Below are 57,671 nucleotides of genomic sequence, written 5' to 3'. Positions count from 1 at the left end.
CTCCCACCAATCACTGATCAACGGCGTGTGGCACGCGGCCGCCTCGAAGAGCCGAACGCTCGGAGACCAACCGGCCGCCACCATGTCGGCGCGCGTTACGTTCAGGGTGAATCGCTGGCGGCTGTAGAATTCCGCGTGCTCGGAAGGCGGCAGGTGCTCAATGTGCACCACGTTTTCCGGCCAGCGCATATCGGCGGGATAGCTTGGTCCGGCAACGACAAAGCGCATCTCCAACAATTGGCGCGCGGGCTCGAACAACAGGCGTTCGAGAGTGGGTTGCCTGTCACGGCTGAACGTGCCGAGGTAGCCAAGGTCCCATTCCCTTGGCGCGCCGGTGTTGCGATAGAGGTCGAGATCGACGGCGCAGTAGAGTGCCACCGGGCGTCTCGCGGCAAACTCGCTTCGCAGCCGATCGAGCGTACTGCCACCGGAGAAGGAAAAGTAGAGATCGAAGAGCGGCACCTGCCGACGGGCGAGATATTCCTCGTCACCGCCGGCGAGCTTGGCGAGCGTAACCGGCGTGTCGATGTCATAGAAGCACAATCGCTTTGGGGAGAGATCGACAACGGCGTCGATAAGTTCCACTCCGTCCGGCACATAAGATCCGATGACCACGGCATCGGCCCCGGCCAGCATGCCAGCATCCCGGGCGAGCAATTCGTCGATGCTCTTGTAGAGGACGAGGTCGCAAAAGTCCGGCGCGACCATATCCCGATGGCAGGCGTACCACGGTACATCCCGTTCCAGGAAGGTCACTTTGTGCCCGGCTGCGTGGACGCCGCCAAGCAAGGCCCGATACGTGGTCGCATGGCCGTTACCCCAGGACGAGGACAGCGAGAGGCCGAGAACGACGATATCGAGCGGACGGTTCATTCGGCCGCCTCCACCTGGCCTGCCCTACTCCGCAAAACACGGTCCAGGTTCTTGGCGCGGTGCGCATAGGTGTGCTCAGCGAGCACGCGACTAAGCGCCCGCTCTCCGATCTTTTTGGCGCCGGCGGGCGTAAGCTCGCGCATCAGCTCGGCGACGTCCTGTCCGTCTCTGGCAACCAGCACTTCCTCTCCGGGCGTCAGGAAGAGTTCGATGCCTTCCCATGCATCGGTGATCAGGCATGCGCTCGCCCCTGCCGCCTCGAAGACGCGGGTCGCCGGCGAGAAGCCATTCTGCGCCATGCTGGCGCGCGAAATGTTCAGAACCGCAGTCGGAGTCGCATTGAACGCGTTGTGGTCGGCAGTAGGAACGTGGCCTATGTAGGCGACATTCTCGGGCAAGGGCTTATCGTCCCAGCCAGCTCCGCCGAGCAGGAATCGCCGATCTCCGACCTTGCCAGCGGGATCGAGGAAGAAGGCTTCGACCCGTGTCTCGCGATCGGGCAAGCGGTTGCCGAGGAAGGCAAGATCAGCAGCAAAACGCGAATCCGCGGATACGGGATGATGAGTCTCAGGATCGACGGCATTGTAGACGGGGATGCAGTCGCGGGCACCAATGGCACGATAGGACTCGATTACGGGATCGCCGCCGCCATAGGTCAGCACGAGATCCAGCGAAGGAAGCGCACGCCGGAGCGGATGATCGGGTGCGGCGCTCAAGTCCGCAAGCGTGGCAGGTGCATCGACATCCCAGAAAATCCTGAGCGCAGTCGGATTTGCCGACCCCATAATCTCCGCGAGCAGCAGGTCGTCCTCGAAGCCGACACCACTTGCCTTGACAACGACATCGGCATCGACGGCTTCCGCCGCGACACGCTTCAACGCCGCGACTGTTCCCTGATAGACCACAACCCTGCACCAGTCCGGCACATCAATATCGCGGTGTCTCTGCCGGTCGTAAACGTCCGGCTCATAAAAGGTGATTTGATATCCACGCGCGGCAAGCGCCCGGAGCAACCCGCGATAATAGGTTGCTGCGCCGTTCCAATAGGCTGAAAGAAGGCTCGACCCATAAAACGCGATCCTCATATCGCGACCTCCGTTGAAGCGCTGCGATCGCGCTTGACCTTGCTCGGGCGGTACGAAGCAACGATGTCGAGTAGTTCGTCGACGCGATGACTGCAGGTATGGCGTGCCCGGATAGTTGCCAAGCCGGAGGCAGCCAGTTCCTGTGCGGCGGCTGGCTCCGAGAGCACTTGACGCAGCAGGCGCGTCATTTCCTTGCCGGTACCGGCAAAAAGGAAATCGGTGCCGGGGCGGAAAAGACCTTCCGCGTCGTTCCATGGCGCCGAGATCAGCGGAATGCCGCAGGCAAGCGCTTCGAAGACCCGGATGGTCGGTATGCCCGGGAGGGATTCGACATAAGGCCGCCGAGGAATATGCACTGTGGCCCGATGCTCGGCAAAAGCCCGCGGAACGGCGGCGTTCGCGAGCCAGCCCCCATAGTCTATCCGTGCCGCACGCAGTGCCTTGAGCGCAGCGTCGGGATATCTCACACCCCGCACGGTTGCCAGAAGCTTCAGTTGTCGCGCTGGCTCGATGAGGAAGGACGAGATCTCGGCACTGCGCTCATCATCGCCCCAGTTGCCGATCCAGACGAGATCGCCTTTTTTGTCGGCGTGCGGAATTGGACGGAACAGCGACGTGTCTGCAGCCTCATGCCAAGTGAAGACGTCTCTACCCCAGCCCGCGCTGAGATACCGTTCGCGGAGCGTTTCTCCGAAGGCCAGGACGAAGTCGTATCCGGAAAGGTCGAGCCGGGCGACAGCACCCTTGGCGGTGACGGCGCGATGATGTGTATCGTGGAAGGCGAGCGTGAAGTTGCCACCTGCGTGACGGATGCGACCGAGCCGGGCGACAAGGTCGGGATCGGACCATTCATGCACGACGACCAGGTCGGTCTCGCTGACCGCGGCCTCGTGGTCGAAATCGGCTCCATAGATCTCGACGTGCAGATCGGGAAAGTGCTTGCGGAACGCTACAATCGGCCCGACCCCCTGCTCCGCGATCAGATTGAGGCGGCTCCAGGAATCGCGCGGTTCGAGCGCCACGGCCTCATGACCCCGTTGCAGGAGTTCCCGCATGACACCACGCAGAAAGTGGGCATTGCCGTGGTTCCAATCGGAAATAAGTGAATGGGTGTAGAAGAGAAATCGCATCACTCCGCAGCCGTCAATCGAGGAGACCGGTGCATGGCTTGCCGGTAGGCGGCAAGCACCGCGTCGCGTTGGGCTTCGATGGAAAATTCGCGCGACCGCAAGCGTGCCTGGTGGCCCAACTCAGCCCTGAATTCCGCATCCTTCGCCAAAGCATTGATGACATTCGCGAAGGCGACGGGATCGCCGGGATCGGCAAAAAGGGCCGCACCGTCCCAAAGCTCACGATAGGTGTCGATGTCGGCAAGCACCAAGGCTGCGCCGGCGCACGCCGCCTCCAGTGCAACAAGTCCGAACGGTTCGTAGATCGACGGTGAGACGACGATCGCGGCTTTCGATATCAGCGCCAAGGCCCGATCGTGACTGAGTTCCCCTCGATGATCGGCGTGCTGGATCGCCAAACGCTCACGGTTTGGGCCATCGCATGCCCCGGCCATCAGCACCGGCCAGTTGATATGCGCGGCCGCCTGGTCCAGCACCGCGCCGTTCTTGCCCTCGTCCCACCACCGGCCCGCCGCAAAAACGAAGTTCTCCTTGGACATGACCGGATACGAGTTTCGGCTGCCATTATGGACGACTTTGAGACCGTCGATCCGGCCATAGCAGCGCACGAGGCCCGCAGCATGACTGGAACTCGGGGCCAGAACTATGTCGGCGCGGTCGAAACCCTGCCGGTTCAGCCGCTTTTGCCAAAGCCACTCCCGCGGCAAGCCAGAAGCACGCACGGTATCGAACCAGGTGGTGACACACGAATGCGAGGCAGCGACGACAGGCGTTTGCGCCGGAAGACCGGCCGCCTGAGACGGCAGGTTCAGATGCAGCAGGTCGACCGAATGCCTGAGCGAAAGTTCGGTCAGCAGGTCCGCCACCACGTCGAACTCGCTTTCATCGCCGGCCGTCCAGTCGAGCGGCGCGGCGAACCATTCGAGCGTGCCGATGCGCGCAGCCTCACGCCGCTGATGCGAGGAAGGCTCTGGACCGAATCCGACGAAAAGTGTTTCCACGCCAGCAGCTCGAATGGCATCGGCGAGGTCCATGGCGTAGCGCCATACCCCGCCCACCGCATCGACGCTCATGATGATCCGCCGCGGCAGCCGACCTCGGGTGCCGTCATCACCGAGAACGCGAAGGGCGGAACCAGCGCGATTGCTCATGCGGTGATCCTCTTTGTTTGATGGCGGGCTCCGTGAACCACGTCCCAATCTTCCAGAAGCCAGCCGTGCAGTTCGCGCAGTCCCGCGCGCCAGGACGTGCGAGCCTTCCAGCCGACCGCATCGGCAAGCGCCCGCGTATCGGCAACGAAAAACAGTTGGTCGCCAGCCCGCCAGTCGTGCTCTTCTGTCGAGAGTGGACGGCCCACCAGGAGTTCAATCTCGCCGAGGACCTGGGAGATGCTGACGGCGTTCTCAGGCCCGCCGCCGAGATTGAAGGGTCGCCCATTGAGACGATCGATCGATTTGAGAAGTGCTCGGTAGGCGGCGACCGCATCTCTGACATGGAGGATGTCGCGGACCTGCTTTCCGTCGCCATAGATCGATATCGGCTCACCCGCGAGCGCGCGAATGAGGAAATGCGCGACCCATCCCTGATCTTCCGTGCCGAACTGCCTTGGACCATAGATGCAGCTCATTCGGAGCACGGCCGTCGGAAGCCCGAACGACCTCCTGTAGTCCAGCACGTATTGGTCGGCGACACCTTTCGAGCAGCCATAGGGGGTGCAAAAGTCAAGCGGCTGCGCCTCGCTGACGCCATGGCTGCGTACCAGATCATCGGCCGGCAAGTGGCGACCCCCGAACTCCTGCACCCGCATTTGCGCCAGCGCGCCATAGACCTTGTTGCTGCTGGCGAATATGACGGGGGCCCGGCGTCCGGCCTTGCGCGCCGCTTCAAGCACATTGAGCGTGCCGCGCGCATTCGTTTCGAAATCGTCGATCGGCTGCTGCAGGCTGGTCGTCACGGCCGTTTGCGCCGCGAGATGAAAGACCGCCTTGGCATCCTTGAAGACCGGCTCTATCGCAGTGAGCTCGCGAATATCGGCGAGCACGGGGTGGACAGCGCCGCGATGAGTAGCCACCAACCATTCAAGATTTCGCTCGACGCCAGCCCGGCTGAGATTGTCAAGAACAATCACCTCCTCGCCGTCCCGCAAGAAACTGTCGGCGAGATTGCTGCCGACGAAACCGCTGCCTCCTACAATGACGATTGCTGCCGCCTTCCTGGAAAGGCTGGGTGCCGCCAGGCGCGCACGCCGATCCGGAGAACCGGCGCTCATAGCACCAATCCCCGCGCTTCCAGGTGTCGCTTCATCTCGGGTCCCCGGTCGATCGCGCCGACGCTGCCGACCCATTGCGCGAAATCGGTCAGCGAATTTTCAAGTTGATGTGCGGGTTCGAAGCCGAGCAGGTCCCGTGCTGCGGTAATGTCGGCGAAACAATTGCGGATATCGCCCGAACGAGCCTTGTTCATGATCTCCGGCTCAAGCTCGGGTAATCCCATCGCATCCGCGAGCAGCAAGGCGACGTCGGCGATGGTATAGGCACGGCCGCTGCCGATATTGATGACGTGGCCGGCAGCCGGCGCCTGTTCGAGCGCCAACCGAAAGGCCCGCGCCACGTCGCGGATATGAACGAAATCCCGCCTTTGTCTGCCATCTTCGAACACCATCGGCGCTTGTCCGTTGGCAAGCCGCGAGGCAAAGTTGGCAAGCACGCCCGTATACGGGTTGGAAAGCGCCTGACCGGCGCCATACACGTTGAACAGACGAAGGGCCACGGTCTCCACGCCATAAGCTTCTCCAAAAATCAGCACTTGGCGTTCCTGCGCAAACTTCGTGAGCGCGTAGATGGACGCGAGATCGACTGGCTTCTGCTCATCCGTCGGGACCGGCCTGAGACGCTCCCCGTCAGGTCCGGTCGGGTTCCACGAACCTGCCCTGATAGCGGCAGGGAACCGTCTGACATGGGAACAACGCTCGCCCGTTATGGTCTCGTAGAGCCCTTCGCCATACACACTCATCGACGATGCGACGACGATGCGCCGGATCGGCATTCCAATGATCGCCTCGAGCAGGACGGCCGTCCCGAAGTCGTTGACGCCCACATAGCGGGCGATTTCATACATCGACTGACCGACCCCCACCTCAGCTGCAAGATGGACAACGCAGTCGACGTCCGTCAGGGCGCCTTTTACCGCGTCCGCATCTCGAATGTCCGCGCGTCGTACGTCCACGTCCGACGGCAACGTGACCTGTGCATCCGCATGAACCTGCTCATTGAGCACGTCCAACACGCGCACGCTGTAGTTCCTTGAGAGGAGTTCCTCGACCACATGCCGGCCTATGAAGCCGCATCCGCCGGTAACAAGAACCTTTGTCATGACATACCTGACCACATTCCATGGGAGATAGTGACAAGCTCCAACAAGCCTCGGTAGCAAATGTTCCTTCATCCATGACTTCTTCTTCTTGTTCTTCTTTGATTGCCCCGAGCGGCATCGCCGGCCCGAAGGTACAAACCTCGCTTTCGCGCGAGTGTTCCGCGTGAGATGGGGGCGTCAGGAACAAAAGTTGCAACATCAAGTTAAGTGCGCGAAGGCAGCCGGGCGCCGGTCGCAGTTCGCCTCGACGAGTTGGACCGGCTCTTGCCGCTCAGACTTGACGGCCGGCTGCCCGGATTGGTCTCGACGGCGGGAGGGAACACATGACCATAACAGCAGCCCAGCCGGCGGATACGATGTCCGCCGCAATCCTCACCGGACCAGGTGAAGTGCATATCGAAACCCTGCCACTGCCACATCCAGGCCGCGGCCAAGTTCGCATCAGACTTGAAGGCTGCGGTGTCTGTGCCTCCAACCTCGTCCCCTGGGCGGGGCCGGATTGGATGGAGTTCCCGGCCGAACCAGGGGCCCTCGGCCATGAAGGCTGGGGAATAATCGACGCAGTCGGCGAGGATGTGCATGGCTTCGCTGCGGGTGATCGCGTCGCGGCACTCTCCTACCACGCCTATGCAACACACGACATTGCGGACCAGACAGCCCTCGCCGCACTACCCGCAACGCTTGCGAGTCAACCCTTTCCTGGCGAACCGCTCGGCTGCGCCTTCAATATCTTCCGTCGCAGCGCGATCAAGCCGGGGGAGACCGTGGCGATCGTGGGTATCGGTTTTCTCGGAATCCTTCTGACCGAACTCGCGAGCGCTGCAGGCGCGCAAGTCATCGCCATCTCGCGCAGGCCTTCCTCGCTTGCATCGGCAGAACGCGTCGGCGCAAGCCATGTGGTTGCCATGGACGATCATTGGCGGATTATCGAGGAGGTGAAGGAACTGACCTCGGCCAACTTCTGTGACTGCGTTATCGAAGCCGTCGGCAAGCAATGGCCGCTCGATCTTGCAGGCGAACTGACAAAGGAGCGGGGGCGACTGGTTATCGCAGGCTATCATCAGGACGGCCCGCGGCAGGTCAACATGCAGCTCTGGAACTGGCGCGGCCTCGATGTGATCAATGCACACGAGCGGGATCCCGCCGTATACATGCGCGGCATCCATGAGGCGATCGCGGCCACGGCCGCCGGGCGGATGTCGCCCTCACCACTCTATACGCACAGGTTTCCGCTCGAACAGCTCGGGGCGGCGCTGGACATGGCCCGCGACCGGCCGGAAGGTTTCATCAAGGCGCTGGTGATCTACGATGAGTGATGCGACGCCGCTTGCAATGACCCGAAATGTCCTCAGCCGGCCTCGTATCGGCTTCCTCGGAGTTGGAAGGATCGGCCTCCATCGCATGAAAGCGATCGTCGACACCGAAGCCGTCGAAACCGCCGCGATCTTCGACCCCTCACCGGAAATGGCCGCTGCGGCTCGAGAGTTGACGCCCGAGGCCTCAGTCGTAAGTTCCTTCGAGACCCTGCTCGACCAGCAGCTGGACGGCCTCGTAATCGCTTCGCCAAGCGCGCTTCACGCTGCCCAGTCGATCGTGGCGCTCGAGCAAGGCGTGGCAGTTTTCTGCCAGAAGCCCCTCGGCCGCACGCGCGATGAGGCCGCAGCCGTGGTCGATGCGGCCCGCCGCGTCAACAGGCTATTGGGCGTGGACCTTTCCTACCGTTACACGGACGGAATGCGACAGATCCGCGATTTGATTGTCGCGGGCGAACTCGGCACCGTTTTCGCGGTGGATCTCACCTTTCACAACGCCTACGGGCCAAGCAAGCCATGGTTCTACGACAAGGCGCTCTCAGGTGGCGGTTGCGTCATCGACCTCGGGGTGCACCTCGTCGATCTCCTCCTTTGGGTTCTGGACTTCCCGGACGTCGTCGGGATCGAAAGCCGGTTGCTGTGCAAGGGCGCTCCTGTCCACCGCGACGACGAGGTGGAAGACTACGCCGTTGCGACCCTCGAACTGGCGAGCGGCGTTGTTGCCCGCATCGCATGCTCGTGGCATTTGCAGGCTGGACAAGATGCGGTGATTGCCGCCGACTTTCACGGCACCGGAGGCGGCGCCAGCTTTAGAAACGTGAATGGATCCTATCTCGATTTTTCGGCCGAACGGTATCGCGGCACCCAACGTCACGTGCTGACGCTTCCTCCTGACGCCTGGGGCGGACGCGCGGCAGCGGCATGGGCGAAGCGCCTGGCCGCAGGTGAGCGCTACGATCCCCACAATGACCGTCTTGTCGCGGTGGCGGATGTCCTCGACAGAATTTACGGGCGATAGGCGGCACTCCCCTCGCGCGGATCACATGCCGTCGGCTTCGAGACGACGCACCAGAAGTTTCGCGTAACGTGACGCGGTCGCGTCCAGCCGAGGAACTTCGTCCGCGGAGCCTGTCGGCTTTGCCGAAATCCAGAGGCCAAGCTGAAACGCCAGATAACAGAGCTCGAGGACTGCCTGGAGGTTCGGATTCAAGTCTCTAGAACATCCCTCGGATACGACCGCGCGCAAATCGGCCAATTGCTCCACCGAAAGCCCGAGCTCGACGCCTGCCCCTGCCAGATCCCAGGCGATGTCCTGGCGGCCAACCAAGTCATGGGCGGCACTGTGGTCGAGCGCATCGGTCTTCAGAAACCCCCGGTCGCCTCCCGCAAGCCATTCCCAGCGGTGCAGCCGATTGTCGGTATCGACTGGCTTTAGGAAGCGCTCATAGCGCTCAGCATTGCCAAGCAGGGCCTTCAGCCGCAATGCCGCCGCCGTGCCCAGAGCCTCCTTGGTATTCACCGTCGCCATCTCGCACAGCTTCGAAAGCGATGCTCCAGATGTCGCCGGTCGCGGCAGGCTGCGTGCCCGAAAGGCCAGGTACCGGCCGAGATGCTCAACGAATTTCGTCTGACGAAACTCGCTCGGCGCGACCGGTCGGCCCGCTATCCACCTCTCGACGAGGAAGCCGTGGCACAATCCTGCGACGGGAGGCGTGAAGCCTGCCTCCGCCAGGAGACGCGCCTTGAGCAGCTTGCGCTGGCCCACGTCGCCGAGGCCGGCAAATTTGACGAGCCACGTACCATCGGTCGTATGGGCGAGGAATTTTCTGCGTTCGAATCGGCGGTCTACCACCGGCCAGGCACGGTGATCCTCACGAATTGCCTTCCGCCAGACGCCCGCCGAAATGTCTTCAAGCGGCCTTTCGAGCGGGCCGATGAGCTCCGTGACCCAGGAGGCGAGACCGTGGCAGCCTTCCAAGAGGAGATCATCTGCGTCGAGCACATGATGAGGGCTTGCAGCCCAGCGCTTGCGGTGGCAGCTGCTCGATTCCGGCCCAAGTCCTCCCTTGTGTCCGGGGAAGAAGTGAATGTGCCTGGTGCCGACGCCATGGTCCTCAAGCCAGTCCGCCACGCTTCCGAACGAACTGCCGGAAAGACCCGGCCCCTCGTCGACAATGGCAAAACGCGCCGTGGGATCGCGTAGCAGCCGGTGCGAAAGCCGTGGCGCGACCGCAATGCGCTTTTGAAAAGGTGGGCCCGCTGGCCGAAGCGTCACGGGTTCGGCGGCACCGATGGAGGCGGCGACCATTGCGGAGAGGCTGGTTCCGATGCTTCGCAGGCCGATTACGGTCGTGTTTGCCGCAAGTCCGGAGCGCATCGCGGCTTCGGCATAGCATTCCGGGTAGAGACCGTAAAAACTGTAGCCTTCCGCCTCGCTGACGCAAAGCGAACACGGCACCCGCAGATGAACCAGCAGAGCCGTGACACGCGGCGGCACGGCAAGCGGCCCCTCCAGTTCCTGACGCCACGATTGGACGACGAGCCGTGCCAGGTCGAGGAGAAGGAGGCTGCCGATGTGGCGCCACGCAGAGACGTCATCGACCGCCCCTTTTTCGAACTCGATGTCCAACAGTCCCTGCACGAGTTCTCCGACCTTGAGCAGGATCCCGACGAGCGCGGCATGGCGCTCGATCCCCGGCGGCTGATGTTCGAGTCCGCGCAACTGGGCGGCGATAGCCGCGCACAAAGCGTCGGCGCGCTCCAAACGCGTGACGGCACCGAATACAAGCATGCTCCACCCATTGCTTCACGTTTGCCTTCAACGCGCCGCGGGCCGAATCGATCCGGCGCGCAAGAAATCGTGGAAGGAACCATTCGGCCACGCGGTGGTTTGGCCAGCATTGTAGCTGCGCAGGAGTTGCAGACTGATGCGATCGAAATCAATTCGGGTCGGGCTGGTGGGGATCGGGAACTGCGCATCCTCGCTTGTTCAGGGGCTGACGTTTTATAAGGGTGCGAGGGAAGATGACCCCGTTCCCGGACTGATGCATGTCAACCTCGGTGGCTACCACGTCCACGATATCGAAGTTTCCGCAGCTTTTGATGTCGCCGCGGCGAAGGTTGGACATGACGTGGCAGACGCAATCTACGCGCCTCCTAACAACACTTTCCGCTTCGCCGATGTCGCCGCCAGCGGCGTCGTTGTCCAACGCGGCAGAACACTCGACGGCATCGGACGGTACCTGCGCGATGAGATAGAGGAATCCGACAAGCCTGAGGCTGATGTCGCGGAGGTTTTGCGGCAGACGGAAACGGACGTCCTGGTCTCCTATCTCCCCGTTGGCTCAGAAGTTGCGACACGCTGGTATGCGGAGCAGGCGCTGGCCGCCGGTTGCGGTTTTGTCAACTGCATTCCCGCTTTCATCGCCTCCGACAGTTCGTGGCAGCGCAAATTCGCCGAACGCGGGCTTCCGCTGATTGGTGATGACATAAAGAGCCAGGTCGGGGCAACCATCGTGCATCGGCTGCTCGCCAATCTCTTTCGCGACCGGGGGGTGCGCATCGACCGGACCTATCAGCTGAATTTTGGCGGCAACACCGACTTTCTCAACATGCTGGAGCGTGAACGGTTGGTATCGAAGAAGATTTCGAAAACGCAATCGGTTGTCAGCCAGATGGACATTCCATTGGCCGCCAACGACATTCATGTAGGTCCCAGTGACCACGTGCCTTGGCTTGCCGACCGCAAGTTCGCATACATCCGCGTCGAAGGCACGACATTCGGCAACGTCCCCCTCAATGTCGAACTGAAGCTCGAGGTGTGGGACTCACCCAATTCGGCTGGCGTGGTAATCGATGCGATCCGGTGTGCGAAACTAGCCATGGACCGCGACATCAGCGGTCCATTGATCGCCCCGTCGAGCTACTTCATGAAGTCCCCGCCACAGCAATTCACCGATGCCGAGGCACGCAGGCGCCTGGAGGAATTCATCGAAGGCGATACCGACGCACTCCTGGGGGCGGCAGAGTGACGACCACTTTTCTGCTGGTGCGGCACGCTGCGCACGACAACGTCGGCAGCTTTCTCGCAGGTCGATCGGCCGACGTTCCGCTCGGCGGCGCCGGACGCGAACAGGCCACGCGCCTGGCAGCGCGTCTCGCGCGTGAGGACATCGGCGCGATCTATGCCAGCCCCCGCAAACGCACGCAGGAAACGGCAGCGGCCATCGCTGCCGTCTCGGGGCTCGGCGAGGTTAAAACGGTCGATGCGCTGGACGAAGTCGACTTCGGCAGTTGGTCAGGCAAGACTTTCGAAGTCCTCAACTCGGACCCGCTTTGGCGCCAATGGAATTGCACACGGAGCCTGGTACGCGCCCCTGGCGGTGAGACGATGCTGGACGTCCAACAGCGGATCGTGGCGCTTGTCGAAACGTTGTGCACGCAGAGCGGCGGCGAAAAGATCGTATTCGTGAGCCACGCCGACGTCATTAAGGCGATGATCTGCCAAGTGCTCGGCCTATCGACTGACGCCTGGGCGCGCTTCGATATCGCCCCCGCCTCCATCTCCGCCGTGGTGGCAGGTGTTTGGGGGGCGAAGGTCCTGCAATTGAACGAAACCCAGGACGCGGCACGATGATGCAACGGAAGAAACACGGAGGGCGCTGATGATCGAAGCGGCCATGATCTGGAACGAGCCGAACAACAAGTCGCATTGGGATCCGGAGATCGACCCGGACTGGAGTCGTTTTGCACATATGGCGAAGCTGGCTGCCAATGCGATCCGAGACATCAATCCCGGCCTCAGGCGGGTGCTAGGGGGAATTTCGCCGATCGATCCAGATTTCATGGCCCTGATGAAATCCTATGGCGTCCTTGACCACGTCGATGCCGTGGCGGTTCATGGCTTTCCGCTTGACTGGAATCTTTGGCAAATCGAGGAATGGCCACTGAGGCTCGCGGAAATACGCGCCGTGACCGATTTGCCGATATGGATCAGTGAGGTTGGTGTTTCGACTTTCGGCGCCGAGGAAGTCCAGCTTTGGGGGCTGCAGAAGACCGCCGAGTTGCTCAAAGGCAAGGTCGAGCGGATCCAGTGGTACAGCCTCTACGACCTGCCGCGCGCTTGGGGTGCGACCACGCGACACAAAGAGGCCGAGGGCTCGTCCTATTACCGGCATTTCCACATGGGTCTCCTGCGTGAAGACGGTATGCCCAAACTGGCACTGGAAGAGTTTGCCCGGCACACGCCTGAGATCGGACTCGTGCAATGGTTCCATTTCGAGGATCCCCGGCTTGACGACGCCGTTTCATGGATGAAGCGCCTCGGCGTCACGCACCTACGCACCGGCCTGTCCTGGGCCGACCGCTTCCGACCTAACGCGCTGGCCTGGTTCGATCGCCAAATGGCCGCCCTTGAAGAATTCGACGTCACAATCACGTTCTGCTTTACCCCCGAGCACCGGGGTATGGCGCCGCACCACACAAGCGCGCCGGTCATGCCGGAAGAATTCGCCGATTTCTGCGCGGAAATGACGGGGCGTTATGCGCCCGGTTCATCGTCGCTCGATGTCCTGCCCGAGTCGGCCATTTCCGGGCAGATGCGGGAGACAAGTTTTCCGATCCAGCCGCGCGAATAGGTCACTCCCTGGTAAAAGGCGAGCATGGTCGAAGCCCACCGAGTATAGATCGCCGGCCAATGCAATATTCTGGCAAGTCGGAACACGCGGTGGCTTTGCGCGCTGACCAGACTGCGCAACCAGTAGATCGTCATCCGCCGGGGAACAAGACCGGCTCTTTGTGGGGCGACGCGCTTTTTCGGCGTGACGCCCCGGCGCGGCCGGCTCAGCCGAAAGGCGAGGCCTTCGCGTCTCTGCCTGAAGCCGGCAGCCTGTGTTCCGACCACGAATGCACTGTCGACCTCCTGCAATTCCAGCCGCCCTTCATTACGGGCGTGGTCGACGAGGCGTCGGAGCAGAGGAGAGCGAACGACGACGACATTCGTTCCGCGACCGTCGCTGGCATAAGGTTCTGCCCAGGCATCGCCAAAAGAAATGTCCGCGGTTTCGGCAACGACGTCGTCGCAAAAGTTGCATGCCGAGTTCTGGAAGAATCCCGCTCCCCAGTCCCCGTCGGCTAGATGCCACCAGTCCTTGCTCCGCGTGCTGCCGTCCTTCAGCAGCAGCCGGGCCGTGTACCAGTTCGCAGGGCGGGTGACATCTTTGACCCTGAAATCGACATCCGCGACAGCTTCGACTTTTTCCCCCAGCTGCCAGGCGATGCTCTCAACGAAACGAGTGCTCTTCATGTGTCCGCAGAAGAGGCCGAGCGTAAAGGCGACACGCTCGCGCAGCACCGGATCCTGCAGACATAAGAGATGCAGGGCCTTGATGAAACAGGGGATTCCGACGACTGCATAGCGACCGGGACAGCGGCTCATTTCATCAATGACCCCGGACAGCTCGACCGGATAGTAGCGCGACTTCGCCCCTGCGCGTACGTCCTCTGCGGTTCGCGACAGGCGGTAGTGGAACAATAACTCGGAGTCCTCGCTTCGAGGAACCACATGAGCGACGCCGTCGACCAGGTTCGTCTCCAGAAGCTCCACCGCTGTCCAACTGGCCATGCCACCGGAACTGCCGTCGGTCCGAAAGGTGTTTTCGCGGACATATCCCACATAGGCGGCTTCGAAGCGCCCAATGTGCGGATCGCAATGTTTTGCCGATGCAAACCGCTCACGAGCGATATCGTCTTCGTTCTTGGCATCGGGCGAGAACGGGCACAGTTGGGCGAATCCGCGCGGGTGGTGGGATGCCGGCGGCTTGAATTGCCCGTAATGATCAAGCCGCATGCCGGTGGCCCTTGCGTCAGATCGCGCAGTGCAGGCGCCGCAGCCGATGCATAGGCCCGATCTGTCCATCTGCTTCGGCGCGAGCGAGGTGCCATCGGGTGGCATCTGGCGTTCAGTTGAGGGCATCGGTCAGATAGTTCCGCGATTGGCGGCGAAGGTCGGCTAGTCGATCGGCGATGGCCTGGTCCGGCGCTTCGCCAAGAATAGTTTCATAGTCCGCCGGAGGCGTCTTCTGCGACATCACGTGCCGTTGCGCACCGACCAGGCGCGTGAGGTCGCAAATCTTATTGGAACGGTAGTCAGAAAGGGCGCAGACAAACGGTTTGGCGTTGAGGAGCGCGAATACGCAGCCGTGAAAGAAGTTCGTGGCGACAGCCTCGGCACCGGCGATGAAGCCCGCGAATTCGTAGGGCCCGCCGTCGAGCCACTGCTCGTCCGCCCAATCGTTGCGATAACCTATGCTGACCAGCGGGAGCGAGCGCGATTCTGCCGAGCGGCAAACCTCGTGTTGAAACCACAATGGGAATGAGTGGCCGTAAACGGCAACGTAGGGGCGGCGATCGGCAACGCTTCGACGAGTCGGGATCGTCTCCGGGAATTGCAGGCAGGGATCAAGGACGAGTACGGCCTCACGTCCAAGCGCCCTTTCGATAATTATCCTTGAATTCTCGTCGCGCACGGAAATGGCGTGAAATTTTTGCAGCTTGTCCGCCCAATAGCTCTCAAGCCCGTTCGCGGCGGGATGACTTCCGAACGTGGCCGCATAGGAAACGATCCTCTTTGCGGAAAGGCCTTCGCCATAGAAGAGCGGAACTCCGCCGTACCAGGGATGGCGAAGGTTCCAGACTTCGTCGCTGCCCACGACGACCAGATCGCAATCTTCCGGGGCGAGTGGCTCCTCAAGCGCAAAGGCTGCACTGAGCGGAAACGATGCGAATGCGTTCAGGAATTTCCTGATCTTCGAGGCGTAAAGCGAGATGTCCGGTCGCGCGGTCCTCGCGGGCAGCAGCGGCTGGAGCGCACAGCGCCATTCGGCGCGGCTGATACGGTCGGAACGATGGTCGAGAACCACGGGTTGGGCGCCGAGCGAACGAAGCCCCTGCACGAGGCAGAGTGCTTGCCAGAACGACCCGTAGTTGATGCAGCGGTGAAACGTCAGGACACCGAGCTTTGCCATGGCTTCTACCTCTCGGTTCATCTAACCGGCCTGGGCGAGGCAGGTTCCGCCGCAATCGTTCAACATTCCGGTGAGTATCAAAGCGATTTCACGGGGTCCGTTGCTCGCTCCGCAGAATGAAAGAGAGGTTTGTTTGCCGGCCGAGTCATGCATACCCGAGGCTCCGGCCCGAGCCTTACGTCATTGATGACAACAAAGTGGCGATCGGCGGCGCAACATAAACACAGCCACGCTCTACGCGTTTACCATGCGCAGCCGTGCCGACGGACAGCAGCGCCCGTCTATCGAAAATCTCCGCAAGCAGGTTGTGTCCGCCGACGTGGCCCCCGCCATAGAGCCAGGTCCGTCTCCCATCTGCTGACCGTCTGATGATCGCGCCGCATAGACGACCGTCGAAGGTTCCTTGCACATAGCCGTCGCGAAGCTCCGCGAGGGCTTCCCGAACTTGATCAGCACCTCCGACGGTAACTCTGACGCCGACGGCGTCATGGCGCGAGGCATTCCTCGCATATGCCACAACCGTCGACATCCATTCGCGAGGCCAAGCGCTTCTTTTGACAACAGAGGCACGTCACGGCGTTTCGCGAGTCTCCCTCATCCCGCTCTGGCGGGATAACTTCGATTTCGTGGTGGGGAAGATCTTGTGGTGTCGGCTCATCCATCTCGAGGCTCCATGTCGAGGAATGGCACCAGAGATAGGAAGCTTCAAGACCAGTGCAAGATGCTGGCGGGTAAGCCAGCTACTCCTCAAGAATGTCACCCATCGGTAGCGAGTGAATGGAACGAGCCGCCCTCACCTTCCCGGCCGCGCCAGTGACCTCGCGATGTCGATATCCTTCCATGGGCAAACGGATAAGCCCCTGCGTCGCGGCAGCTTGGCTATCGTGTCGATATCGGCTTCAAGCGCCGGCGTCACGACGTCCGCCTCGAGGCCGTCGTCACCGACCGAGCCTGCTTGCCGCAGCCGCCATCAGAGGTCTAGATGACGCAGCCGACATGATCTTGGGAATGACCCATTCTCTTTGACCTCCATCCGGGAATTTTTTGCCACCGTGGCTCCCCAGTCTGTGATGGCGCACGCTGGAGAGGTCGAAATCGATGTCGTGAACCGAAGGCCACCAGCTACCCGCCGCGAAACAACTCCCACTTGGTGGGTCGGAAGGCTATATCGGCGCGATCAGCCGAGGAGGCACGCTCGGGCGACAACTCGATCTCGACCGAAGACTGTTCCTTGCCGACATCCAATTCCAGGTGGCGCGTGCCCGCCACGCGCCGGCCTGCGGTAACGCGGCCAGTGAAACAGCTACCGGCACCGTCGACAAGTTCGACATCGTGCGGCCGAAAATAGAGGGTTGCCGGCCCATCCGGTTCGTTTGTCGCGCTGAGGCCGATCGGCCGCTCATCGAACCAGATCTCGCCACTCGCAAGCGTCACCTTCAGGCAGTTCGACTGACCGATGAAGCCGTACACAAAGGTAGAAACCGGGTAATCGTAGATCTCGTCTGGCGTGCCGACCTGCTCGATTACACCCTTGTTCATCACGACAACCCGGTCGGCGAGCTCGAGTGCCTCCTCCTGGTCGTGGGTGACGAAAACCGTGGTGTGACCAGTCCGATCGTGGATATCGCGCAGCCACCGGCGGAGTTCCTTGCGCACCTTTGCGTCCAGCGCGCCGAAGGGCTCGTCGAGTAGGAGAACGTTGGGTTTGACGGCCATGGCACGAGCCAGCGCCACCCGCTGTCGCTGGCCACCGGAAAGCTGCGCCGGATAGCGTTTTTCAAGCCCCGAGAGCTGCACCAGTTCGATGAGATCAAGCGCCCGCCGGCGGATCTCGTCGGCCGGCGGCCGCATCTTGCTGGGCCGCACCTTCAAACCGAAGGCAACATTGTCGAGCACGGTCATGTGGCGGAAGAGGGCGTAGTGCTGGAAGACGAAGCCGATGTTTCTTTCCTGCACCGTCTTCTTCGATGCGTCGTCCGCATCGAAGAAGATCATGCCTTCGGTCGGGCTTTCGAGGCCGGCGATGAGCCTGAGCAGCGTTGTCTTGCCCGAGCCGGAGGGACCGAGCAGCGCAATCAGTTCGCCGGAGTGAATATCGAGGCTGACATCGACGAGCGCCGGAAAGCGGCCGAATTCCTTGCGCAACTTCTGGACGCGGACTTCCATGAATGTCTCGTCCTTTCAATGCCGGCTCGCATTGCCGTGGCGAGTTCAACGCTTGGCTGCCTAGAACCTAACCCTATCGACGCGGCATATAGATCTCATCGAAAATCCCGCCAGTGTCGAAGAATTTCCGTTGAGCTTCCTGCCAACCTCCGAATTCGTCAATCGTAACCATTTTGAGATCGGCGAAGCGGGCGATGTCCTGAGGATCGGCAAGTTCGGGCCTGTAGGGGCGGTAGTAATGCTTGGCGACGATCTTCTGCCCAACATCGCTGTAGAGATAGTTGAGATAGGCTTCCGCCACCTTGCGCGTGCCCTTGTTGTCGACATTGCCGTCGATGAGTGCCACAGGCGGTTCGGCCTTGATCGAAATCGACGGCGTGACGATCTCGAAATTGCGTGGGCCAAGTTCCTCGAGCGCCAGATAGGCCTCGTTTTCCCAGGTGAGCAGCACGTCGCCAAAACCGCGCTGGACAAAGGTGGTCATTGCACCCCAGGCGCCAGTGTCGAGAACGAGAACATGCTTGAAGAGTTGCGCGACATATTCCCGCGCCTTGGCCTCATCGCCATTGTTAGCGGCACGCGCCCAGGCCCAGGCCGCCAGGAAGTTCCAACGGGCACCGCCCGAGGTCTTCGGGTTCGGGGCAATGATCTGAATGCCTTCCTTCGTCAGGTCTCCCCAATCCCTGATGCCTTTCGGGTTGCCCTTGCGGACCAGGAAGACGATCGTCGAGGTATAGGGAGCGCTGTTGTTTGGTAGGCGGCTTTTCCAATTGGCCGGGATCTTGCCAGTCGCCGCGGCGATCGCATCGACATCGGCCTCGAGCGCCAGTGTTACCACGTCTGCTTCAAGCCCGTCGATCACCAGTCGCGCCTGTTTTCCGGAGCCGCCATGAGAGGTCTGGATAGTCACCGTCTCTCCTGTATCTCTCTCCCATTTTTCCGCGAAGGCGGCATTGAATTCCTTATAAAGCGTTCGCGTCGAATCGTAGGACACGTTCAGGATCGTGGTGTCCGCGAGAGCGACACCTATAGAGCCAAGCTCAAGAATTCCAACCACGAAGGCACGCGTCACGACGCCGACAAGTCCATCCGTTCCCATCTCGACCTCCATGCTTGGCCCATGAAACTATCCCGCGAACGTCACGCGGAAAAGCCGAGACGACCATCGGGGCTGAGGGCCCAACTGGGCGGCTGGAACGAGATGCGTCGGCGGTTGCGCAGCACGTAGCGGGCGATGGTTTACGGCGAATTGTCATCCAGCAGCAAAATGCGACCATCCCAGTTGTTGCTTCCTGCAGAACCGGTACTCGCGACGGGCCGCGCTGACTGAGCTGCGCCGAGAAGCAGATCGCGCGGCGCATTCGCGTCCGACCGGGTTTCAGAGATAGTAACGAGAGAAATCGGGCGATCGAAATGCTCTTCCACCACCGAGCCAATCCAGAGGTTGGACGAACTCTCACCTGATAATTCGAAGTCACCTGCCCACAGCCGCAGAACGAAGCGCGATGCCTCCGGCATTTTGTCGTTGGGCAGCACAAGGGTGAGGCCCGGAAGCCTACCGCTCCTGAGACGAGGAACGACCGGCAATTCGACGGGAGCAGCCTTGTTTGTGAGCCAGCCGAGCGCGTTTGTCGCGGTCCATGGTGCAGGCATGTGCCAACCCTTGGTCTGCAAGTCCTACTGGATTGCTGGCAGGCCGCCGGCCCACTGGATCGTCAAGGGTTCCTCGATCTCGCCAAACATATCGATGCGGTTAGATGGAAGCCGTTGCCAACCGTTCGTACGCCATTCACCCGCCGTCATCGTGCGCACCACCGGTTTGAAGGCGTAACGTTCGGCGTCAAGGGAATGATGCCGATAGACGTTCAAGCCTCCCGCGAGACTGAGCGCCGTAGCGCTGACAGTCGCAAGTCCGATCGCGCCGTAAGGCTCAGCCGGCTTGCGGAGGTAGGTGAAACCGAGCACAGCGATCCAGGCAGTCCCGAATGCCAATCCTCCGGTCACATCGGAGAACCAGTGGGCCCCCAGATAGAGGCGCGAAAACGCGATCAGCAGCGCGACGAATGTGGCCGTAAACGCGACGGGAAGACGCCAGGCCCGGCGCAACCCGAGTGCAACCAGGAAGGCGAGGAACCCGTAGAGGACGGTGTTGGCGGTGCTGTGGCCGCTCGGAAAGGAGAATGCGCTGGAGCCCGTGTAAAGCGACTCCGCTGGACGCGTGCGATGAAGGGTAATCTTGATCACCGTGATGATCGCGGAAGCTCCGGCGATCGCAAGCAACCAGAATGCCGACGTTCGCCACGCGCGATTCCAGGCGAACCAGAGCAACACCGCAATTGTCACAGCTACGACGACGAAGGTGTCGCCCAATTCGGTGACCGCGATCATCACCGCGTCGCCGGGTGCTGTCCGCAGGTCCTGGAGAGCATTGTAGATTGCTGTGTCGGCCCTGACCAAAGGATCGCCGCTAACAACGTCTTCCAAGATACCGAAGAGGACGACAGCCAGAAGAGCGAGGAAGCGCATGTCCGGGCGCGAGGGATCAAGGAGATCCAGAGCGAACCGGCTGAAGCGCGAATCGTGAACGGCCGCCCACGTTCGCGCCCTCTGCGTTGCCACCGAAGCGAGCGGATGCGCTGAGATCGATGCGGTAACGACAGAAAAGAACGACGCCGCCATTCCGGACCGGCCCTTACAAAATCCTGGTAATCAGCCGGTCCAGTCGCATTCCCTCCCAATTGGTCCGGGCAAGGCTACCGATCGCGTGTGTAAGGAAGGCATCTGAGTCGTACATTTGCAGCTCCGTATCCTTGCTCTGAGGTCAGCTCGATCTATTTTGTGCTGCTACCTCGTGTCAGGCACTGGCCTGTGCAGAGAGCCGGGCGCGGACCATCACCAACCCCATCATAGTCAGCGCCGCGAATCCCGCGCCCGCGAGGAACGTTCCTTGCGGCCCTGCGAGATCCCAAAGCGCACCCGCGATGACACTGGCAAGCAGCAGAGCCAGCCCGGTGATCAAATTGAACATGCCGAAGGCCGTGCCGCGCAATTCCGCAGGCGATGTATCGGCAATCAGCTTCGCCAGCAGCCCCTGCGTGAACCCCATGTGCAGGCCCCAGAGAGCGACACCGAATCCGGCGCTGATGGCACTTTGCGCGAACGCCAGGGTGAGATCGGCGCAGACCAGCAGCACGAGACCGATAACGAGAATGGTGAACCGGTCCACCTTGTCTGAGAGGACGCCGGCGGGATAGGCCGAGAGCGAATAGGCCAGGCTCATTAGAACCAGCGCAAGCGGCACCAAAGCTATCGGCGTGCCGATCGACTGTGCCTTCAGGATGAGGAATGCCTCGCTGAAGCGGGCGAGCGTAAACAGGGTAGCGACGGCCACGACCCACCAGTAGGATTTGCCGAGACGCCCCAGTTCATCCTTGTGGAACGGCATGCGAACGCGTCGAAGCTCCTGCGGTCGCTCGGGCTCCTTGACCACGAGCAGCAGCACGCCGACAGACAGGAAGGCGGGAAGGACCGCAATCCAGAACACCGCCTGGAAATGCTCCGCTGTCAGCCACATGAGACCGATCGCCAGGAGCGGACCGATAAATGCGCCGACGGTGTCAAGCGACTGGCGCAGACCGAAGCTCGCGCCCCGCAGTTCTGGGGGAGCGATGTCGGCAACAAGCGCATCCCGCGGCGCACCGCGGATCCCTTTGCCGACACGGTCGACAAATCGAGCGGCAATAAGCCAATCGAGAGAAGAGGCGAGCGGAAAGATCGGCTTCGTGGCGGCGGCGAGACCATAGCCAAGCGCTGCGAGGAACTTGCGTCGACCCAGCCAGTCGCTTAGAGCACCCGAGAACACCTTGGTGATCGAGGCCGTTGCCTCGGCAATGCCTTCGATGATGCCGACCGCGAAGGCGGAGGTGCCGAGCACCGAGACCATGTAGACCGGCAGTAGCGCATGGATCATCTCGGAGGAGATGTCCATCAGCATCGATACGAAACCGAGTGCCCATATGCCGGCCGGGATACTGCGATATGTCGCCGGCCTCATCGTTGCCGTTGCCCCGTCCTGATTGATCATCTCATCGGTTCTCGTCGTGGGCGGCGAAAACTCGTTGGGCATAGCTGTCCAGGAGTTCCTCGCAGACACGCAGGCGCGCAGCGGCCTCTTCGGCGAGAGGGGCGCCGTAGAAGTCGAGCTTGCGGATCTTCTCCAGCCAGCCCTGCAGCTTCTTCAGGTCGGTGTCTTCTTCCTCGAGTTCGGCATAGGTGAATTTATCGATCGCAATCTCCTTGGCGATCTCTTTCTCGAAATCCGCGCAGCGTCCCAGAAACTCGCGGTACTGCTCGTCGCGGTCCGCGGTGAACCGGCTGACGACCTTGTCTTCCTGCGCACGATCAAGCGCCACCGTCTCGAGGATCACCGCTTCGCCGCCCATTTCGGAGACGTCGTTTTCCAGTATCTTCAGACGGCGGACGTGATCGTCCGTCTTCGGCAGCAGACAAACCCCGTTCTGCAGATAAACGGCGCCCATGCCTTTTAAGCGGCGCCACAGCGCGATGCGCTTGGCGGCCGGTTCGGACGGGACTTTGTAGGTCATGAGGAGCCAGGATGAGGAGGTCATTGTTCAGTATTAATGTAACGACCGTAACAAATCAACAGAACGCTGAGATCGGCACATAGAAGCCGATGAATGGGAGCTCTCCGTAGCTGCCGCAATTGTCCGCCGGTTCCGCTACGCTGGGCGCGATTTGATTTCATGACCCATCCGGGATAGAGGGCGCAAATGGGTTTAGCCATCCATGCTGATTGCATGACGGCATCCGAAGCAATTGATCAACACACGAGCGACAGGGCAGATATGAGCGACCAAAACGACGACTACGTCTACGACGAGGTGACCGGCGAATGGCGACCGGCTTCGGAAATCGCCGCGGAGGCTGCGAAAGCTGCGGAGGTCCGCGACGCATCCGGCAATGTTCTGGCAGACGGAGATTCCGTCGTCCTGATCAAGGACCTGAAGGTGAAGGGCGCCGGCCAGACGCTCAAACAGGGGACTGTCATCAGGTCGATCCGGCTCACCGACAATCCGGAGGAGATCGACTGCCGCCATGACGCGATCAAGGGCTTGGTCCTGCGTACCGAGTTCGTCCGCAAGCGATGATCGGCGAGATCAGGTTTCCGGCACGCTCGGCTCATCACGGATCGATTTGACCGCGACACCGTAAGACAGGGTCAGGATCGCCCTGCAAATCGCGTAGGATGGGCACGGGCTGCGAGTTCGTTCTGCGGGTGATGGAAACAAACCGCCGCCAGTGATGGCCGGCGGCGGAGAAATTCGTTCATTTCCGAAAACACCTTCCGGACCGCGGAGCGGTCGGACTGGTGCAACTGCACTCGAGCATCGCTGCCGGTAAGGACGAGCGGGGCCAGAGCCCTGCGAAGGACGAGTGGCCGCGAGAGCGCGCTTGAGCGCCAGCGGCAACAGGCGGACCGATCTACAACCGAGCCCATTCCCTTTCTCACCCTCGTGCTTTCGACGAGGAGAGGAGACCTGACTTTGCGCGCCTGGAGCGACGGTCCCGCGGACGGAATGAGGAATTCCTGAGTCTGAGCGGAGCAAAAAAAATGGGCCAGCGGAAACCGCGGCCCGTAAGGTGTGAAGGTAATTAAAACCTCCAGAGGGGAACAGCTGTTGCGGCGGCACTGGGAGGAAAACCGCCATGTGCATCAGCTGAGTGCGTTATGATCGTTTTTTGATCATTTGGAAAACAAAAATTGTGCAATGCAGCTATGCGCCTGCTGCACTGCAGTCAAATCCCACGAGACCCGCAACCCTTGCCGGCGGCATCAAGGAAACCGCCTTGATCGAGGCGCTTCACGAGCGCGAACACGTCGCCTTCGCGTCACTGAGGGGATCGAACCAGCCGCGCTCCTCGTGCGTGACGATGATGATGTCGCCACCGCGACGAACTCCACCGCCCGGCGGGTCCTCTCCTTCACGTCGGAACTCAACGACGCGTCATCTGGCGCTCGCTGATTAGCCACATCCACGCACTTCGGATTTTGCAAATCGTTTTGCAAAACGATTTGCAAAACGATTTGTGATCGCTTATTCAATGTGCATGACGACGATTGCGAAAGTTGCAAAGCGAGCTGGCGTATCTCTCACTACGGTCTCGCACGTATTGAACCACGCGGACCGCGTGTCGGCCGAAATGCGTCGAAGAGTGGAGGCGGCCATAGCCGAGCTGGGTTACGTGCCGAACCCTCAGGCCCAGAGCCTGCGCACGGGGCGAACCAACCTGGTGGCAATGCTGATCCCGGATATCCGCAACCCTTTCTATCCGGAACTCGTGAGAGCCGCGCAATCCGATCTCGAGGCGACGGGGCTGGATCTTTTGATCTTCAACACCGACGTTCCGGGCGGTCACTCTCAGGAACACAGCCACCAATATCTGAAACAGATACGCAACCGCCGGATCGATGGATTGATCGTCGGCGATTTTGCCCTGCATGGCATGCACGACACATTGATCGGCATAGACATTCCCACCGTCTTCATCGGTGACCTGCCCAACGCTGCGGTCGACAGCGTCAAGATCGACGATTTCAGCGGCGGCTACCAGATGGGCGCTTACCTCGCCAAGAAAGGCCACAGGCGCGTCGCACATGTCACGGGCCCGTCCTTCTTTGCCGAGGCCATGGCAAGGGCGGCCGGTTTCGAGCAGGGGCTTCGCGATCACGGTGTGGAACCAATCGCCGAGCTGCGGCGCGAGGGCACTTATCTCAGCCCGTCGGGACAGGAAGCCGTGGGCTGGCTGGTGGAGACCCATGGCGACTGCCTGCCTTCAGTCATCTTCTTCGGCAATTATCTCATGGCGGCGGGCGCGATCGCCGAACTCCATGATCGCGGCATTCGCATTCCGGAAGACGTTGCGATTGCCGTTTTCGGCGACCAGCCACAGCTGGAATATGTGCGGCCGCGGATCGCGCGTGTCGGCAACACCCCTTCGCTGCTTGCCCATAGAGCAACCGCCATGCTGCTCGAGCGGTTGTCGGGCGAGTATTCTGGGCCGCCTCGCTCGGAGGTGGTCCCCTGCATCCTTCACGCCTTCGACACGGCGTGAGGCGGAGCCGCCCCCGGAAGAGGACCGGGGGTGTCATTAGCAAACCCGGGAGGAAGTAAATGAGTGACAATAAGAAGGCTTTTCGGACACTGACGCGCCGTGGGCTGCTCAAGGGCGGCGCGGCGGTGGCCGGCGGCGTGGTCGGCCTCGGCGGATTTCCCTACATCAACCGCCTGGCGGTGCGGGCACAGGAAACGCCGCTGAAATTCTGGCAGTTCTATGCGCCGGGCGGGCCGGTGGCGAGCCAGGTCGCGTGGTTCGAAAAGACGGTCGCGGACTGGAACGACAGCCACTCGCAGAAGATCGAACTCGAGTTCATTCCGAACTCCGAGTATATCACTGGTCCGAAACTGGCCACCGCCTTTGCCTCCGGCGAAGGGCCCGACATCTTTATCATCTCGCCGGGCGACTTCCTGCGGTACTACAATGGCGGCGTCCTCAAGGACCTGACCCCCTTCATCGATGACACCGCCAAGGCGGACTTTCCCGGAAGCGTCATCGCCAACCGTATGGTGGACGGCAAGATCTTCGGCATCCCGATGGAGGTCGAGCCGATGGCCATGTATTATTCGGTCAAGGCTTTCGAGGAGGCTGGTCTCAACGAGAACGACGTTCCCAAGACATGGGAGGAGTTGCTCGAGGTCGCCAAGAAGCTCACGACACCCGAGCGCTTCGGGGTGATGTTCGAGACCCAGCCGGGATATTACCAGAACTTCACATGGTATCCCTTCCTCTGGCAGGGCGGCGGCGACTTCCAGACGCCGGAGGGCAAGAGCAGCTTCGATTCGCCGGCAACGGTGCAGGCGCTCAAATTCTGGCAGGATGCGATCAACAGCGGCGTGGCGCCGCGCCAGATCATGGGTGCAGGTGGACATGACACCATCGCCAACCTCGCATCCGGCTATGTCGCCATGCAGAACGTCGGCATCTGGGGCATTTCGCAGCTTCAGAGCAATGCCAAGGATTTCCCGTATGGCGTCTTCCCACTGCCCACGCCGCCGAACGGCAAATATGTGACCGTCGGTGGCGGATGGGCATTCGTCGCCAATGCCAAGGGCCGCAATTCCGACGCTGCGGGCGAATTCTGTGCCTGGGCCCTCGCCTCCATGGATCAGGGTTCGATCGACAGGGTCGCCACCTGGTGCACCAAGGGGAAATCCGACATGCCGCCGCGCAACAGCGCGCTGAAGGCGGGCGGCGAAGCCTTCTCAACAGGCATGATCGGCACGTTCGCCAAGGAGATCCACCCCGGTACCCGGGCGGAGCCGCGCGTGCCGCCGGAGGTCTACAAGATCATCTCCGACGCGATCCAGCAGACGCAACTGGGCGGCGCCGATCCGCAAGCCACCGCGACGGCCGCCTCCCAGCAGCTCGACGCGTTCCTTTCGAGCTACCAGGGTGCGCCGCTCCTTTGACGGCCAAACCGGCGGCCGCATCCGATGCGGCCGCCCCAGCAAGCTGGACATGACGCCATGACAACGATTGCCGAAACGGCCGCGCGGCGCAGGCACGCCGGCCGGACCCATTTTTCCGCCAAGCACCGCGAGTGGATCGCGGGCTATCTGTTCGTGTTGCCCGATGCGCTGGGGCTGCTCGTCTTTCTCGGCGTGCCGATGGCGCTATCCCTCGTGCTTAGTGTCTACGAGGTGAACGGCTTCGGCGGTTATTCCTTCGTCGGCGCCAGGAATTACCTGCGCATGTGGAACGACCCCCTATTCTGGAAGGGAGCGAAGGTCACCGCGCTCTACGCGGTCATGCTGGTTCCGATGCTCTACGTATGCGGCCTGGGTCTTGCCCTGCTCGTCCAGCGCACCGATCGCTTCAACGCTGTCATGCGTTCGATGTTCTTTGCACCGCATATGGTCAGCCTCGTCGTCGTCGCGCTCGTCTGGCAATTCATGGTGGTCGACAAGATCGGCGTGATCAGCAAGCTGACCGCCGCACTCGGCATCGGGGGTTTCTCTTTCCTTGGCGATCCGAACTTCGCGCTCATCACCATTGTCCTGGTCAGCGTCTGGTTCCTGATGGGGTTCTACATGCTGATCTTCCTGGGCGGTCTGCAAGACATCCCCCGCCAATATTATGAAGCCGCGATGATCGACGGGGCCGGGCCCATCGCCCGCTTCCGGTTCATCACCCTGCCACTTCTCAAACCCACGAGCTTTTTCGTGATCATGGTCTCGATGGTCGCGGCCGTTGCCGGGGCACAGGCCTTCGACATCATCTACGTCATGACCAAGGGCGGGCCTGCCAACGCCACGTCGGTGCTGATCGTCTACATCTACCAGCAGGCTTTCGGCTTCGGCGCCTTCGGCTACGCGGCGGCCATGGCCTCCATCCTGGTCGTGGCGCTCATGATCGTGACGGCGGTGTTCTTTGCCTTGACGCGAGGGGGACGTTTCCATCATGAGCAGTAAGCGCCCCCAGCCCTATTTCTCCCAGTCTCAAGTTACTCTGGTGCGTGGCCTCTGGATGGTAGTGACGGCCATCCTCGCCGTCATGACGCTGTTTCCGCTCCTCTGGATGGTGTCGATCGCCTTCAAGCCGGCGACGGAGTCGTTCTCGTCGAACCTCATCCCGCAGTCGCCGACCCTCGACAATTTCATCTATGTGCTGACCGGTGTTCCATTCATCCGCTACATGGTCAACAGCTTCCTCGTGTCGGCTACGGTGACGATCGTGGCGCTCTTCTTCCACACCATGGCCGGCTATGCGCTGGCGCGGCTGAGATTTCCCGGCCGCGAGGTGCTGTTTCTCTCGATTTTCTCGACGTTCCTCGTCTCGCTACCGGTGATCATCGTGCCGCTATTCGTCATCGTCAAAGCGATGGGCATGCTCAATTCCTACGCGGGGCTGATCATCCCGGCGATTTTCAATGCCTTTGGCATCTTCCTTCTCAGACAGTACTATCTGTCGCTGCCGAAGGAGATCGAGGAGGCCGCGCGCATCGACGGCGCGGGTTACTGGCGGATCTACTGGAGCGTCATTCTCCCCCTCAGCCGTCCCATCATGTCGGCACTGGCGATCCTGTTTTTCCTGGCCAACTGGAATTCCTTCCTGTGGCCGCTCACCATCACCTCCGACCCCAATCTCTGGGTCGTCCAGCTGGGGATTGCGAACTTCAAGAGCCAATATTCCGCATCCTGGAACTACATGATGGCCGCTTCCACGATCGTCGCCATCCCGACCCTCGTCCTCTTTGTGATCTTCCAGAGGCAGATCATGGATTCCCTCAAGACCAGCGGACTGAAGTGAGCCGCGACAGCAATTTGCACAGGAGACATTCGAATGACCAATGCCGGCCTCTCGCCCCTTCGCGGTCTTGCGAAGCTGCGCAACGCGAAAACGCGCCGCTTCTCCAGCTACGACCGCACCGGCGGCAATGACGACAGGCTGCATATCGAGCCCGGCAAGACGGTGGTGATCGGCGAATACGAAGGCGCCGGCATCGTCACCCATATTTGGGCGACGCTCGCGTGCGAGAGCGAGGATTTCCTGCGCAAGATCGTGCTCAGGGCCTATTGGGACGGGGAGACGGAGCCGAGCGTCGAGGCGCCCATTGGCGACTTCTTCGGAATGGGCCACGCCCGCACCGCCAACTATGCCAGCCTGCCGATGCAGGCGAGCCCTGAGGACGGCAAGGCCTTCAACTGCTACTTGCCGATGCCCTTCGGCTCGCACATGAAATTCACTGTCACCAACGAGGCCGAACACGATCTTCTCTTCTACTACTATATCGACCTCGAGCTTCACGATGTCCTCGAGGAGGACATGGGCCGTTTCCACGCCCAGTACCGCCAAGCCCGACCAGAGGGCATGAGCGAAGCCGGGCTGACCAACGAACAGTTCCTCTTCGGCGGCGAGAACATCGACGGCCGGCCGAACTACACGATCCTCGAAGCGGAGGGACGCGGCCATTACGTCGGCGTCCTCTACAGCGTCTACTCACGCCGTCGTTCCGAAATCTGGGATTGGTACGGCGAAGGCGACGACATGATCTTCATCGACGGCGAACAGGGATTGTCGGTGCCCGATACGGTTCGCAAACCCGATCCGCGCATCGGTGCGAAAGCGGCGTTGATAGAACCGCGGCCGGAGTCTGAACCAGGCGCCAATGACGCCTGGCCGCCGACCCTGCACGGCACGGGCACGGAAGACTATTTCAACACCGCCTGGTGTCCGACGCAGGAGTATAGCGCGCCCTATCACGGCATCATCGCGGCCGGCGGCCCCAACTGGACCGAGCCGGTGACGCTCTACCGCTGGCATATCGAGGATCCGGCAATCTTCCACAAGAGCATCCGGGTGACGATCGAGCACGGTCACGCCAACCGCCGCGCCGACGATATCTCCTCCGTCGCCTTCTGGTACCAGGCGGAGCCGCACAAGCCCTTCGGCAAGCTCCCCGATGTCGCGGACCGGGTGCCGACCTATCGCCGCCCGTTCCACAATATGGAAGCGGCAATGAAGAAAGCGAGAGGCTGAGATGGCGAGCGTCGAAATCAGGAATGTGGTCAAACGCTATGGTGCGCTGGAAATCGTCCACGGTATCTCGGCCGAGATCGCCGACGGTGAATTCGTCGCGCTGGTAGGGCCCTCCGGCTGCGGCAAGTCCACGCTTCTGCGCATGATCGCCGGACTTGAGGAAATCTCCGACGGAGCGGTCGTGATCGGCGGGGATATCGTCAACGAGGTCGCTCCGAAGGACCGCAACATATCGATGGTCTTCCAGAACTATGCGCTCTACCCGCATATGACCGTTGCCGAGAACATGGCCTTCGCCCTGCGCCTTGCCCGGCTTCCCAAGGACGAGCAGAAGAAGAAGGTCGGCGAAGCGGCTACGATGCTCGGTCTGGAGGGTCTGCTCGACCGCTATCCGGGCCAGCTGTCGGGCGGCCAGCGCCAGCGCGTCGCCATGGGGCGCGCGATCGTCCGCCGGCCGGAGGTCTTCCTGTTCGACGAGCCCCTCTCAAATCTCGACGCCAAGCTCAGGGTGCAGATGCGCGCCGAGATCAAAGGCCTGCACCAACGCCTGCGCACCACCAGCATCTATGTGACGCACGACCAGATCGAAGCGATGACGATGGCCGACCGCATCGTCGTGATGCGCGACGGCAATGTCGAGCAGATCGGCACGCCGCTTGAGCTTTTCGACAATCCCCGCAATCTTTTCGTCGCGAGCTTCATCGGCAGCCCTTCGATGAATTTCATCAAAGGTGAGATCGTCGACGGCACGTTCCGAGCTTCCGGCGGCATCGTCATCCCTGCCGCCAATCTGGGTCACAGAGGACCGGCCGTCGCGGGAATAAGGCCCAACAGGCTGCAGATCGCCGCTACCGGCCCTTCCGCCAAGGTGCTGATCGTGGAGCCGACCGGCGACGAGACACATCTTCTGGTGGAGCTTGGCGGAACGCAGCTGGCGATGTTGCTTCGCGAGCGCGTCAGCCTCGCACCCGGCGACCGGATCGACCTCGCCTTCGCTTCCGCGGATGTCCACTTTTTTGATAGCCAAAGTACCTTGCGGCTTGGCAGTGGTGACGCGACGACGGGCGGCCTCAAGGCCTGAGCCGCTTCTTCATCGGTGCACGGTCGCAACGTCATAGCGCCAAAGGCTCGCTTGATCAGCACCTCGGACAGTAGCTCTGGCGCCGACGGCGTCATGGCGCGAGGCATTCCTCACATATGCCACAACCGTCGAGATCCATTTTGCGGGTGCGGGAGCCTTGGCGTCCAGGCCAGTCTGCAACCCCGAGGCAACCAAACTCCTTTGGCGCGCGCAGTACGTGCGCCAGTCGTCTCCTACGAGCATTCCCATGCGTCACGTACATACGGCCACGACCGAGGCCACCAACGGACGCGACAACGGCCGTGCACGCCGTTCCGACGGCGCTCTCGCTACCGTCTGTCACGGTGTTGCGTCGTCTGCATCGCAGACCAACGTATACCTAGTTTTCGACTGCCCTTTAAATATCGTCGATCCCTGCGGGAGCGCCAGGTTTCGAATACGGAGGATACACTGAATGTTGAGGCCCATTTGCAGAGCACGGCATCGTTTCGCCACGCACAGAAACGATGGAGAAGGCCGTTGACTATGCGCGTAGTCACTGCGGGCCCTGCTTGTTAAGCATAGAACGTTTTGCCCCCGGATCGCTCAGATCCAAACATGGAACACGATTGGGACGTTGTGGCAGTCTGCACTCTGCTGCACAGCATACGTCACGTGACGTGCGCGGTCGCTAAAGGGCTTGAACAGGCAAATAGCTTTCGACCTCTCCATAAGTGAGGTCACAATCAAATTCCATCGCAGCAATGCCATGCGGAAGATGCAGGCGATCTCGGTAGGAGAGCTGATCCGCGCTTGGAAACATTACCAGCCTACGTTCGCGCGATGCTTTCATCTTAGCATTGGCGATCGTCTTGCAGGCGCCCATTTCAGCCAGATCTATCGAAGACGGCCCAGTGTGCCGCCCAATCGGAGGCCATCAGCGTGCTCGAAACTCCACTCATCGCGGTTGTTGACGACGACGAAACCGTGCGCGAGGCAGTGGCCGAGCTCCTGTATGTTTTAGGCGTCCCATGCAAATGCTTCGATCGCGCTGAGGCATTTTTGGAGGCCTATATTCCTGGACAGTTCGCTTGGCTGCTTACAGACGTGCGAATGCCTGGCATGGGAGGTCTCGAATTGCTGCGCCGGGTTAAGGCGATGGAGCCGTCCATGCCGGTAATTGTTCTTACCTCTTACCGAGACTCCCTGCTTGAGGCGCGCGCTTTGGAATGCGGCGCGACAGCCTATTTGACGAAGCCGGTCGCGGACTGCGACATAATCGATCTCCTTGCCTCAGCGATCGACCATGACTTGGAGCATTCGCCTCTAGATGAGCGGGGGGATAGCGGTAATGGCTGACGCCGCTGAACCCGCGACCCCATCCGCCAAAAGCAATGCTTCTGGGCCGGGAATGGAGTTGGCCGATGTATCGACCGAAAGCGTTATCGTCCGCGATCTTCGCAGGACCAGTCGGTACTGGAATCCCGCCTGCGAACACGTCGATGGCTGGCCTGCCATTCCGATCATTGGACATCACGTAGTGGATCTCTGGGAATGAGGCGCCAGCCCACTGTCCATGCTTCTCCAGGAGGGGAATTGGAAACGACTGCTTCGACGGCCGGCTTCTTCGGGCGGCTACGTTACTGCTGCCATAAGACAGACGATAAGGCGAGACGGTATGAATCCCTATGACGTTCTAGAGTATCGGCGCGAATTTAGGCTTGTGAACCATGCCGACCCCGCGACCCTCCATTCGAAGCGATGTGCCGCCACTTTGCGTTGGGAACTCGATTTCTCCGAGGCACTTCCCGTCATACGATCGGTGCCGCCATCCAAGGTATCGCGCGCTTCAGTCGATTTTACAGAACACACCGATTGGGTCGCTGAGCTAGTCGCGGCCACCCGTATAGTCAATGTCGATGATCGAGCGATGCAGATCTTGGGAATCTCCCTGGATCTGTCTGAGGTAATAGGTGAAGCGGTTGGAAGATTCGTGCCACCGGACGTTCGACAGATTCTTGCTGAACTGATAGTCGATGTGGCGACGGAGGCGTCACGGGCCAGAACCATTGTCCGCCGGCTGGAGTCTAATGAGAGACTCAAGGATCCTGTGGTAACGGCGTGGCGATCTGAGGCCAGACACTCATCCAATACAGTCTTCATTTCGGTCACCGGATTGGCGGATGATGACCGCTCGCTTTGGGACCTGCGTGCAAGTGAAGAACGGTATCAGACCTTAATTCAACGCCTCCCGATTGCCCTGCTGCAGGTCGATGTGGGCGAGACTTCGCGCGTGCTTCGAGAACTCAAGAAGAGCGGCGTCAGCGATCTGGACGCCTATCTGCAGCATCACCCGGAAGTGATCGATTCCGCGAACACGTGGGCGCGGGTCACTGAAATAAACGAAAGGGCGATCTCCTTACTTGGTGGGACGAGCGCGGTGGATTTTCTGGGGCCAGCCGGTTTCCTGTTCGCGGAGGCGCGTGACGTCCAGCGCAGGGTTTTGGCTGCTCGCTTCAACCTCCAACGTAATCACACCGAAATCATGAAAATCCGAACCGCCTCCGGGCAGCTGCGGGACGTACAACTCTCCGTCGCCTATCCGACACCGTCAGAAAAGCTTGATGTAACTCTGCTGGCGTTGGAAGACATCACAGAAAGGTTGAGCACGGAACGACAGTTGCATCAACTGGAGGCTGATTTTGAACGCTCTGCTCGGATCGCATTGCTGGGTCAAGTCACTGCCACGATTGCCCATGAAGTCAATCAACCACTAACTTCGATCGTGACAAACGCAGAAACAAGCTTGCGATGGCTGGCCCGTCAAGACCCAAACCTGGAAAAGGTCAAACAGCTAACCGCACGCATTGCCTCGAGCGGTCGGGCCGCAAGCGACATTGTCCAACGAATTCGGGGTATGGCCGCCAAGCAGGAGGCAGAGCGGATTCCTCTTTGTTTGGACGAGGTGGTTGAAGAAGCTCTGGTGCTCGTGGGGCATGAGATTGATTCCAAGTCCATCGTGAGCTCTATACAGCTTGCCGCGACGCTTCCGGTCATAGGTGACCGGATTGCACTGCAACAAGTGGTCGTCAACCTCCTGTGCAACAGCATTCAGGCTGTGACTGAGAGCGGTGTTGTGAAAGGTCAGATCAAGATCAGCACCCGCGTCGAGGCCGGCGACAAGGTATCCTTCTCCATTCACGACAACGGGCCCGGCATTGCCGTAGAAAACCTGGATCGCATCTTTGAGGGTTTCTTTTCGACCAAACCCACGGGCATGGGGATAGGTCTCGCGATCTCTCATTCGATCGTGGCTGCTCACAACGGCACGATCTCCGTTTTGAACCATCCGGAAGGTGGCGCATGCTTTACGTTTACGTTGCCAGCAGCAGCGCCATAGCAAAGCCTCGCTCGGTTTCAAACAAAGGCGATTCGTGCCCCATGGCTGACGACGGACTGGAGGGGCGCCAGGAATTGCAGCGGCCGCATCTGATCGAGCAATTGACGCTTTTGCCGGTTGAGGCGGAACAGAAGACGCTGCTGCTTTAAGATCGACCGAAGCGCTCTTCACAAGCCGAACGCTTTCCTGATTGCAACGGGAACAAAGTCGGATCTTCGGAATTTACCTGCACCCGTCCAGCATACACCCTCCGAATTGAACATCGGTGCCCGCGTTTGGCGGGCACTGCAGGCAGCCTCTGCATGAATGCGCCGGCAAATCTCTGCTTCTAGCTCATTGCCGACCCACGCCTCGGATCGGGATTGTCTCACCACGAACCATCGTCGCCTTGGACCTGACAGACGAATATCTCCGAACCCCGACTACACCGGGCGTCCGGAGCCAGAGGACATGCGATGAAGAGACGTTTTCTTATCACCGGTGCGAGCAAGGGCATCGGCCTCGCCTTGGCGAACCCCTCGCAAATCCGGGGCACGACGTCTTCGGCGTCGCCCGCAATCCGGTTGAAGGATTCCCCGGCCATCTCTTTACCGCCACCGTGATTGCGTCCGGCATCGGCGGATTTCCGGCTATTTCAGAGGCCGTGCGCACGGCGGATCAGTGCGGCGTGCGCCGGCTCTCGCTCTTCACGGTCTCTTCGTTTCTCATGAATCTCGCCGCTGGGCAGGTCTCGATACGCCACGGTTTCAAAGGACCGATCGGCGCGCCGGTGACGGCCTGCGCTGCCGGCGTCCAGGCGATCGGCGATGCCGCGCGGCTTATCCGGGCAAACGAGGCGGACATTGCCATCTGTGGTGGGACGGAAGCTTGCATCAACAGCGTCAGCCTCGGCGGTGCCTACGCCATTTCCAATGGCTTTGGTTTCGGCGGCGTAAACGCCAGCGTTCTGTTCCGCCGGTGGGCTGGCTGATCGGAAACGAGGCGCTTCCATCCTGGTGGTTTTCATTTGCCTGGGCGGCCGGCACAGCTGAGGGTCAGGCCGGTAAAATCTCCCCGCATCCGCGGTTGGCGGCCGCTGCCGGTGGCCGTTTCGGCGGCTCCCTTTCGGTTTCCGTCAGAGTGTTCATTCCCGTCGGTTCGCCGTTGACGTGTCTGTCGTACCGGCTTCTACTGCAAGCGGACACGGGGAGGCAGGCGATGCAGGTGCTGGATTGGATTGCGATTGTCCTGTTTCTGACAACATGGATCGGATTGGAGCCGCTGATGGCAGTCGGCTGGCCGCGCCGAAAGGACAGCCTGATGCTCGACATGGTGCGCATCAGGGAGGCGTGGATGCGCGAGGTCCTGACGCGAGACACCAATTTCATCGGCGACGCCGCCATTCTTGGTCACACGATCAACTCCGCGTCGTTCTTCGGGTCCGCCAATCTCATCGTTATCGTCGCCATGAGCAGCGCGCTTTTCATGGAACCCAGCGCCGGCGTCGAAGCAGGCATCATTGCGAAATTCGCTCCTATCGAACCGATATGGCTGTTCCAGTGCAAAGTGTTGCTCGTCATGGCGACCCTGCTGCGCGGGCTGTCGGATTTCATCTGGTCGGTCAGGCAGATCAACTATTGCCTCGCAGCGATCGGGGCGAGCCCATCAAGGGAGGAAGACCGGGACATCACCGCCTGGACACACGCCTTGTCTCTCGTCGTCAATCCGGCAATCCGGTCGTTCAGCCAAGGTGTTCGCTCCTATTACTTCACCATTGCCGCTGCCGTCTGGTTCCTGGGCCCGATTGCCTTCATCGTTGCAACCGCGTGCTCCGTGGGATTGCTGCTATGGAGGCACAGTTGGTCCGATACGGCGAAAGGCGTGACGGCTGTCCGGAAATTGCTCGACGAGAAGGCGGCGGCGGCACCAGTAGCCGAGGAAGGGACGAAGGCAACAATCCGTTCGCTTATACGAGAGGAGCAATAGCGGCTTCCGAATGCGTTGGCGCCGGGGTCGCGTGATCCCGGCTCCCACAACTGCACGGCAGGCGCCTGCCCACGGGTTGCCATCTGCCCCAGATGTGCACCACGGCAGCCACCGCTCACGCGGGGCTGCCGCATGCCAGCTCTATTTGCCGGCTTCCTTGGCCGCCATGTCGATAGCGTCGGCCACCTTTTCCGGTTGGGAAGCGAAGATCGCGTGACTTGCCTTGATCTCGGTCACCCGACTGCCGGCCCGCTTTGCCATCCATCGCTCAAGGTCGGGATTGATGGCACGATCCTCGGTCGCCACGATCGACCAGCTTTTCTTCGTGCGCCAAGCGGGATCTCCGGCTTTCGTCGTCAGGGCCTCCTTGGCAGCGAAAACTTGCGATTTCGCCAGGAAGGCGGCATCGGCCTTCGGTACGTCCGCGGCGAAGTCTGTCGAAAACGCGGCGGGGTCGAGGTAGAGATACTTGCCGTCTGCGGTTTCCCTTGATGTTCCTTCCGGCCGGCGGTTTCGAGCCGGCGAGGGCAGCCAGGTTTTCTCCCTTGTCTGGCTGGAAAGCTGCCACGTAAACAAGGCCTTCGACCTTCGAATTGTGGCCCGCTTCGGTAATGACCATGCCGCCGTAGCTGTGTCCCACGAGCAGCGTCGGACCGTCCTGCAACTCCAGCACACGGTTTGTAGCGGCGATGTCGTCGGCCAACGACGTCAGGGGCTCTTGGACGATCGTTACGTGGAAGCCGCGGCGCTCGAGGATTTCGGTGGCCTGCCGCCAGCCGGAGCCGTCGGCGAAGGCCCCGTGAACGATGACGATGTTCCTGATGTCCGCCGCCTGGACCGCGAAGGCGGTCACGCTGGTGGCAAGCGCAAGCACTAAGGTAGAAGTAATTCGGCGCGTCACTCTTTCATTCCTTCTTCTTCATGTTAGCGGGGTTTGCCTTGGAAGGACTCCGTTGGCGCGGGCCTGTTGCGAGGCTCGACACTGTGATTGAGAGGACCCCTCCGGCTTGGCGACTACAAGAACTTGCCGTCGCGTCGCTTCAGACGGGTCATTCGCGCAGTCTAGCCACCGTCGCTCATCCTCGATGTGTCCAGTCTCGCAGCGAAATGTACCGCAGTGTAGAAATCACCTCCCTTAGGAAGCCATCGAGGCGGCAACCGCTGCGCCGACGACTGGCCAGTCCCTGCTAGCCGGGCCCTTTCGGAACTTGGCGGCCGAAGGTCACTTCTACCTGCCTGGCGCGCGTGGAACGACGAGCTTGGCCTTGAGAATCTGGACTGTCTCACCACGCTGGTTGATCGTGCGGCTCAGGATGGTTGCAATGCCTCGATCAGGCTTCGAGCGCGACGGCATGACCTCGACCACCTCGCTTTCCACATGCAATATATCGCCGGGACGCGTCGGGGCCGGCCAATTGAGCTCTCCTCCCGCTCCGACGAGCCCGCCCGCCAAGGGCAAGCCAGTCTCGACGTTTAGACGCATTGTAATGGCAGCAGTGTGCCATCCGCTTGCCGCCAGGCCCTTGAAAAGGGTTTCCTTCGCCCCCTCCTCATCGGTGTGAAACGGCTGCGGGTCGAATTGCGCCGCGAATGCCTTGATCTGCGCTTCGTCAACCAGGTGGCTGGCGCTTGTGAAGCGCTGTCCGACGTATAGGTCATCCAGATAGAGACGGTCACGCACGGAATTGTTCATGGCTTGCCTCCTTCATAGTGTCTCGTCTCGGCGGGCGACGATCGATCGATCAGTGGGCTCCGCCCGCGCCACCGCCGCCGACCTGGATCCTTCGGGTAAAGAGCAGCGTGATGGCGGCGAGCGCGAGGACCGTACCAATCACGGCGAAGGTGTCGCTGAACCCGAGTATGAGAGCCTGGCGGCGCACCGTTGCGCCGATCGCGGCGATCGCCTTGTGTTGCGCGACAGCGGCGTCGGCGACGCCATGCGTCATGAAATATTGCGTCAGGTGGTCGATCCTGTCGCGCACCTCATCGCGGTAGATCGTGACGGACTGGCCGATGATGTTCGAATGAAACTGCTCACGCTTGGTCAACACCGTCGCGAGGGTGGCCGTGCCAACCGCACCACCAAGATTGCGCAGCATGTTCGACAGACCCGAGGCAGCGGCCGCCTCGCTCGGCGCAATGCCGGCTGTCGTAATCACCGTGATCGGCGTCAATACCAAGGCTTGACCTACGGCCCGCACGATGTTGGGCAGGAAGAACTGGTCCCCGGCGCTGTCGAGCGACAGGGTAATGTTCATGAAGCAGCTTGCCGCGAAGATGCTGATGCCCACGAAGCCGATGTAGCGTGCATCAAATCGCTTCATCAACAAGGGCACGAGCGGAATGATAAGGAGCTGGGGCAAGCCCGTCCATGCGAGCACGAACCCGATCTGCTCGGCATTATAGCGCTGCACCTGGCCGAGGTATTGGGGCAGGATGTATACGGTGCCGAACAGTGCGACGCCAACCAGCACGTTGACGAGAACGCCCACGCCGAAGTTGCGCTGCTTGAGAAGGCGCAGTTGGACCAGTGGCTTCTCGACCGTGAGCTCGATGACGACGAAGGCGATCAGGAACGCGGCCGCTGTCAAGGCGAGCTTGACGATGAACGGCGACTGGAACCAATCATCCTTGTTGCCCTCTTCGAGCACGGTTTGCAACGCCGAAAGCCCTATCGCCATGGTGATGATGCCGGCCCAGTCGCCATGCTTGAGCAGCGACAGCTGCATAGGCTTCTTCTCGAGCGTCAAGTACAGCGCGACGACCATCACGATGCTGGGCGGCGTATTGACGAAGAAGATGGACTGCCAGCCATAGTTCTCGGTGAGGTAGCCGCCAATGGTCGGGCCGATCGCCGGCGCGAAGGTGACCGACAACGCGAACAGCGCCAGGCCAAACGGTTGCTGCGCCTTTGGCAGCTTCGTCAGCACCATGGTGAAGGCCATGGGGATGAGCACGCCGCCGGCGAAGCCCTGCAGGCCGCGCAGCGCGATCATCGAGCCGAGATCATGCGCGAAGGCGCAGGCGGCGGAGAAAACAGGAAACAGGACGGCATTCGCCAGCATGTAGCGCCGGAAGGAAAAGACACGGCTCAGGTAGTCGGTAAGCGGGATCACGACGATTTCGCCGATCAGATAGGAGGTCGATATCCAGGCGCCGTTGTCGACGCCGGTACCGATCCCGCCCTCGATATCGAGCAGCGAGGCGTTCGTGATCTGGATATTAAGGATCGCCATGAACGCGCCGATCAATCCCGCGAGCACCGCGATCCAGGCGGTGGTGCCCGCCCTTTGGGACAGCGGCGTCGCTGCCGCGACTCCGGGAGAGCCGGGCGAAACGGTTTGCGTCGTGATGGACATTGCACCCTCCTGCCACGTCGTGGCTGGTTAGATGGGTTTGACCGCCCTCAGTTGATGCTTCCTGATCCTGAAGCAGAAGCGACTTCAGTCGCAGCGGCTTTGGTATCGATGGTCGGGTAGACGGACATGCCCGGCCGCAGCACCACCGAGACCGGGTTCTCGTGATCGAGCACGATCTTCACCGGGATGCGCTGCACCACCTTCGTGAAGTTTCCAGTGGCGTTATCCGGCGGCAACAGCGCGAACTCCTGGCCGCTCGCCGGCGAGATGCTGTCGACATGCCCCTTGAAGACGTGGCCGGGGAACATGTCCACCTCGATTTCCACCGTCTGTCCAGGGCGGACGTCGGTGAGCTGGGTTTCCTTGTAATTGGCGACGATATAGGCGGCATCGGTCGGCACGACCGCCATGAGCTGCGTGCCCGCCTGGACGTATTGACCGACACGCAAGTGCGATTGCCGATCACGCCGTCGATGGGCGCGACGAGCGCGGTGTAGGAGAGGTTCAACTCAGCCTGATCTTCGGCTGCCTTGGCCTTATCGAGCGCCGCTTGCGCTTGAGCGAGCTCGGCCTTGATCACGTCGAGCTGCTTGGTCGCATTGGCGAGCGCTGCGGTATCGCGCGTCACAGCCGCCCGCGCGGCGGCGATTCGGGAGGCGGCCTGCTGCGCGTTCTGGACGGTGCCGAAGCCCTGCTTCGCAAGCTCGGTGTAGCGCTTGTCGTCCTGTTCGGCGAACGCGTGGTCGGCCTTGTCGGCATCGACCGTGGCCCTCGCCGCGTCAATGGCGGATTGCTGGGCGACGAGAGCCGACTGCTTGTTGGCGATGTTGGCCTTGGCCGCCTCAACCTCTGCCTTGACTTGCTCGAGGGCGACGTTGAAGTCGCGATCGTCGATGCGGGCGAGGATCTGCCCCGCCCTCACCCGCTCGTTGTCACCCACCAGCACCGTAGCGATGTAACCGGAGATCTTCGGCGCAATCGTCGTGCTGTCGGCCTTCACGTAGGCGTCGTCCGTAGATACCTCGAAGCGACCGGTCGTCCAGTACTGCCAGCCGAACTCAGCTCCGCCCACCAGGACAGCAATGGCCGCCGAGGCAACGAGCAGGCTTCTCAGCAGCCGCCTACGCGGCGTGTTCGGCAGTGTCGCAACCGACGCGGGGACGGTAGCGGGAAGTTCCCGCGGCATCTCCAGGGCCGGCGCGGCCTCCGTGGCGGGCAATGCATTCTCGATGGTGATGACTGGCTTGTGCTGGTTCATGTCCGGTTCCATCCCCGTTAGGCGGGCGGCGAAAACTTAGGAAAATTGACATTTTCTAAAATATGCAGGAAGATTGCGGATGTCAATGGAATTTGGAAAACGATCATGGTCCATAATGCTAAAGTCGCAAAGCGCCCACGCGGGCGACATCCGGCCGGATGAGGAGACGCGGCAACTCGTCATCGCCGCCGCTCGTCAGGAATTTCACGCCAAAGGCTATGCCGGCGCCAGCATGGTGTGCGTGGCGGAGCGCGCGGGGGTCTCGACCAAAACCATGTATCGTTTGATCCCGACCAAGGCAGAGTTGTTCGGAAGCGTCATTTCAGAGCGGATTTCGCGCTTCATCCTGGAATTGGACGAAGAACACCTCGACACGCTTCCACTGGAGCAAGCCCTCGAGCACATGCTCGTCACCTACGGAACCCTGACCCTCGACAAGGACACCATCTTGAGTCTTCGGCTCGTTTTTGCGGAATGCGATCGCTTTCCGGAGATCGCCGCGGCATTCTCCGAACTCGCCATCCGCCGTACGACCGAAACCATGGATGCGTGGTTGAAGCGGCAGCTTGACCGCGGAGAAATGGAGATCGATGAGCCGTCGGTGGCCATGGGAATGCTCAGAGGCATGATGATCATGGAACCGCAGCGTGCCGTCATGCTGGGCCTTCGCGACCCGCCGGATCGCGCCGAGATTGCCAAGCGGGCAAGATATTGCGCACGCCTCTTCCTGGAAGGATGCCGGACGCGACGTGGTAAAGCTTCAATGGCTGAACGCGAGACTTCATAGCGTCGCTCCCATGGCTTCCCCTCATGGCGGGGCGCCGTTCCCACGCTGCCCCGCCAGATGTGGAGTGGGGTGCGCGAGACGCTCAGCGCGACGATCGCCGCGGTGGCAACGGTTTTGATCATCGTCTCCACACTGTTCCTTGCCACCATTCAGTGACTGCAAAAGCGGGCGGAATTCCAGAAAGTGAAAGGCCACGAAGCGGCTTGGGGCCTGGATGAGGGCCTCGAGCTTCCCACGTCACTTATTGCAGGCCCGCGTCCGGTTTCGGCCCGAAGCGGTCAAGGTGTGGGCTGCACGCCGCAACTCCGCAGCACTACCGCTGGCATACGCCGGAAGTAGTGCTCTCTCGAATCCGACAAATGTGTCCACAAAACAATGCAGTTTGAGGATACCAACCCGCGAGTGCTTGGGATAGCGTGCGCATGAACGTTAGGAGGACACATGGGGCTGGCAGATATTTTCGGTCGACTGGTCGCACTGATCGGCGCCTTAGCAATCCTTTTGCGGCGTCAGGACGGTGATTCTCTGGAACCGGCCTATGGCAGCGCCCCGAAAATCCCGAGAGCCAAGCCGCAGGGCATTCCGACACTGAAGATGCCGACCGCCAAGGGATGGAGCACGGAGCAGAAGCCGACTGCGGCGGCCGGGCTCAAGGTGAACGCATTCGCGGCCGGACTCAAACATCCCCGTTGGATTCACGTGCTGCCGAATGGCGACGTACTGGTCGCTGAGGCACTCAGCGAGCCGGGAGGCATTAAATCTGCCTTCGACTACGCCATGTTCAGCACAATGAAGCGCGCCGCCGCAGTGGGCGCCAGTCCGAACCGCATCACGCTGTTGCGTGATGCGGATGGTGACGGCGTGGCCGAAATACGTGCGGTACTTCTCGATGGGCTCAATCAGCCGTTCGGCATGGCGTTGCTGGGCGATACGCTGTACGTCGGCAACACAGATGGGGTGGTCGCGTTCCCGTATAAAACGGGCGACACGCGTATCAGCGCGGCAGGGCGAAAGCTGACTGATTTCAAGGCCGGCGGACATTGGACGCGAAGCCTGCTTGCGAGTCGCGATGGACGAAAGCTTTTCATCGGCGTCGGTTCGCTCAGCAACATAGCCGAGCACGGCATGGCGGCAGAGGAAGGACGAGCCGCTATCCATGAGTTTGACCTCGAGAGTGGTGAACACCGAATATTTGCCTCCGGTCTGCGCAATCCGGTGGGCATGGCGTGGGAGCCAATGACAGGCGCGCTCTGGACCGTGGTTAATGAGCGCGATGGGCTGGGCGACGAGACACCTCCCGACTATCTGACATCGGTGCGCGACGGCGGCTTTTATGGGTGGCCCTATTGCTACTGGGACCAGATCGTGGACGGCCGGGTGCCACAGGATCCGGCGATGGTCGCAACGGCCATAACACCGGACTATGCATTGGGCGGACACACCGCATCGCTCGGCCTTTGCTGGCTTCCCGCAGGCACTCTGCCTGGCTTTCCGGACGGCATGGTCATCGGTCAGCATGGTTCCTGGAACCGCAGCACGTTGCGCGGCTACAAGGTTGTCTTCGTGCCCTTCGTGAATGGATCTCCGGCCGGGCAGCCGCGCGACATTTTGACCGGTTTCCTTTCGCCCGACGAGCGGGCGTCCTATGGACGGCCGGTTGGAGTTACCATCGGCCCAGACGGCTCGCTGTTAGTGGCGGACGATGTCGGCGATGTGATCTGGCGTGTGACGGGCGAGGCGGAGTGCGGCTGAACGCGCAACGGTGCCGTGCCTGGACATGGCGTTGCACGCCACCGTAGAGTGCTGTGGCCCATGACGACTACAGGAGCGCTGGGCAAGCCATCATGAAATTGTCCGACGCGTTTCTGCCCGCCCTCGAAAATCCCTGCGGAACATACGCGGTGGTCAGGAGTTTTGTGCCCTACGGGAGATCAAGCCAATGACCAAACGCGGAAATCAAGGATCGCGTGCGATCCATGCCCGCCCGCTCGACCATCCCGGCGTCGACGAACCGATCGATGCCTTGGGCGCGGGCTCTCGCAACAATCCCGGTGGAAGCGTCCGGCGCCAGCTCGATGAGTTGCGCGGGCGCATTGCCGAGCTCGAAACCGAAATCGACGCGATCGCGACAGAGGCCCACACGGCAGTCGGAACCGTTCCGGGCGCCGACAGGCTGGAAACGGCGAAGGACGTGGTTGCGGAGAAACGGGACGAGATCCAGCGTCTGAGATCGCGTCTGCAAGAGATCGAACGGTTGCTGGCTGTCGAGTAGGCAACCGGTTGCATGCCGGTACTGCGCCCGGATCGTTGACACGATCCGGCAGGGAGTTTTTGTGCGTGCCTAGAACACGGTCATCCAGATGCCACGCCAAAAAAGAGACTCTCGATCCCGGAGGTTTTCCTCATCGCCGCGCACCCACCGCTTCCTGCTCGTTTCTTCGGGCCTGTTCCCTCGATCTGCGACGGGCTCTGGACGTCGCCGAACCTTGAGCTTGTCAGTCTTGAGCTTGTCAGCATCCTTCGCCTTGCTGATAGGCATCGGCAATTCCTTCCTTCTGAAAGGGAGAAACTGTCTGATGCCGCGACGGTTCCATGGTGGCGTGCGTCCGCTGGCCGGGTTTCAGCTGACAACGGCAGGGGCTACGCCTTCAATGGCGGTGGATGAATTTGCAGAAGCGACTGGTCTGGCCGTCTTCGGTCAGGTCCTGGTGGAGAAAGGCCAGGTTGTTCTTTTCGAAAATCTCGAAGAACTCATCCCATGAGATTTTCTCCAGCGTGTCCTCCGGAGGGCCGAAATCAATGCGCAGGAGGCCGCCGTCGGTTGCGCCTTTGACGCGTGCCGGCCGTCCGTTACGGGATTCGGCCCAGTTGCGGATAGTGTCGTGGTCGATCGTGGTGCTTGAAGCGCTCATTGGAAGCTGTCCCGCTGTGGCTTGTTTGCACCTCTAATCCATCGCGCCGGTGATTGTTCCGAATGCAGCGTGCGCTGCGGCCGGACACAGACGCCGGCCTGCGATCCTGCCGTCTTATTGCCCGAACGTGCCGACGATCGCGGCTTCCTCGACCAGGTGTTTACGCACCCTCTTCCAGGCTTCCTCTGCGCCAACGTCTTCCGGAATCGAAAGACTGGCGGCATCAAGCGCCGCCAGGCGGAACCAATAGTGATGCACGCCAGTGCCGGCCGGTGGCTGCGGCCCGTCGTAGCGCGCATTGCCGAAATCGTTCCTGATGAACTTGATGCTGTGTTCCGGTCCGGTGTCGACGGCTTGCGGCAGTTCCGTCCAACTGCCGGGAATGTTGATGATCGCGCAATGACGAAACATGCCTCGCGTCGCGTCGGGATCCTCGACGATGAGAGCGAAGCTCTGCGTTCCCTCGGGTGTGCCTGTCCACTTCAGCGGCGGGAAGAGGTTCTCGCCCAGACGAGTATATTTCTGCGGGATGAGTTGCCCATCGACGAATGCGGGACTGATCAAGCTGAAGGTCATCCACGTGTTCCTTTCTTGCTTCGCAGCGAAAGGCTATGGCGCCGCCCACCTCGGACACTGTCGAAAAAAGGAGCCTCGTCGAGACGAGGCTCATAAGACGAACCAGCATAGGAGAGACCGCCGAGGAGCCTCCAAAGTTTGGGTCAGAGAACGCGCTCCATGCGATCCACTCATCAAACATTATTCCCGAAGGAATGTTCCACGTCGCCAATAAAATTTCCCGCCACACGCAACCGTGCCAAAGAGAGCACCCCGCCTTCGCCTTGCCGCCGCCCGATCACGTGCAAGGGCACCCCCCTTCCGGTGCCTCCCGACGATGTCTCGGGGGACCCGAATCCGCCCATCGGGTTGCCTTGTTTTAGCCTGCGCATTTGGCTTGCGAAATTCTCAATACGTGGCGGAACTTTGATGGCTTCATTGTGTTGAAAGGAGCAGACTGCGGCTGCGCTTCACCTCCCCGGCAATGACATGATCTCCGGAAAAACGCGATGAACATTCTGTCCGTCACGGCTGAGATTTTCCCACTGGTAAAGACCGGCGGGCTGGCCGATGTCGCCGGCTCGTTGCCAAAGGCGCTGGCGGCCCACGGCATCCATACGCGCTCCCTGGTTCCGGGCTACCCGAGCGTCATGCGGGCACTCACGGGGGTGTCACCGATCACACACTATGATCACCTGTTCGGCGAAGGTGCCACGCTTCTCGCAGGACAGACCGACGGTCTGGACCTGCTGGTGCTCGACGCGCCCGGCTTCTTTGACCGGCAGGGCGGTCCCTACACCGACAATCACGGCAAGGACTACCCGGACAATTGGAAGCGTTTCGCGGCCTTTTCTTTCGTCGCCGCGCAGGTCGCCGAGCACGGCGTGGGGGACTGGCGGCCAGATATCATCCATGCCCACGACTGGCATCCGGCGCTGAGCCTGGTCTACCTCAAGTTCTCGTCCAACGCCGGTATCCCCCGTGTCTTGACCGTTCACAACCTCGCCTTCCAGGGTCAGTTTCCCGCTCTTCGCTTCACCGAACTGGGACTGCCGGACGGAGCCTATTCGATCGAGGGCCTCGAATATTATGGCGACCTCGGCTATCTGAAGGGTGGACTGCAGGCGGCCGACGCCATCACCGTGGTCAGTCCCACCTACGCGCGTGAGATCATGTCGCCGACTTTCGGCATGGGCCTCGAGGGTGTGATGAATGCGCGCCATGATGACGTTACCGGCATCGTCAATGGCATCGACACCGAGGTATGGAACCCCTCCTCCGACCCGAATATCGAACATCACTTCTCGACCCGCGCGCCGTTGCGCCGTTTGCCGAACAGGCAGAAGCTGCTCGATCTTTTCGGCCTGTCGAACACATCCGGACCGGTTTTCGCAGCGGTCAACAGGCTGACCTGGCAGAAGGGCATGGATCTCCTGGCAGATGTGGTCGACGAGATCGTCAAAGGCGGCGGCAAGCTGATCGTGCATGGACAGGGCGACGCCGCGATCGAGGATGCCTTCATCGAGGTCGCGCGGCGCTTCCCGCACAGCGTCAGCGTCGAGATCGGCTACGATGAGCGACTCGCCCATCAGATTCACGCCGGAGCTGACGCGATGCTCGTTCCCTCGCGCTTCGAACCGTGCGGTCTGACACAGCTCTACGCCTTGCGCTATGGCTGCGTGCCCATCGTCGCCCGCACAGGCGGATTGTCGGAGACGATCATTGACGCCAACGATGCCGCGCTACATGCGCAAGTGGCGACTGGCATACAGTTTTCTCCCGTCGACACGAACGAATTGAGGCTCGCCCTACGCCGCGCCTTCAGGCTTTTCAGGCGCCGGCGCGTCTGGGAAAGCCTGCGCAGACAGGGGATGAGGACGGATTGCTCCTGGCACCGCAGCGCCGCCCAATATGCGGAGCTCTACGGCAAGGTGCTGACCCCCGATATACGCTTGGCGGGATAAGGCAACTCCAGCAAAACTGTGCAACTGTCTCCCTCCCGGAATTGCTTCCTTTCGAAGAGCAAGGTCATTTCACTGTTTCAATGAGACAATGAAATGACCCAATCGGCCGCCGTGATCCGCGGCTCCCATTCGCAACGCTGATGAGTTGATCAGAAAGGGAGCATGGATCGCGCCGCAGGAATGTGCCAATGGCTGGGTCCCACTGCATGCTTCCTTAGTCGTAGTCGATTTAGGGACAAAAAGATGCAGCAACGCAAAATGCTACAGCGTCCTTGGCGCGTCTGATTAGATCCGGCGCTGTAGACAAAGGCCCGAGCCATGACCGCAGAGACTGCTACTCCCTCCCCCCTCTCTCACGCCTCCGGCACCGCCCGCACCGGCGTTCTGCTTATGCTTCTCGGCATGCTGATGTTCTCGCTGAACGACGTGATGGGCAAATGGCTGGTCGCGACCTATTCGGTCGGGCAGGTGGTGCTGATCCGCAGTCTGGCTGCCGTCCTCCTGCTCGCACCCTTCCTCTGGGCCGGCGGATGGCGGAAGCTTGTTGCGGTCGAACGGCCATGGCTGCAGCTTGCTCGCGTTGTCGCCTCGACGGCAGAGGTCGTCGCCTTCTATTTCGCCGTGGTCTATCTGCCGCTCGCCGACGTCATGACCTACTGGCTGGCAGCACCGATCTACGTCGCGGCCGTCTCGCCGCTGGTCCTCAAGGAACACGTCGGCTGGCGGCGTTGGACCGCGATCGCCATCGGCTTCGTTGGCGTCGTCATCGCGCTCGAGCCATCCTCTGAAGCCTTCACCTTGCCGGCGCTGATCTCGCTCCTCGGCAGTATGTTCTTCGCCTTCATGATGATTTCCGGACGCTCTCTGCGTGGTACGCCGGATACGATACTGGCCTTTTGGCAGATCGTCGGAGCGGCGGTCGCCGGCCTCGTCTGGGCGCCCCTGGACTGGACACCGCTGAAACCGCTCGACACGGCGCTACTGGGCCTGCTTGGCGTCGTCGCCATGCTCGCGCACGTCTTCGTCAACAGGGCGTTGAAGCTCGCCGAAACCGCGACGATCGCGCCGTTGCAATATACACTGCTCTTCTGGGCGATCGTTTTCGGCTGGCTGATCTTCGGCGACGCGCCGCGCCTGTCGATGATCCTCGGCGCCGGCCTCATCGTCGCCTCCGGCCTCTTCATCTTCTTCCGCGAGCAGCAGCTCAAGCGACAAGGGCGGTTGAAGGCCTGAAGCCGGCCGGAGCGCCTCTTGCCAAGCTTTTGGAGGCGCTCCTACTGCATGTCTCCTTAAATCGACGTCGATTTAAGGACAAAGACATGCAGCAATTCAAAGTGCCACAGCGACCTTTGCGCGCCTGATAAGACGCGCGGCGCTGTAGGTCTGGTTCAGTCGTCGGCAACAACCTTCTGCTTCTGCGTGCCGAGACCTTCGATGCCGAGCTCGATCACGTCGCCGGCCTTCAGATATTGCGGCGGCTTGAAGCCCATGCCGACGCCGGGAGGGGTGCCGGTCGAGATGACATCGCCCGGATGCAGGGTCATGAACTGCGAGAGGTAGCTAACGAGATAGGAGACGCCGTAGACCATGGTTTCGCTGGAACCGTCCTGCTTCGTCTCGCCGTTGACGGTCAGCCACATCTTCAGGTTTTGCGGATTGCCGATCTCGTCGCGGGTCACCAGCCATGGACCGATGGGACCGAAGGAGTCGCAGGATTTTCCCTTGGTCCACTGGCCGGAGCGCCTCGCCTGGAAATCGCGCTCCGAGACGTCGTTGACGACGCAATAGCCGGCGACGTGGTCGAGCGCTTCCGCTTCGGACACGTATTTCGCGGTCTGGCCGATAACCACACCGAGCTCGACTTCCCAGTCGGTGGCCACCGAACCGCGCGGAATGATCACATTGTCGTTCGCACCGACGATCGCCGAGGTCGCCTTCATGAACACGACCGGCTCGGGCGGAACCTCCAGACCGGACTCTGCGGCATGATCCGCATAATTGAGACCGATGCAGACGAACTTGCCCGTTCCGGCAACGCAGGCGCCAAGCCGTGGCGCGCCCTCGACGACCGGCAGGCTTTCGATATCGAGCCCGCTCGCCCAGCCAAAATCCACGATCGCCGCGCCGCCGATGTCGGCGATGACACCGGAGAGATCGCGAATCCTGCCCGCGCCGTCAAGCACGCCCGGCTTCTCGGCCCCTTCCGGCCCATAACGCAACAGCTTCATTCCGCACCTCCTAAATCACCAAAAATCGCTGCGTCTGACAAATCAAACAGTGTCGCCGATGTAAAGCCGTTTCCGCCACCTTGGCACGAAAACCGCTGAGACTGTCGATGGCGGTGGTCAGCCCTCTTCCTGCTCCCAAACGGGTGGTCATCAGATAAATTGGAATAATATTGGTTATCGCCTCTATCTATTTCGCTTATGCTGCATATGACCCTAGAGTTCGGCAGAAGCTCCGGCAAAGGGGCAAAATCCAAGGGGAACGGACAATGAAAAACAGGATTCTGACATTGGCGCTCATCTGCGCCGGACTGCTCTCATCGACCGCGCAGGCAGCCGAGAAACTGAAGATCGGCACCGAGGGCGCCTATCCGCCCTTCAATTTCGTCGATTCGACCGGAAAGGTCGGCGGCTTCGACGTCGAAATCGGCCTTGCGCTTTGCGAGCGCATGAAGGTCGAATGCGAGGTCGTCGCCCAGGATTGGGACGGCATCATTCCGGGCCTGCTCGCCAAGAAATACGACATGATCATCGCTTCGATGTTCATCACCGAGGAACGCAAGAAGCAGGTGGCGTTCAGCAACCCGTACTATCTTGCTGCAATGACCCATGTGGCCCCGAAGGGCGCGGGGCTCACCGAGTTCACGAATGAGGCGCTCAAGGGCAAGGTGATCGGCGCCCAGTCCGGCACGACCCAGGCCGACTATATTGCCGCCGTCTACCCGGATGCGGAGATCAAGCTCTACCCGACGCAGGACGAGGCCAATCTCGACATGGTCAACGGCCGCCTCGACCTGCAGGTCGGCGACATGCTGCCGATGCTCGATTGGGTCACCAAGAACGACGACGGCAAGGGTTGCTGCGAGCTTATCGGCGAACCGATCACCGATAAGAAGTTCGTCGGCGATGGAGTCGGCATTGCGGTGCGGCAGGAGGACAATGACCTGCGCGAAAAGCTGAACAAGGCGCTCGAAGAAATCCGCGCCGACGGCACCTATCAGAAGATCAACGACAAGTACTTCACCATCGACGTCTATACGATGAAATAATCAGCCGGCAGGCTGCCCCAGTTGGTAGGCCGGTCGCCGCAGCCGCGGGGGCCGGCTTTTCCATTTGCAGCAGGCCGGGAGCGGCTGGCGCCACGATCGCTGACGCTTGCCGATGGCCGACGCTGCGATAAATCTCTGCGAACGATCTGGAGCGCCGCGCGTCTTATCACGCGTGCAAAGCACGCTGTAGCACTTTGAATTGCTACATGTTTTTATCCCGGCTACGATTTAAGGCAACATGCAGTAGCGACGAACGAGGAAGCCATGTTTGATCTCAACGGCAAGACCGCACTGGTGACCGGCGGCGGGCGCGGGCTCGGCCTTGAAATGGCGAAGGCCCTCGCGCGAGCCGGCGCCTGGACCGTGATCAACGGCCGCAATGTCGACACCCTCGAGCAGACGAGAGCCCGGCTTGCCGATGACGGCATCGCCGTCGCGGTGGCGCCGGGCGACATTACGCGCGATGTCGAAGCCATTCTGGTGGATGCCACGGCCAAGACCGGGGCGCTCGATATATTGATACACGCTGTCGGTGAGCGGGATCGCCGCAATACGGAAGCGATGGAACCATACGAGTTCGCGGCACTCCTCAATACCGATCTCACGGCAGCTTACGCCATGGCGAAGGCGGCATTGCCCTATCTTAGACAGTCCGCCGCCGGCCGGCTGATCTTCGTCACATCGATCGCAGCTTTCGCGGCACGCCCCGGCGATCCCGCCTATACCGCGGCCAAAGGCGGGCTTTCAGCGCTGACGCGGTCGCTCGCCGTCGAACTCGGCGCCGACAACCTGACCGTCAACGCCATTGCGCCGGGCTGGTTCGCGACCGAGACCAATGCACACCTCGCAGCCGATCCGGCACTCAAGGCATTCGTCGACGTGCGCATACCATTGAAGCGCTGGGGACGACCGGAAGAGATCGCCCCGGCCGCCGTCTTCCTCGCCTCACCAGCGGCAAGCTTCGTCAACGGCATCACCCTCACCGTTGATGGCGGCATGACCGTGCAGATGTGACGGCCGGCGCGAGCAAGACGAACCGGATCGGTGACCACGAGGTATCACGAAGCAACATCTGCATCTGCTGAGGACCGCACCCCCCTCTGCCCTGCCGGGCATCTCCCCCACAAGGAGGGAGATCAGCCGAGGCATGGTCCCGACAGTGGGCTTGCAGACATCGGAGCCACAAAGCCCAACTGCTTAAGGGCAATTGCTTGAACGAGAGGTTGCTGCTTGCCAATCTCCCCCCTTGTGGGGGAGATGCCCGGCAGGGCAGAGGCGGGTATCAGCGGCCGATTCGGTTCCCGTCCCCCGATGCGCGAGCGCCTGCTATCCCGCCTTAACCTCCTCGTTGCCGCGCAGCATGCGGATCAAGGCGGAGAAATCCTCGCCGCCGTGGCCGAGTTTTTCGAACAGGCTGTAGAGCTGCGCCGCTTGCGCCCCCATCGGGGTCGCCGCGCCGCTGGCGCTCGCGGCCTGTTGCGACAGCTTCAGGTCCTTCAGCATCAGGCTGGCGGTGAAGCCAGGCTTGTAATCGTTGTTCGCCGGCGAGGCCGGCACCGGGCCGGGAACCGGGCAATAGGTCGTCAGCGACCAGCATTGGCCCGAAGAGGTGGAGGCGACGTCGAAGAGCGCCTGATGCGACAGGCCCAGCCGCTCGGCGAGCACGAAAGCCTCGCAAACACCGGCCATCGAAATGCCGAGGATCATGTTGTTGCAGATCTTCGCCGCCTGGCCGGCGCCGACATCGCCGCAGTGGACGATCTTCTTGCCCATTGCCTCGAGCAGATGCTTGCCGCGGGAAAACGCCCCGTCACTGCCGCCGACCATGAAGGTCAGCGTGCCGGCCGCGGCTCCCGCCGTGCCGCCGGAAACCGGCGCGTCGAGCGAGGGGCAGCCGGCCTTGTCGGCAAAGCCATGCACCTTGCGCGCGCTTTCGACATCGATCGTCGAGCTGTCGATGATGAGCGTACCCGGATCGACGAAACCGAGCAGTTCGTCCCAGACATAAAGGACATGTGCGCTGGCCGGCAGCATGGTGATGACGCACTCCGCCTCGCGCACGGCTTGTGCGATCGAGCCGGCGACCGAAACGCCGGTCTTCGCCGCGGCGTTGCGGGACGCTTCCGACAGGTCGAAGCCGGTGACGGCGTGACCCGCCTTCACCAGATTGGCGGCCATCGGGCCGCCCATGTTGCCAAGCCCGATAAAGGCGATCTTCGTCATTTGCCTCTCCTCCTGCACCTGCACGTTTTCGTTCGACGGCTGTCTTCACCCAAAGAGCGGCGGACCGTCGTGTTTCTTGAACCGGGCGAACACCTGCGGGGTCACCTCCCCGAGCCCGACCGACCATTTCGGATTGCGGTCCTTGTCGATCACCGCAGCCCGCACGCCTTCGTAGAAATCCGGATTGGAGAGCATGCCGATTGTCGCGGCATATTCCCGCTCCAGGCATTCGTTGAGCGTGGCGCTCGCGCGTCCCGCCCGCAACAGCGATAGTGTCAATTTCAGGCTGATCGCGGAGCGCGTACGAAGCATTTGCAGCGTCTCGCGCGCGAAATCCGAGCCGTCCCGTTCCAGCGCGTCCAAGACTTCCTCGACGGTGTCGAAGGCAAAGCAGCGGTCGATCAGCGAAAAATGGTCGTGCAACGGCGACTCGGGCGGCTCGCTGGAAACACTGCGGATCGCGGCGGAAATATCCTCCGCCTTCGCCGAAGCCGGAAGCGCAGCGAACGCGGCGATCAGGTCGCCGATCCTATCAGTCGAAACAAAACTGTCGGCGAGCCGTGCGTGGATCGCATTCGCCGCGCCGATGTCGCGGCCGGTCAGCCCGATATAGGTGCCGAACTCACCGGGGGCGCGCGGCAGAAGCCAGGTTGCGCCGACATCGGTGAAATAGCCGATTCCCGTCTCCGGCATGGCAAGCCGCGTCCTCTCCGTTACGATCCGATGGCTGCCATGAGCGGAAACACCGACCCCACCGCCCATGACGATGCCGTCCATGAGGGCGATATAAGGCTTGGAATAGGCAGAAATTCGGCTGTTGACGATGAATTCCTCGCGCCAGAATTGCGCCCCTTCCTCCGGCCGTTCGCGGCCGCTCTCGTAGATCATGCGGATGTCGCCGCCGGCGCAAAGCCCACGTTCGCCGTCGCCGGTGACAAGCACGGCGGCGACCGCCGGGTCGCGCTCGAACTCGGTCAGGGCCGCGTCGATCATGCGGATCATCGGCAGGTTCAGGCTGTTCAGCGCACGCGGCCGATTGAGCCGGAGCCTGCCGACCGCGCCCTGGCGCGCGACGATGACCTCCGGTTGAGCGGTGTGCATCTCCATGAAATATCCTTCCTATTTCCGTCCCATGATCGCGCGGGAGACGATCAGCCGCATGATCTCGTTGGTGCCCTCGAGTATCTGGTGCACCCGCAGGTCGCGGACAATCTTCTCGACGCCGTAATCGGCGAGATAGCCGTAGCCGCCGTGGAGTTGCAGCGCATCGTTGGCGACCGCGAAGCAGCGGTCGGTGACGAAGCGCTTGGCCATGGCGCAAAGCTTGGTCGCTTCCGGATCCCCAGCATCGAGCGCGGCGGCCGCCCGCCGGAGGAAGGTGCGGGCAATCTCGAGATCGGTTGCCATGTCCGCCAGACGGAACTGCAACGCTTGGAACTCGCCGATCGCCTTGCCAAAAGCGCGCCGCTCCTGGACATAGGCGAGCGCCTTGTCGAAGGCAGCCTGCGCACCGCCGAGCGAGGCGGCGGCGATGTTCAGCCGGCCACCGTCGAGTCCGGCCATGGCGATCCGGAAACCCTCGCCCTCCGCACCCAGCCGGTTCGCAGCCGGGACGCGGACATTGTCCAGCATCACCGCGCGGGTCGGCTGGGCATGCCACCCCATCTTTTTCTCGTTGGCGCCAAAAGTCAGACCCGGCGCCTCCTTTTCGACGACAAACGCCGAAATGCCCTTCGGCCCCTCGTCGCCGGTGCGGGCCATGACAATGTAGAGGCCGGATTCGCCGGCGCCGGAGATGAATTGCTTCTGACCGGTCAGCACGTAGCTGTCGCCTTCGCGCACCGCCCTGGTCTTCAGGGCCGCCGCGTCCGAGCCGGAGCCCGGTTCGGTCAGGCAATAGCTCGCCAACGTTTCCATGGTGAGGAGTTGCGGCAGCAGCCGTTGGCGCTGTTCGTCGGTACCATAGCGGTCGATCATGCCGGCGCACATGTTGTGGATCGAGACGAAGGAGGCGATCGCCGGGCAGCCGGTCGCCAGCGCCTCGATGATCATCGCCGCGTCGAGACGGGTGAGACCCGTGCCGCCAACGTCGTCACGGACATAGATGCCGGCCATGCCGAGCGCGGCGGCCGCCCGCAGCTTGTCCACCGGAAAATGCTTCCGCTGGTCCCAATCGATCGCGTTGGGCGCGAGTTCGTCACGGGCAAAATCGAGCGCCATCGCGCGGATGGCTTCCTGCTCCTCTGACAGGCGAAAATCCATATGCATGTCCTCCCTGACCCGCATACTGACAATGTGGCGCACTGCATGTTTCCATAAATCGAAGGCGATTTATGGATAAAAACATGCAGCACTCAAAGTGCTACAGCGACCTTTGCGCGTCTGAGAAGACGCGCGGCGCTGTAGTTACACCAAATTTCGCACAGGCACAGACGCAAATTCACACAGAGTCTGTTCAAAAACGAACAGAACGACTGCATGTCTCCTTAAATCCTACAGCGTCGCGCGTCTTATCGGACGGGCAAACGTCGCTGTAGCGAGAGCAGGCTTAACTCTCGCTTAGACGATACGGCAGAGAGCCGCGCATGTCATGGTCGACGATCAGCTTGCGCTTCAGCGGCGGCACCGCGCGGCTGGCGCATTTGGTGCGCTCGCAGATGCGGCAGGAGATGCCGATCGGATCGAAGGCGGTGCGGTTGCCGAGGTCCATGTCGTCGGCATAAACGAAGGCGTCGGCATAGGAGATTTCGCAGCCGAGCGCCAAGGCATAGCGCGGATGGTTGGCGCGGTAACCGCCCCCACCTTTGGTGATCTGGGTGGCAAGACAGAGATAGCGCACGCCATCCGGCGTTTCGGCGAGCTGGCGGATGATCCGCCCTGGTGTCTCGAATGCCTGATGCACGTTCCAGAGCGGACAGGCCGCCCCGAAGCGGGCGAATTGCAGCTTGGCGGCGCTGTGGCGCTTGGTGATGTTTCCAGCCCGGTCGATGCGCGCGAAGAAGATCGGAATCCCTTTCTGACCGGGGCGCTGCAGGGTCGAGAGCCGATGGCAGACCTGCTCCAGCGAAGCTCCGAAACGGGCGGCGAGCAGTTCGATATCGTGCCGCAGTTCGCGCGCCGCCTTGAGGAAGGACTGGTACGGCAGGATCAGTGCGCCGGCGAAATAATTCTGCAAGCCGAGCCGGCAGATTTCGTAGGCTTCCTCGGTGCGGAAGCCCGCACTGCCGACGACCCGGTCGATCTCCTCGCGGGCATTGAACTGGGCTATCTGCAGCGCAAGCTGAAAGTCGCGCGTCGGCGCCGGCGCGTATGGGTTCAGCGTCAGGATGCGGGCGCGCGAATCGAAGCGGCGGATCGCCTCGTCGCCGGCGATGCCGCGCACGACGCGCACGCCATGGCGCTGCTCGAGGTGCGCCGCGAGCGCGGTATGATTGTCCCCCTCGCCGAGACCGAGATCGGCGGCGAGCGTTTCGGCGAGCGCGTCTATCTCGTGGATATAGTTGTCGACGAAATGAAAGAAGTCGCGCACCTCTTCGTAAGGGGTCGTCTCGACGAAGGAGGCGCCGCGGCCGATCGTGTCGTCGATGCTGGCAAGCTGCTCGCTGTTGCGGCGATAGGCCTGATGACAGGTGATCAGCGCATGCGCGAGACCCGGTGCGTTCTGGGCAACGAGCTTCAGTTCCTGGAGGCTCGGCGAATAGGTTTCGAAGAGCGGATCGTTCAGCGCCTCCGACAGGGCCGACAGCAGCCTGTCACCCTCGCCCGTCGAGAGTTCCGCGATATCGATCTGGAACTTCTCCGCGAGCGCGAGCAGCACCGCCGCCGAAACCGGCCGCTGGTTGTTTTCGATCTGGTTGAGGTAGCTCGTCGAGATGCCGATGCGCTCGGCAAACTGCCCCTGCGTCGCCCGGTTGGCTTCCCGCAGTTCGCGGACCTTGCGGCCGATATAGAGTTTGCCGATCGCCATGTTCGCAACTTCGCAATTTACGTTTCACACATTTCTATATTCCACATTCGCACATGATCGGCCGTTTTGCCATCCGACCTTCGACGCTATTGCGAAGCTAGGAACGCCTCTGCAAAATCGAGAAAATCTCGGCGAGAAAGAATTCGGGAGGAGACACATGCGCGCCATACTGGAACAGGTGGAGGCCCGCCGCGCACAAGCGCGCGCCGGCGGCGGCGAGCGCCGCGTCGAGACCCAGCACGGCAAGGGCAAGCTGACGGCGCGCGAGCGCATCGACGTGCTGCTCGACGAAGACTCCTTCGAAGAATACGACATGTACGTGACGCATCGCTGCGTCGACTTCGGCATGGCCGACCAGAAGATTGCCGGCGATGGCGTCGTCACTGGCTGGGGCACGATCAACGGCCGGCAGGTCTATGTCTTTTCCCAGGATTTCACCGTGCTCGGCGGCTCGCTTTCCGAGACCCATGCGGAAAAGATCTGCAAGATCATGGACATGGCAGCCCGCAACGGCGCGCCAGTGATCGGCCTCAACGATTCCGGCGGCGCGCGCATCCAGGAGGGCGTTGCCTCGCTCGCCGGCTATGCGGAGGTTTTCCGCCGCAATGCGGAAGTCTCCGGCGTCATCCCGCAGATCTCGGTGATCATGGGGCCGTGCGCCGGCGGCGCGGTCTATTCGCCGGCGATGACCGATTTCATCTTCATGGTGCGCGACAGCTCCTACATGTTCGTCACCGGCCCCGATGTGGTGAAGACGGTGACGAACGAGATCGTCACCGCGGAGGAGCTCGGCGGCGCCCGCACCCATACGACGAAATCCTCGGTCGCCGACGGCGCCTTTGAAAATGACGTCGAGGCGCTCGAACACGTGCGCCTGCTCTTCGACTTCCTGCCGCTGAACAACCGCGAAAAACCGCCGGTCCGACCGTTTCACGACGACCCGGCGCGCGTCGAGATGCGTCTTGACAGCCTGATCCCCGACAGCGCCGCCAAGCCTTACGACATGAAGGAACTGATCGTGGCGCTTGCCGACGAAGGCGACTTCTTCGAGCTCCAGGCGAGCTTTGCCCGCAACATCATCACCGGCTTCATTCGCCTAGAAGGCCAGACTGTCGGTGTGGTCGCCAACCAGCCGATGGTGCTCGCCGGCTGCCTGGACATCGATTCCTCGCGCAAGGCCGCCCGCTTCGTCCGCTTCTGCGACGCCTTCTCGATCCCGATCCTGACGCTCGTCGACGTGCCGGGCTTCCTGCCGGGCACGAGCCAGGAATATGGCGGCGTCATCAAGCATGGCGCCAAGCTGCTCTTCGCCTATAGCCAGGCAACGGTACCGATGGTGACCCTCATTACCCGCAAGGCCTATGG

The 57,671-nt window shown here is 61.4% G+C and carries 45 protein-coding genes and 9 pseudogenes (2 of these 54 running past the window's edge); 26 read left to right on the top strand and 28 right to left on the bottom strand.

Annotated elements, in window-relative coordinates; translation table 11 throughout:
• The 6 genes in view from FKV68_RS26270 to FKV68_RS26245 are tightly spaced (each overlapping or abutting the next) and all read right to left on the bottom strand, a layout consistent with a single transcriptional unit that may run on beyond the window.
• Positions 1-873: the 5' portion of a CgeB family protein gene (locus FKV68_RS26270; RefSeq protein ID WP_180943453.1), read on the bottom strand. It extends 246 nt beyond the left edge of the window; the window shows 873 of its 1,119 coding nt (coding positions 1-873); it begins with the start codon at positions 871-873; the stop codon falls past the left edge of the window.
• Positions 870-1,958, bottom strand: coding sequence for a CgeB family protein (locus FKV68_RS26265; RefSeq protein ID WP_180943452.1), 1,089 nt, complete (start codon positions 1,956-1,958; stop codon positions 870-872). Before FKV68_RS26265 ends, FKV68_RS26270 begins: the two co-directional genes overlap by 4 nt.
• Positions 1,955-3,088 carry a CgeB family protein gene (locus FKV68_RS26260; protein ID WP_180943451.1) on the bottom strand — a complete coding sequence of 378 codons (1,134 nt, stop codon included), beginning with the start codon at positions 3,086-3,088 and terminating at the stop codon, positions 1,955-1,957. Before FKV68_RS26260 ends, FKV68_RS26265 begins: the two co-directional genes overlap by 4 nt.
• The gene (locus tag FKV68_RS26255; protein ID WP_245181380.1) at positions 3,088-4,239 is read right to left on the bottom strand and encodes a glycosyltransferase family 4 protein; all 1,152 of its coding nucleotides are present in this window, start codon (positions 4,237-4,239) and stop codon (positions 3,088-3,090) included. Before FKV68_RS26255 ends, FKV68_RS26260 begins: the two co-directional genes overlap by 1 nt.
• Positions 4,236-5,357: an NAD-dependent epimerase/dehydratase family protein gene (locus FKV68_RS26250; RefSeq protein ID WP_180943450.1), complete on the bottom strand. Its 1,122-nt coding sequence runs from the start codon at positions 5,355-5,357 to the stop codon at positions 4,236-4,238. Before FKV68_RS26250 ends, FKV68_RS26255 begins: the two co-directional genes overlap by 4 nt.
• Entirely contained in the window at positions 5,354-6,460 is a 1,107-nt protein-coding gene (locus tag FKV68_RS26245; RefSeq protein ID WP_180943449.1) for an NAD-dependent epimerase/dehydratase family protein, read from the bottom strand. Before FKV68_RS26245 ends, FKV68_RS26250 begins: the two co-directional genes overlap by 4 nt.
• 323 nt (positions 6,461-6,783) lie before the next feature.
• Here FKV68_RS26245 and FKV68_RS26240 point away from each other — a divergent pair, with 323 nt between their 5' ends.
• Positions 6,784-7,776 carry an MDR/zinc-dependent alcohol dehydrogenase-like family protein gene (locus tag FKV68_RS26240; protein ID WP_180943448.1) on the top strand — a complete coding sequence of 331 codons (993 nt, stop codon included), beginning with the start codon at positions 6,784-6,786 and terminating at the stop codon, positions 7,774-7,776.
• A complete protein-coding gene (locus tag FKV68_RS26235; protein ID WP_180943447.1) occupies positions 7,769-8,791 on the top strand; it encodes a Gfo/Idh/MocA family protein in 1,023 nt (340 codons plus the stop codon). The genes FKV68_RS26240 and FKV68_RS26235 overlap by 8 nt, the downstream gene beginning before the upstream one ends.
• Positions 8,792-8,812: 21 nt before the next feature.
• Here FKV68_RS26235 and FKV68_RS26230 read toward each other — a convergent pair whose 3' ends face one another.
• Entirely contained in the window at positions 8,813-10,564 is a 1,752-nt protein-coding gene (locus FKV68_RS26230; RefSeq protein WP_180943446.1) for a hypothetical protein, read from the bottom strand.
• A 136-nt stretch (positions 10,565-10,700) separates the two neighbouring features.
• On the opposite strand from FKV68_RS26230, the gene FKV68_RS26225 reads away from it, so the two are divergent.
• The 3 genes from FKV68_RS26225 to FKV68_RS26215 are packed head-to-tail and all read left to right on the top strand — an operon-like array spanning position 10,701 to position 13,409.
• The gene (locus FKV68_RS26225; RefSeq protein ID WP_180943445.1) at positions 10,701-11,804 is read left to right on the top strand and encodes an inositol-3-phosphate synthase; all 1,104 of its coding nucleotides are present in this window, start codon (positions 10,701-10,703) and stop codon (positions 11,802-11,804) included.
• Positions 11,801-12,409, top strand: coding sequence for a histidine phosphatase family protein (locus FKV68_RS26220; RefSeq protein ID WP_180943444.1), 609 nt, complete (start codon positions 11,801-11,803; stop codon positions 12,407-12,409). The genes FKV68_RS26225 and FKV68_RS26220 overlap by 4 nt, the downstream gene beginning before the upstream one ends.
• Positions 12,410-12,437: 28 nt before the next feature.
• Positions 12,438-13,409, top strand: coding sequence for a glycoside hydrolase 5 family protein (locus FKV68_RS26215; protein ID WP_180943443.1), 972 nt, complete (start codon positions 12,438-12,440; stop codon positions 13,407-13,409).
• Here the strand turns inward: FKV68_RS26215 and FKV68_RS26210 are convergent.
• From FKV68_RS26210 to FKV68_RS26180, 9 genes and pseudogenes are all read right to left on the bottom strand, one after another.
• The gene (locus tag FKV68_RS26210) at positions 13,313-14,746 is read right to left on the bottom strand and encodes a Coenzyme F420 hydrogenase/dehydrogenase, beta subunit C-terminal domain (protein ID WP_180943442.1); all 1,434 of its coding nucleotides are present in this window, start codon (positions 14,744-14,746) and stop codon (positions 13,313-13,315) included. The genes FKV68_RS26215 and FKV68_RS26210 overlap by 97 nt on opposite strands.
• Positions 14,733-15,797, bottom strand: coding sequence for a polysaccharide pyruvyl transferase family protein (locus tag FKV68_RS26205; protein WP_180943441.1), 1,065 nt, complete (start codon positions 15,795-15,797; stop codon positions 14,733-14,735). Before FKV68_RS26205 ends, FKV68_RS26210 begins: the two co-directional genes overlap by 14 nt.
• Before the next feature lie 874 nt (positions 15,798-16,671).
• A pseudogene (locus tag FKV68_RS33685) lies at positions 16,672-16,775 on the bottom strand (sulfate transporter subunit); the annotation flags it as partial.
• A 144-nt stretch (positions 16,776-16,919) separates the two neighbouring features.
• Positions 16,920-17,963, bottom strand: a complete 1,044-nt coding sequence (locus FKV68_RS26200) for a sulfate/molybdate ABC transporter ATP-binding protein (protein ID WP_180943440.1) — start codon at positions 17,961-17,963, stop codon at positions 16,920-16,922.
• A 73-nt stretch (positions 17,964-18,036) separates the two neighbouring features.
• Complete coding sequence (locus FKV68_RS26195; RefSeq protein ID WP_180943439.1) at positions 18,037-19,062, bottom strand: sulfate ABC transporter substrate-binding protein; 1,026 nt, start codon at positions 19,060-19,062, stop codon at positions 18,037-18,039.
• Positions 19,063-19,202: 140 nt separating this feature from the next.
• Positions 19,203-19,637: an LssY C-terminal domain-containing protein gene (locus FKV68_RS33420; RefSeq protein ID WP_269808476.1), complete on the bottom strand. Its 435-nt coding sequence runs from the start codon at positions 19,635-19,637 to the stop codon at positions 19,203-19,205.
• A gap of 3 nt (positions 19,638-19,640) precedes the next feature.
• Entirely contained in the window at positions 19,641-20,642 is a 1,002-nt protein-coding gene (locus FKV68_RS26190) for a phosphatase PAP2 family protein (protein WP_245181377.1), read from the bottom strand.
• Between the two features lie 175 nt (positions 20,643-20,817).
• A complete protein-coding gene (locus FKV68_RS26185; RefSeq protein WP_180943438.1) occupies positions 20,818-22,047 on the bottom strand; it encodes an MFS transporter in 1,230 nt (409 codons plus the stop codon).
• A 1-nt stretch (position 22,048) separates the two neighbouring features.
• Positions 22,049-22,591 (bottom strand): Chromate resistance protein ChrB, encoded by a 543-nt coding sequence (locus FKV68_RS26180; protein ID WP_180943437.1) that lies wholly within the window; start codon positions 22,589-22,591, stop codon positions 22,049-22,051.
• A gap of 237 nt (positions 22,592-22,828) precedes the next feature.
• Here FKV68_RS26180 and FKV68_RS26175 point away from each other — a divergent pair, with 237 nt between their 5' ends.
• Positions 22,829-23,131 carry an alkylphosphonate utilization protein gene (locus tag FKV68_RS26175; RefSeq protein WP_180943436.1) on the top strand — a complete coding sequence of 101 codons (303 nt, stop codon included), beginning with the start codon at positions 22,829-22,831 and terminating at the stop codon, positions 23,129-23,131.
• A gap of 651 nt (positions 23,132-23,782) precedes the next feature.
• Here FKV68_RS26175 and FKV68_RS33895 read toward each other — a convergent pair.
• A pseudogene (locus FKV68_RS33895) lies at positions 23,783-24,021 on the bottom strand (hypothetical protein); the annotation flags it as partial.
• Positions 24,022-24,092: 71 nt separating this feature from the next.
• On the opposite strand from FKV68_RS33895, the gene FKV68_RS26170 reads away from it, so the two are divergent.
• The 11 genes and pseudogenes from FKV68_RS26170 to FKV68_RS26120 form a co-directional block, all read left to right on the top strand.
• Positions 24,093-25,097: a LacI family DNA-binding transcriptional regulator gene (locus tag FKV68_RS26170; protein WP_180943905.1), complete on the top strand. Its 1,005-nt coding sequence runs from the start codon at positions 24,093-24,095 to the stop codon at positions 25,095-25,097.
• A gap of 59 nt (positions 25,098-25,156) precedes the next feature.
• Positions 25,157-26,512 carry an ABC transporter substrate-binding protein gene (locus FKV68_RS26165; protein ID WP_180943435.1) on the top strand — a complete coding sequence of 452 codons (1,356 nt, stop codon included), beginning with the start codon at positions 25,157-25,159 and terminating at the stop codon, positions 26,510-26,512.
• 57 nt (positions 26,513-26,569) lie between these two features.
• Positions 26,570-27,514 carry a carbohydrate ABC transporter permease gene (locus tag FKV68_RS26160; protein WP_180943434.1) on the top strand — a complete coding sequence of 315 codons (945 nt, stop codon included), beginning with the start codon at positions 26,570-26,572 and terminating at the stop codon, positions 27,512-27,514.
• Positions 27,504-28,352 (top strand): carbohydrate ABC transporter permease, encoded by an 849-nt coding sequence (locus FKV68_RS26155; RefSeq protein WP_180943433.1) that lies wholly within the window; start codon positions 27,504-27,506, stop codon positions 28,350-28,352. The genes FKV68_RS26160 and FKV68_RS26155 overlap by 11 nt, the downstream gene beginning before the upstream one ends.
• A 33-nt stretch (positions 28,353-28,385) precedes the next feature.
• On the top strand, positions 28,386-29,582 hold the full coding sequence (locus tag FKV68_RS26150) for a glycoside hydrolase family 172 protein (protein ID WP_180943432.1): 1,197 nt from the start codon (positions 28,386-28,388) through the stop codon (positions 29,580-29,582).
• 1 nt (position 29,583) lies between these two features.
• Positions 29,584-30,663, top strand: coding sequence for an ABC transporter ATP-binding protein (locus FKV68_RS26145; RefSeq protein ID WP_180943431.1), 1,080 nt, complete (start codon positions 29,584-29,586; stop codon positions 30,661-30,663).
• A gap of 679 nt (positions 30,664-31,342) precedes the next feature.
• Positions 31,343-31,477: pseudogene (locus FKV68_RS33410) on the top strand (LuxR C-terminal-related transcriptional regulator); the annotation flags it as partial.
• A 107-nt stretch (positions 31,478-31,584) separates the two neighbouring features.
• Positions 31,585-32,001, top strand: a complete 417-nt coding sequence (locus FKV68_RS26135) for a response regulator transcription factor (protein WP_180943429.1) — start codon at positions 31,585-31,587, stop codon at positions 31,999-32,001.
• A gap of 319 nt (positions 32,002-32,320) precedes the next feature.
• Positions 32,321-34,042 (top strand): PAS domain-containing sensor histidine kinase, encoded by a 1,722-nt coding sequence (locus tag FKV68_RS26130; protein ID WP_180943428.1) that lies wholly within the window; start codon positions 32,321-32,323, stop codon positions 34,040-34,042.
• Between the two features lie 583 nt (positions 34,043-34,625).
• A pseudogene (locus FKV68_RS26125) lies at positions 34,626-34,961 on the top strand (beta-ketoacyl synthase N-terminal-like domain-containing protein); the annotation flags it as partial.
• A 278-nt stretch (positions 34,962-35,239) separates the two neighbouring features.
• Positions 35,240-35,929, top strand: a pseudogene (locus FKV68_RS26120) (DUF599 domain-containing protein); the annotation flags it as partial.
• 219 nt (positions 35,930-36,148) lie between these two features.
• Here the strand turns inward: FKV68_RS26120 and FKV68_RS26115 are convergent.
• The 4 genes and pseudogenes from FKV68_RS26115 to FKV68_RS26100 all read right to left on the bottom strand — a co-directional run bounded on the left by FKV68_RS26115 (position 36,149) and on the right by FKV68_RS26100 (position 40,624).
• Positions 36,149-36,908 (bottom strand): annotated as a pseudogene (locus FKV68_RS26115) (alpha/beta hydrolase).
• A gap of 327 nt (positions 36,909-37,235) precedes the next feature.
• Positions 37,236-37,700, bottom strand: a complete 465-nt coding sequence (locus tag FKV68_RS26110; protein WP_180943426.1) for a MaoC family dehydratase — start codon at positions 37,698-37,700, stop codon at positions 37,236-37,238.
• 49 nt (positions 37,701-37,749) lie between these two features.
• Positions 37,750-39,366 (bottom strand): DHA2 family efflux MFS transporter permease subunit, encoded by a 1,617-nt coding sequence (locus tag FKV68_RS26105; protein ID WP_180943425.1) that lies wholly within the window; start codon positions 39,364-39,366, stop codon positions 37,750-37,752.
• 47 nt (positions 39,367-39,413) lie between these two features.
• Positions 39,414-40,624: pseudogene (locus tag FKV68_RS26100) on the bottom strand (HlyD family secretion protein).
• Positions 40,625-40,729: 105 nt separating this feature from the next.
• On the opposite strand from FKV68_RS26100, the pseudogene FKV68_RS26095 reads away from it, so the two are divergent.
• The 4 genes and pseudogenes from FKV68_RS26095 to FKV68_RS26085 all read left to right on the top strand — a co-directional run bounded on the left by FKV68_RS26095 (position 40,730) and on the right by FKV68_RS26085 (position 43,683).
• A pseudogene (locus tag FKV68_RS26095) lies at positions 40,730-41,411 on the top strand (TetR/AcrR family transcriptional regulator).
• A 42-nt stretch (positions 41,412-41,453) separates the two neighbouring features.
• Positions 41,454-41,567, top strand: a pseudogene (locus FKV68_RS33405) (ABC transporter permease); the annotation flags it as partial.
• 285 nt (positions 41,568-41,852) lie between these two features.
• A complete protein-coding gene (locus tag FKV68_RS26090; protein ID WP_180943424.1) occupies positions 41,853-43,163 on the top strand; it encodes a PQQ-dependent sugar dehydrogenase in 1,311 nt (436 codons plus the stop codon).
• A 187-nt stretch (positions 43,164-43,350) separates the two neighbouring features.
• A complete protein-coding gene (locus tag FKV68_RS26085) occupies positions 43,351-43,683 on the top strand; it encodes a hypothetical protein (RefSeq protein ID WP_180943423.1) in 333 nt (110 codons plus the stop codon).
• A 376-nt stretch (positions 43,684-44,059) separates the two neighbouring features.
• On the opposite strand, the gene FKV68_RS26080 is transcribed toward FKV68_RS26085, so the two are convergent.
• Both FKV68_RS26080 and FKV68_RS26075 read right to left on the bottom strand, forming a co-directional pair.
• Positions 44,060-44,323 (bottom strand): hypothetical protein, encoded by a 264-nt coding sequence (locus tag FKV68_RS26080; protein WP_180943422.1) that lies wholly within the window; start codon positions 44,321-44,323, stop codon positions 44,060-44,062.
• A 114-nt stretch (positions 44,324-44,437) separates the two neighbouring features.
• The gene (locus tag FKV68_RS26075; RefSeq protein WP_180943421.1) at positions 44,438-44,899 is read right to left on the bottom strand and encodes a YbhB/YbcL family Raf kinase inhibitor-like protein; all 462 of its coding nucleotides are present in this window, start codon (positions 44,897-44,899) and stop codon (positions 44,438-44,440) included.
• Between the two features lie 488 nt (positions 44,900-45,387).
• Between FKV68_RS26075 and glgA the strand changes: the two genes are divergently transcribed.
• Together glgA and FKV68_RS26065 are read left to right on the top strand one after the other, a co-directional pair.
• On the top strand, positions 45,388-46,842 hold the full coding sequence (gene glgA / locus FKV68_RS26070) for a glycogen synthase GlgA (RefSeq protein ID WP_180943420.1): 1,455 nt from the start codon (positions 45,388-45,390) through the stop codon (positions 46,840-46,842).
• Between the two features lie 318 nt (positions 46,843-47,160).
• Positions 47,161-48,075 (top strand): DMT family transporter, encoded by a 915-nt coding sequence (locus FKV68_RS26065; RefSeq protein ID WP_180943419.1) that lies wholly within the window; start codon positions 47,161-47,163, stop codon positions 48,073-48,075.
• Positions 48,076-48,230: 155 nt separating this feature from the next.
• Here FKV68_RS26065 and FKV68_RS26060 read toward each other — a convergent pair whose 3' ends face one another.
• Complete coding sequence (locus FKV68_RS26060; protein ID WP_180943418.1) at positions 48,231-49,070, bottom strand: fumarylacetoacetate hydrolase family protein; 840 nt, start codon at positions 49,068-49,070, stop codon at positions 48,231-48,233.
• 266 nt (positions 49,071-49,336) lie between these two features.
• Here FKV68_RS26060 and FKV68_RS26055 point away from each other — a divergent pair, with 266 nt between their 5' ends.
• Positions 49,337-50,116, top strand: coding sequence for an ABC transporter substrate-binding protein (locus FKV68_RS26055; protein ID WP_180943417.1), 780 nt, complete (start codon positions 49,337-49,339; stop codon positions 50,114-50,116).
• Between the two features lie 264 nt (positions 50,117-50,380).
• A complete protein-coding gene (locus tag FKV68_RS26050) occupies positions 50,381-51,130 on the top strand; it encodes an SDR family oxidoreductase (protein WP_180943416.1) in 750 nt (249 codons plus the stop codon).
• A 312-nt stretch (positions 51,131-51,442) separates the two neighbouring features.
• Here FKV68_RS26050 and mmsB read toward each other — a convergent pair whose 3' ends face one another.
• The 4 genes from mmsB to FKV68_RS26030 form a co-directional block, all read right to left on the bottom strand.
• On the bottom strand, positions 51,443-52,339 hold the full coding sequence (gene mmsB / locus FKV68_RS26045; protein ID WP_180943415.1) for a 3-hydroxyisobutyrate dehydrogenase: 897 nt from the start codon (positions 52,337-52,339) through the stop codon (positions 51,443-51,445).
• 45 nt (positions 52,340-52,384) lie between these two features.
• Positions 52,385-53,446, bottom strand: a complete 1,062-nt coding sequence (locus tag FKV68_RS26040; RefSeq protein ID WP_180943414.1) for an enoyl-CoA hydratase/isomerase family protein — start codon at positions 53,444-53,446, stop codon at positions 52,385-52,387.
• A gap of 12 nt (positions 53,447-53,458) precedes the next feature.
• On the bottom strand, positions 53,459-54,601 hold the full coding sequence (locus tag FKV68_RS26035; protein ID WP_180943413.1) for an isobutyryl-CoA dehydrogenase: 1,143 nt from the start codon (positions 54,599-54,601) through the stop codon (positions 53,459-53,461).
• Positions 54,602-54,887: 286 nt separating this feature from the next.
• Positions 54,888-56,306 carry a helix-turn-helix domain-containing protein gene (locus FKV68_RS26030; protein WP_180943412.1) on the bottom strand — a complete coding sequence of 473 codons (1,419 nt, stop codon included), beginning with the start codon at positions 56,304-56,306 and terminating at the stop codon, positions 54,888-54,890.
• A 157-nt stretch (positions 56,307-56,463) separates the two neighbouring features.
• On the opposite strand from FKV68_RS26030, the gene FKV68_RS26025 reads away from it, so the two are divergent.
• Positions 56,464-57,671, top strand: partial view of an acyl-CoA carboxylase subunit beta gene (locus FKV68_RS26025; RefSeq protein WP_180943411.1) — the 5' portion only. Its footprint extends 325 nt past the window's final position; the window shows 1,208 of its 1,533 coding nt (coding positions 1-1,208); its start codon is at positions 56,464-56,466; its stop codon lies off the right edge, out of view.

The sequence above is a fragment of the Sinorhizobium mexicanum genome, from assembly GCF_013488225.1.
In the GTDB taxonomy this organism is placed as follows: Bacteria; Pseudomonadota; Alphaproteobacteria; order Rhizobiales; family Rhizobiaceae; genus Sinorhizobium; species Sinorhizobium mexicanum.
Note: the sequence above shows the minus strand (reverse complement) of the source record. Positions and strands in the feature narration are given on the sequence as shown.

Excerpts from the sequence above, each read along its gene's own strand:
- FKV68_RS26265 (WP_180943452.1), bottom strand. The coding sequence starts at position 1,958 with ATGAGGATCGCGTTTTATGGGTCGAGCCTTCTTTCAGCCTATTGGAAC.
- FKV68_RS26260 (WP_180943451.1), bottom strand. The coding sequence starts at position 3,088 with ATGCGATTTCTCTTCTACACCCATTCACTTATTTCCGATTGGAACCAC.
- FKV68_RS26255 (WP_245181380.1), bottom strand. The coding sequence starts at position 4,239 with ATGAGCAATCGCGCTGGTTCCGCCCTTCGCGTTCTCGGTGATGACGGC.
- FKV68_RS26250 (WP_180943450.1), bottom strand. The coding sequence starts at position 5,357 with ATGAGCGCCGGTTCTCCGGATCGGCGTGCGCGCCTGGCGGCACCCAGC.
- FKV68_RS26245 (WP_180943449.1), bottom strand. The coding sequence starts at position 6,460 with ATGACAAAGGTTCTTGTTACCGGCGGATGCGGCTTCATAGGCCGGCAT.
- FKV68_RS26240 (WP_180943448.1), top strand. The coding sequence starts at position 6,784 with ATGACCATAACAGCAGCCCAGCCGGCGGATACGATGTCCGCCGCAATC.
- FKV68_RS26235 (WP_180943447.1), top strand. The coding sequence starts at position 7,769 with ATGAGTGATGCGACGCCGCTTGCAATGACCCGAAATGTCCTCAGCCGG.
- FKV68_RS26230 (WP_180943446.1), bottom strand. The coding sequence starts at position 10,564 with ATGCTTGTATTCGGTGCCGTCACGCGTTTGGAGCGCGCCGACGCTTTG.
- FKV68_RS26225 (WP_180943445.1), top strand. The coding sequence starts at position 10,701 with ATGCGATCGAAATCAATTCGGGTCGGGCTGGTGGGGATCGGGAACTGC.
- FKV68_RS26215 (WP_180943443.1), top strand. The coding sequence starts at position 12,438 with ATGATCGAAGCGGCCATGATCTGGAACGAGCCGAACAACAAGTCGCAT.
- FKV68_RS26210 (WP_180943442.1), bottom strand. The coding sequence starts at position 14,746 with ATGCCCTCAACTGAACGCCAGATGCCACCCGATGGCACCTCGCTCGCG.
- FKV68_RS26205 (WP_180943441.1), bottom strand. The coding sequence starts at position 15,797 with ATGGCAAAGCTCGGTGTCCTGACGTTTCACCGCTGCATCAACTACGGG.
- FKV68_RS26200 (WP_180943440.1), bottom strand. The coding sequence starts at position 17,963 with ATGGAAGTCCGCGTCCAGAAGTTGCGCAAGGAATTCGGCCGCTTTCCG.
- FKV68_RS26195 (WP_180943439.1), bottom strand. The coding sequence starts at position 19,062 with ATGGGAACGGATGGACTTGTCGGCGTCGTGACGCGTGCCTTCGTGGTT.
- FKV68_RS26190 (WP_245181377.1), bottom strand. The coding sequence starts at position 20,642 with ATGGCGGCGTCGTTCTTTTCTGTCGTTACCGCATCGATCTCAGCGCAT.
- FKV68_RS26185 (WP_180943438.1), bottom strand. The coding sequence starts at position 22,047 with ATGATCAATCAGGACGGGGCAACGGCAACGATGAGGCCGGCGACATAT.
- FKV68_RS26180 (WP_180943437.1), bottom strand. The coding sequence starts at position 22,591 with ATGACCTCCTCATCCTGGCTCCTCATGACCTACAAAGTCCCGTCCGAA.
- FKV68_RS26175 (WP_180943436.1), top strand. The coding sequence starts at position 22,829 with ATGAGCGACCAAAACGACGACTACGTCTACGACGAGGTGACCGGCGAA.
- FKV68_RS26170 (WP_180943905.1), top strand. The coding sequence starts at position 24,093 with ATGACGACGATTGCGAAAGTTGCAAAGCGAGCTGGCGTATCTCTCACT.
- FKV68_RS26165 (WP_180943435.1), top strand. The coding sequence starts at position 25,157 with ATGAGTGACAATAAGAAGGCTTTTCGGACACTGACGCGCCGTGGGCTG.
- FKV68_RS26160 (WP_180943434.1), top strand. The coding sequence starts at position 26,570 with ATGACAACGATTGCCGAAACGGCCGCGCGGCGCAGGCACGCCGGCCGG.
- FKV68_RS26155 (WP_180943433.1), top strand. The coding sequence starts at position 27,504 with ATGAGCAGTAAGCGCCCCCAGCCCTATTTCTCCCAGTCTCAAGTTACT.
- FKV68_RS26150 (WP_180943432.1), top strand. The coding sequence starts at position 28,386 with ATGACCAATGCCGGCCTCTCGCCCCTTCGCGGTCTTGCGAAGCTGCGC.
- FKV68_RS26145 (WP_180943431.1), top strand. The coding sequence starts at position 29,584 with ATGGCGAGCGTCGAAATCAGGAATGTGGTCAAACGCTATGGTGCGCTG.
- FKV68_RS26130 (WP_180943428.1), top strand. The coding sequence starts at position 32,321 with ATGAATCCCTATGACGTTCTAGAGTATCGGCGCGAATTTAGGCTTGTG.
- FKV68_RS26110 (WP_180943426.1), bottom strand. The coding sequence starts at position 37,700 with ATGAACAATTCCGTGCGTGACCGTCTCTATCTGGATGACCTATACGTC.
- FKV68_RS26105 (WP_180943425.1), bottom strand. The coding sequence starts at position 39,366 with ATGTCCATCACGACGCAAACCGTTTCGCCCGGCTCTCCCGGAGTCGCG.
- FKV68_RS26090 (WP_180943424.1), top strand. The coding sequence starts at position 41,853 with ATGGGGCTGGCAGATATTTTCGGTCGACTGGTCGCACTGATCGGCGCC.
- FKV68_RS26085 (WP_180943423.1), top strand. The coding sequence starts at position 43,351 with ATGACCAAACGCGGAAATCAAGGATCGCGTGCGATCCATGCCCGCCCG.
- FKV68_RS26080 (WP_180943422.1), bottom strand. The coding sequence starts at position 44,323 with ATGAGCGCTTCAAGCACCACGATCGACCACGACACTATCCGCAACTGG.
- FKV68_RS26075 (WP_180943421.1), bottom strand. The coding sequence starts at position 44,899 with ATGACCTTCAGCTTGATCAGTCCCGCATTCGTCGATGGGCAACTCATC.
- glgA (WP_180943420.1), top strand. The coding sequence starts at position 45,388 with ATGAACATTCTGTCCGTCACGGCTGAGATTTTCCCACTGGTAAAGACC.
- FKV68_RS26065 (WP_180943419.1), top strand. The coding sequence starts at position 47,161 with ATGACCGCAGAGACTGCTACTCCCTCCCCCCTCTCTCACGCCTCCGGC.
- FKV68_RS26060 (WP_180943418.1), bottom strand. The coding sequence starts at position 49,070 with ATGAAGCTGTTGCGTTATGGGCCGGAAGGGGCCGAGAAGCCGGGCGTG.
- FKV68_RS26055 (WP_180943417.1), top strand. The coding sequence starts at position 49,337 with ATGAAAAACAGGATTCTGACATTGGCGCTCATCTGCGCCGGACTGCTC.
- FKV68_RS26050 (WP_180943416.1), top strand. The coding sequence starts at position 50,381 with ATGTTTGATCTCAACGGCAAGACCGCACTGGTGACCGGCGGCGGGCGC.
- mmsB (WP_180943415.1), bottom strand. The coding sequence starts at position 52,339 with ATGACGAAGATCGCCTTTATCGGGCTTGGCAACATGGGCGGCCCGATG.
- FKV68_RS26040 (WP_180943414.1), bottom strand. The coding sequence starts at position 53,446 with ATGGAGATGCACACCGCTCAACCGGAGGTCATCGTCGCGCGCCAGGGC.
- FKV68_RS26035 (WP_180943413.1), bottom strand. The coding sequence starts at position 54,601 with ATGGATTTTCGCCTGTCAGAGGAGCAGGAAGCCATCCGCGCGATGGCG.
- FKV68_RS26030 (WP_180943412.1), bottom strand. The coding sequence starts at position 56,306 with ATGGCGATCGGCAAACTCTATATCGGCCGCAAGGTCCGCGAACTGCGG.